This is a genomic window from Amycolatopsis pigmentata (assembly GCF_042684065.1).
Lineage (GTDB): Bacteria > Actinomycetota > Actinomycetes > Mycobacteriales > Pseudonocardiaceae > Amycolatopsis_E > Amycolatopsis_E pigmentata.
This window is the reverse complement of the sequence record NZ_JBHUKR010000006.1, coordinates 114,350-171,469: the sequence shown is the minus strand read 5'-3', so window position 1 is coordinate 171,469 and position 57,120 is coordinate 114,350. Positions and strand designations below refer to the sequence as shown.

The 57,120-nt window shown below is 68.9% G+C and carries 53 protein-coding genes (1 of these 53 running past the window's edge); 17 read left to right on the top strand and 36 right to left on the bottom strand.

Annotated features, from left to right (window positions below; genetic code table 11):
- The 4 genes from ACFSXZ_RS08790 to ACFSXZ_RS08775 all read right to left on the bottom strand — a co-directional run.
- Nucleotides 1-317, bottom strand: partial view of a hypothetical protein gene (locus ACFSXZ_RS08790; protein WP_378263199.1) — the 5' portion only. It extends 202 nt beyond the left edge of the window; only the first 317 of its 519 coding nucleotides appear in the window; the start codon lies at nucleotides 315-317; its stop codon lies off the left edge, out of view.
- A gap of 88 nt (nucleotides 318-405) precedes the next feature.
- Nucleotides 406-2,133, bottom strand: a complete 1,728-nt coding sequence (locus tag ACFSXZ_RS08785) for an MOSC domain-containing protein (RefSeq protein WP_378263197.1) — start codon at nucleotides 2,131-2,133, stop codon at nucleotides 406-408.
- A gap of 100 nt (nucleotides 2,134-2,233) precedes the next feature.
- Nucleotides 2,234-3,166: an MBL fold metallo-hydrolase gene (locus ACFSXZ_RS08780; protein ID WP_378263195.1), complete on the bottom strand. Its 933-nt coding sequence runs from the start codon at nucleotides 3,164-3,166 to the stop codon at nucleotides 2,234-2,236.
- Between the two features lie 48 nt (nucleotides 3,167-3,214).
- Entirely contained in the window at nucleotides 3,215-4,144 is a 930-nt protein-coding gene (locus ACFSXZ_RS08775) for an SDR family oxidoreductase (protein WP_378263193.1), read from the bottom strand.
- A 362-nt stretch (nucleotides 4,145-4,506) separates the two neighbouring features.
- Between ACFSXZ_RS08775 and ACFSXZ_RS08770 the strand changes: the two genes are divergently transcribed.
- Nucleotides 4,507-6,030, top strand: a complete 1,524-nt coding sequence (locus ACFSXZ_RS08770) for an AMP-binding protein (RefSeq protein ID WP_378263191.1) — start codon at nucleotides 4,507-4,509, stop codon at nucleotides 6,028-6,030.
- Nucleotides 6,031-6,059: 29 nt separating this feature from the next.
- On the opposite strand, the gene ACFSXZ_RS08765 is transcribed toward ACFSXZ_RS08770, so the two are convergent.
- Nucleotides 6,060-6,668 (bottom strand): TetR/AcrR family transcriptional regulator, encoded by a 609-nt coding sequence (locus ACFSXZ_RS08765; RefSeq protein WP_378263190.1) that lies wholly within the window; start codon nucleotides 6,666-6,668, stop codon nucleotides 6,060-6,062.
- Between the two features lie 146 nt (nucleotides 6,669-6,814).
- On the opposite strand from ACFSXZ_RS08765, the gene ACFSXZ_RS08760 reads away from it, so the two are divergent.
- The gene (locus ACFSXZ_RS08760; protein WP_378263188.1) at nucleotides 6,815-7,750 is read left to right on the top strand and encodes a LysR family transcriptional regulator; all 936 of its coding nucleotides are present in this window, start codon (nucleotides 6,815-6,817) and stop codon (nucleotides 7,748-7,750) included.
- A gap of 5 nt (nucleotides 7,751-7,755) precedes the next feature.
- Here ACFSXZ_RS08760 and ACFSXZ_RS08755 read toward each other — a convergent pair whose 3' ends face one another.
- From ACFSXZ_RS08755 to ACFSXZ_RS08745, 3 genes are read right to left on the bottom strand one after another with little or no spacing between them, the layout of a single operon-like run.
- Complete coding sequence (locus tag ACFSXZ_RS08755; protein ID WP_378263186.1) at nucleotides 7,756-8,694, bottom strand: fumarylacetoacetate hydrolase family protein; 939 nt, start codon at nucleotides 8,692-8,694, stop codon at nucleotides 7,756-7,758.
- A complete protein-coding gene (locus ACFSXZ_RS08750) occupies nucleotides 8,691-10,055 on the bottom strand; it encodes an MFS transporter (RefSeq protein ID WP_378263184.1) in 1,365 nt (454 codons plus the stop codon). The genes ACFSXZ_RS08755 and ACFSXZ_RS08750 overlap by 4 nt, the downstream gene beginning before the upstream one ends.
- A gap of 50 nt (nucleotides 10,056-10,105) precedes the next feature.
- Nucleotides 10,106-11,542: an amidohydrolase family protein gene (locus ACFSXZ_RS08745; RefSeq protein WP_378263182.1), complete on the bottom strand. Its 1,437-nt coding sequence runs from the start codon at nucleotides 11,540-11,542 to the stop codon at nucleotides 10,106-10,108.
- A 365-nt stretch (nucleotides 11,543-11,907) separates the two neighbouring features.
- Here ACFSXZ_RS08745 and ACFSXZ_RS08740 point away from each other — a divergent pair, with 365 nt between their 5' ends.
- The gene (locus ACFSXZ_RS08740; RefSeq protein WP_378263180.1) at nucleotides 11,908-12,552 is read left to right on the top strand and encodes a dihydrofolate reductase family protein; all 645 of its coding nucleotides are present in this window, start codon (nucleotides 11,908-11,910) and stop codon (nucleotides 12,550-12,552) included.
- Between the two features lie 43 nt (nucleotides 12,553-12,595).
- On the opposite strand, the gene ACFSXZ_RS08735 is transcribed toward ACFSXZ_RS08740, so the two are convergent.
- Entirely contained in the window at nucleotides 12,596-13,666 is a 1,071-nt protein-coding gene (locus ACFSXZ_RS08735; protein WP_378263178.1) for an LLM class flavin-dependent oxidoreductase, read from the bottom strand.
- Nucleotides 13,667-14,148: 482 nt separating this feature from the next.
- Nucleotides 14,149-15,126: a Clp protease N-terminal domain-containing protein gene (locus ACFSXZ_RS08730; protein WP_378263176.1), complete on the bottom strand. Its 978-nt coding sequence runs from the start codon at nucleotides 15,124-15,126 to the stop codon at nucleotides 14,149-14,151.
- Between the two features lie 68 nt (nucleotides 15,127-15,194).
- Here ACFSXZ_RS08730 and ACFSXZ_RS08725 point away from each other — a divergent pair, with 68 nt between their 5' ends.
- Nucleotides 15,195-15,554 (top strand): excisionase, encoded by a 360-nt coding sequence (locus ACFSXZ_RS08725; RefSeq protein ID WP_378263174.1) that lies wholly within the window; start codon nucleotides 15,195-15,197, stop codon nucleotides 15,552-15,554.
- Between the two features lie 7 nt (nucleotides 15,555-15,561).
- Here ACFSXZ_RS08725 and ACFSXZ_RS08720 read toward each other — a convergent pair whose 3' ends face one another.
- From ACFSXZ_RS08720 to ACFSXZ_RS08690, 7 genes are all read right to left on the bottom strand, one after another.
- Nucleotides 15,562-16,773: a cytochrome P450 gene (locus ACFSXZ_RS08720; RefSeq protein WP_378263172.1), complete on the bottom strand. Its 1,212-nt coding sequence runs from the start codon at nucleotides 16,771-16,773 to the stop codon at nucleotides 15,562-15,564.
- A gap of 134 nt (nucleotides 16,774-16,907) precedes the next feature.
- Nucleotides 16,908-18,188, bottom strand: coding sequence for an NAD(P)/FAD-dependent oxidoreductase (locus ACFSXZ_RS08715; RefSeq protein ID WP_378263170.1), 1,281 nt, complete (start codon nucleotides 18,186-18,188; stop codon nucleotides 16,908-16,910).
- Nucleotides 18,185-18,508 (bottom strand): 2Fe-2S iron-sulfur cluster-binding protein, encoded by a 324-nt coding sequence (locus ACFSXZ_RS08710; RefSeq protein ID WP_378263168.1) that lies wholly within the window; start codon nucleotides 18,506-18,508, stop codon nucleotides 18,185-18,187. The genes ACFSXZ_RS08715 and ACFSXZ_RS08710 overlap by 4 nt, the downstream gene beginning before the upstream one ends.
- 33 nt (nucleotides 18,509-18,541) lie before the next feature.
- Entirely contained in the window at nucleotides 18,542-19,738 is a 1,197-nt protein-coding gene (locus ACFSXZ_RS08705; RefSeq protein WP_378263166.1) for a hypothetical protein, read from the bottom strand.
- A 55-nt stretch (nucleotides 19,739-19,793) separates the two neighbouring features.
- Nucleotides 19,794-20,765, bottom strand: coding sequence for a D-2-hydroxyacid dehydrogenase (locus ACFSXZ_RS08700; protein WP_378263165.1), 972 nt, complete (start codon nucleotides 20,763-20,765; stop codon nucleotides 19,794-19,796).
- A gap of 15 nt (nucleotides 20,766-20,780) precedes the next feature.
- Nucleotides 20,781-21,647, bottom strand: a complete 867-nt coding sequence (locus tag ACFSXZ_RS08695) for an amidohydrolase family protein (protein ID WP_378263164.1) — start codon at nucleotides 21,645-21,647, stop codon at nucleotides 20,781-20,783.
- Nucleotides 21,648-21,651: 4 nt separating this feature from the next.
- Nucleotides 21,652-22,755 carry an isocitrate/isopropylmalate dehydrogenase family protein gene (locus tag ACFSXZ_RS08690; protein ID WP_378263163.1) on the bottom strand — a complete coding sequence of 368 codons (1,104 nt, stop codon included), beginning with the start codon at nucleotides 22,753-22,755 and terminating at the stop codon, nucleotides 21,652-21,654.
- Between the two features lie 331 nt (nucleotides 22,756-23,086).
- Here ACFSXZ_RS08690 and ACFSXZ_RS08685 point away from each other — a divergent pair, with 331 nt between their 5' ends.
- The 11 genes from ACFSXZ_RS08685 to ACFSXZ_RS08635 all read left to right on the top strand — a co-directional run bounded on the left by ACFSXZ_RS08685 (nucleotide 23,087) and on the right by ACFSXZ_RS08635 (nucleotide 34,695).
- Nucleotides 23,087-23,851, top strand: a complete 765-nt coding sequence (locus tag ACFSXZ_RS08685) for an IclR family transcriptional regulator (protein WP_378263161.1) — start codon at nucleotides 23,087-23,089, stop codon at nucleotides 23,849-23,851.
- Between the two features lie 70 nt (nucleotides 23,852-23,921).
- Entirely contained in the window at nucleotides 23,922-24,647 is a 726-nt protein-coding gene (locus ACFSXZ_RS08680) for an IclR family transcriptional regulator (protein ID WP_378263159.1), read from the top strand.
- Between the two features lie 275 nt (nucleotides 24,648-24,922).
- Nucleotides 24,923-26,443, top strand: a complete 1,521-nt coding sequence (locus ACFSXZ_RS08675; RefSeq protein ID WP_378263157.1) for an APC family permease — start codon at nucleotides 24,923-24,925, stop codon at nucleotides 26,441-26,443.
- A 114-nt stretch (nucleotides 26,444-26,557) separates the two neighbouring features.
- Nucleotides 26,558-27,325, top strand: a complete 768-nt coding sequence (locus tag ACFSXZ_RS08670; RefSeq protein WP_378263155.1) for an IclR family transcriptional regulator — start codon at nucleotides 26,558-26,560, stop codon at nucleotides 27,323-27,325.
- 227 nt (nucleotides 27,326-27,552) lie between these two features.
- Nucleotides 27,553-29,004: an aminobutyraldehyde dehydrogenase gene (locus tag ACFSXZ_RS08665; RefSeq protein ID WP_378263153.1), complete on the top strand. Its 1,452-nt coding sequence runs from the start codon at nucleotides 27,553-27,555 to the stop codon at nucleotides 29,002-29,004.
- A 1-nt stretch (nucleotide 29,005) separates the two neighbouring features.
- Nucleotides 29,006-29,347 (top strand): hypothetical protein, encoded by a 342-nt coding sequence (locus ACFSXZ_RS08660; protein ID WP_378263151.1) that lies wholly within the window; start codon nucleotides 29,006-29,008, stop codon nucleotides 29,345-29,347.
- A gap of 163 nt (nucleotides 29,348-29,510) precedes the next feature.
- On the top strand, nucleotides 29,511-31,226 hold the full coding sequence (locus ACFSXZ_RS08655) for a phytoene desaturase family protein (protein WP_378263149.1): 1,716 nt from the start codon (nucleotides 29,511-29,513) through the stop codon (nucleotides 31,224-31,226).
- The gene (locus ACFSXZ_RS08650) at nucleotides 31,226-32,989 is read left to right on the top strand and encodes a dihydroxy-acid dehydratase (protein WP_378263147.1); all 1,764 of its coding nucleotides are present in this window, start codon (nucleotides 31,226-31,228) and stop codon (nucleotides 32,987-32,989) included. Before ACFSXZ_RS08655 ends, ACFSXZ_RS08650 begins: the two co-directional genes overlap by 1 nt.
- A gap of 49 nt (nucleotides 32,990-33,038) precedes the next feature.
- Nucleotides 33,039-33,998, top strand: coding sequence for a hypothetical protein (locus ACFSXZ_RS08645; protein ID WP_378263145.1), 960 nt, complete (start codon nucleotides 33,039-33,041; stop codon nucleotides 33,996-33,998).
- Nucleotides 33,999-34,191: 193 nt separating this feature from the next.
- Entirely contained in the window at nucleotides 34,192-34,386 is a 195-nt protein-coding gene (locus tag ACFSXZ_RS08640) for a hypothetical protein (protein ID WP_378263143.1), read from the top strand.
- 105 nt (nucleotides 34,387-34,491) lie between these two features.
- A complete protein-coding gene (locus ACFSXZ_RS08635; protein WP_378263141.1) occupies nucleotides 34,492-34,695 on the top strand; it encodes a cold-shock protein in 204 nt (67 codons plus the stop codon).
- 38 nt (nucleotides 34,696-34,733) lie between these two features.
- Here the strand turns inward: ACFSXZ_RS08635 and ACFSXZ_RS08630 are convergent, their stop codons facing one another.
- Nucleotides 34,734-35,111 carry a hypothetical protein gene (locus tag ACFSXZ_RS08630; RefSeq protein WP_378263139.1) on the bottom strand — a complete coding sequence of 126 codons (378 nt, stop codon included), beginning with the start codon at nucleotides 35,109-35,111 and terminating at the stop codon, nucleotides 34,734-34,736.
- A 121-nt stretch (nucleotides 35,112-35,232) separates the two neighbouring features.
- Here ACFSXZ_RS08630 and ACFSXZ_RS08625 point away from each other — a divergent pair, with 121 nt between their 5' ends.
- Nucleotides 35,233-35,712, top strand: a complete 480-nt coding sequence (locus tag ACFSXZ_RS08625; protein ID WP_378263137.1) for a glutathione peroxidase — start codon at nucleotides 35,233-35,235, stop codon at nucleotides 35,710-35,712.
- Nucleotides 35,713-35,830: 118 nt separating this feature from the next.
- Here the strand turns inward: ACFSXZ_RS08625 and ACFSXZ_RS08620 are convergent, their stop codons facing one another.
- From ACFSXZ_RS08620 to ACFSXZ_RS08535, 18 genes are all read right to left on the bottom strand, one after another.
- A complete protein-coding gene (locus tag ACFSXZ_RS08620) occupies nucleotides 35,831-36,763 on the bottom strand; it encodes an NADase-type glycan-binding domain-containing protein (protein ID WP_378263135.1) in 933 nt (310 codons plus the stop codon).
- A 4-nt stretch (nucleotides 36,764-36,767) separates the two neighbouring features.
- Nucleotides 36,768-37,334: a phage tail protein gene (locus ACFSXZ_RS08615; protein ID WP_378263133.1), complete on the bottom strand. Its 567-nt coding sequence runs from the start codon at nucleotides 37,332-37,334 to the stop codon at nucleotides 36,768-36,770.
- On the bottom strand, nucleotides 37,331-39,304 hold the full coding sequence (locus ACFSXZ_RS08610; RefSeq protein ID WP_378263131.1) for a putative baseplate assembly protein: 1,974 nt from the start codon (nucleotides 39,302-39,304) through the stop codon (nucleotides 37,331-37,333). The genes ACFSXZ_RS08615 and ACFSXZ_RS08610 overlap by 4 nt, the downstream gene beginning before the upstream one ends.
- The gene (locus ACFSXZ_RS08605) at nucleotides 39,304-39,720 is read right to left on the bottom strand and encodes a GPW/gp25 family protein (protein ID WP_378263129.1); all 417 of its coding nucleotides are present in this window, start codon (nucleotides 39,718-39,720) and stop codon (nucleotides 39,304-39,306) included. Before ACFSXZ_RS08605 ends, ACFSXZ_RS08610 begins: the two co-directional genes overlap by 1 nt.
- Nucleotides 39,717-40,034: a PAAR domain-containing protein gene (locus ACFSXZ_RS08600; protein WP_378263127.1), complete on the bottom strand. Its 318-nt coding sequence runs from the start codon at nucleotides 40,032-40,034 to the stop codon at nucleotides 39,717-39,719. Before ACFSXZ_RS08600 ends, ACFSXZ_RS08605 begins: the two co-directional genes overlap by 4 nt.
- 30 nt (nucleotides 40,035-40,064) lie before the next feature.
- A complete protein-coding gene (locus ACFSXZ_RS08595; RefSeq protein WP_378263125.1) occupies nucleotides 40,065-41,840 on the bottom strand; it encodes a VgrG-related protein in 1,776 nt (591 codons plus the stop codon).
- Nucleotides 41,837-42,553, bottom strand: a complete 717-nt coding sequence (locus tag ACFSXZ_RS08590; protein ID WP_378263124.1) for a CIS tube protein — start codon at nucleotides 42,551-42,553, stop codon at nucleotides 41,837-41,839. The genes ACFSXZ_RS08595 and ACFSXZ_RS08590 overlap by 4 nt, the downstream gene beginning before the upstream one ends.
- 29 nt (nucleotides 42,554-42,582) lie before the next feature.
- Nucleotides 42,583-43,008: a phage tail protein gene (locus tag ACFSXZ_RS08585; RefSeq protein ID WP_378263122.1), complete on the bottom strand. Its 426-nt coding sequence runs from the start codon at nucleotides 43,006-43,008 to the stop codon at nucleotides 42,583-42,585.
- 20 nt (nucleotides 43,009-43,028) lie between these two features.
- On the bottom strand, nucleotides 43,029-45,359 hold the full coding sequence (locus tag ACFSXZ_RS08580) for a hypothetical protein (RefSeq protein ID WP_378263120.1): 2,331 nt from the start codon (nucleotides 45,357-45,359) through the stop codon (nucleotides 43,029-43,031).
- A gap of 15 nt (nucleotides 45,360-45,374) precedes the next feature.
- A complete protein-coding gene (locus ACFSXZ_RS08575; RefSeq protein ID WP_378263118.1) occupies nucleotides 45,375-45,536 on the bottom strand; it encodes a DUF6760 family protein in 162 nt (53 codons plus the stop codon).
- Nucleotides 45,533-46,000, bottom strand: a complete 468-nt coding sequence (locus ACFSXZ_RS08570) for a hypothetical protein (protein ID WP_378263116.1) — start codon at nucleotides 45,998-46,000, stop codon at nucleotides 45,533-45,535. The genes ACFSXZ_RS08575 and ACFSXZ_RS08570 overlap by 4 nt, the downstream gene beginning before the upstream one ends.
- Entirely contained in the window at nucleotides 45,997-46,437 is a 441-nt protein-coding gene (locus ACFSXZ_RS08565) for a phage tail protein (RefSeq protein ID WP_378263114.1), read from the bottom strand. The genes ACFSXZ_RS08570 and ACFSXZ_RS08565 overlap by 4 nt, the downstream gene beginning before the upstream one ends.
- A gap of 20 nt (nucleotides 46,438-46,457) precedes the next feature.
- Entirely contained in the window at nucleotides 46,458-47,993 is a 1,536-nt protein-coding gene (locus tag ACFSXZ_RS08560; protein WP_378263113.1) for a phage tail sheath family protein, read from the bottom strand.
- Nucleotides 47,994-48,108: 115 nt separating this feature from the next.
- Nucleotides 48,109-48,729, bottom strand: coding sequence for an eCIS core domain-containing protein (locus tag ACFSXZ_RS08555; RefSeq protein ID WP_378263111.1), 621 nt, complete (start codon nucleotides 48,727-48,729; stop codon nucleotides 48,109-48,111).
- 147 nt (nucleotides 48,730-48,876) lie between these two features.
- The gene (locus ACFSXZ_RS08550; RefSeq protein ID WP_378263109.1) at nucleotides 48,877-50,967 is read right to left on the bottom strand and encodes an ATP-binding protein; all 2,091 of its coding nucleotides are present in this window, start codon (nucleotides 50,965-50,967) and stop codon (nucleotides 48,877-48,879) included.
- Complete coding sequence (locus ACFSXZ_RS08545) at nucleotides 50,964-51,641, bottom strand: DUF4255 domain-containing protein (protein ID WP_378263107.1); 678 nt, start codon at nucleotides 51,639-51,641, stop codon at nucleotides 50,964-50,966. The genes ACFSXZ_RS08550 and ACFSXZ_RS08545 overlap by 4 nt, the downstream gene beginning before the upstream one ends.
- Before the next feature lie 77 nt (nucleotides 51,642-51,718).
- Complete coding sequence (locus ACFSXZ_RS08540) at nucleotides 51,719-54,856, bottom strand: hypothetical protein (protein ID WP_378263105.1); 3,138 nt, start codon at nucleotides 54,854-54,856, stop codon at nucleotides 51,719-51,721.
- Nucleotides 54,857-54,953: 97 nt separating this feature from the next.
- Complete coding sequence (locus ACFSXZ_RS08535; RefSeq protein ID WP_378263103.1) at nucleotides 54,954-55,577, bottom strand: helix-turn-helix transcriptional regulator; 624 nt, start codon at nucleotides 55,575-55,577, stop codon at nucleotides 54,954-54,956.
- 101 nt (nucleotides 55,578-55,678) lie between these two features.
- Between ACFSXZ_RS08535 and ACFSXZ_RS08530 the strand changes: the two genes are divergently transcribed.
- Nucleotides 55,679-56,968 carry a COG1470 family protein gene (locus tag ACFSXZ_RS08530; RefSeq protein WP_378263101.1) on the top strand — a complete coding sequence of 430 codons (1,290 nt, stop codon included), beginning with the start codon at nucleotides 55,679-55,681 and terminating at the stop codon, nucleotides 56,966-56,968.
- The last annotated feature ends 152 nt before the right edge of the window (nucleotides 56,969-57,120 follow it).

Here is a 57,120-nt window from a genome sequence, read left to right as displayed (position 1 = left end):
GCCTGGATCTGGGTCAACCTCTCGGCCGGTCTTAACTGGTCGGTGATCTCTTTCAGCAAGTCCTGGGCGCGCTTGAGGGTGTCTTCCATCTCCTCGCGGCTCATGCGGATCGTGCCCGCCGAACCGCCGCCGGACGTCACCGCACTCGCCCCAGCGGGCACGTCCGCCGGCCCACCGAACCCGGCCTGCCCCAGCACCGCGCCCGCGGCGTTCTGCCCGATCGCCTGACCCGCCTGTCCGATCGCCTGACCGGCGCCCTTGACGGCGTTGCTCTCCTCACCGGTCACCACGAACGAGACGTCGTCCCACCAGCTCATAGTCCTCTGTAACCCCCCGACTACGCGTAGCCACTAAAGGCTACCGGCCGCGTCAAGGCGCGACGCGCCGCACTGAACGGGAGGCCGGTCAGAGATCCAGGACGACGTCGGTTTCGGGTTGTGAGCAGCAAATGAGCGTGGTGCTCTCGGCCGGGGGTTCCAGGGGCTCGGTCCGGTACCTGACCGAGCCGGACAGGATTTGGGTCTGACAGGTGTGGCAGACGCCGGTGCGGCAGGACCAGCGGGTCGGGACATCGCACGCTTCGGCAAGGTCGAGAACGGTGGCGTAGTGGTCGCTCCACGGCACGGTGAGGCCGCTGCGGGTGAAGGTGACCCGGGGACCGGTGCCGGCCGGGCCCTCGGGCTGGTGCGGCGGGGCGTGGGTGGCGTCGGTGAGGCCCGGGTTGACAGCCGGGAGGGCGCCGAACAGCTCTGTGCGAATGCGGTCGGCATCCATGCCGATGTCGATCAGTGCCGCGCGCATGGCGTCCATGAACGTGCTCGGGCCGCACAGATACGTGGTGGCTGTGGCGGGCAGGTCGAGAGCGGCCAGGGTCTCGCGGCTGAGCCGGCCCCGGACGGCCGGTGGATCCACGTCGGCCGTCGGGGCGGTGTAGTAGACGTGTTCGTGGCTTCGGTCGAGGCCGGCCAGCAGTTGATGAGCCTCGGCGGCGAAAGCGTGGTCCGCTGCCGATCGTGCGGTGTGCAGCCACCAGACTTCGCGTTTGCTGCGGGCTGACGCGAGAGCGTGCAGCATTCCCAGGACTGGGGTCACCCCGACGCCGGCCGACAGCAGGACCACGGGCGTGGTGTCGTCACCGTCCTCGGGCAGGACGAAGTCACCGCGCGGGGCCGCGACATCCACGGTGTCGCCGGCACCCAGTCGCGTGTGGAGATACGTGCTGACGACGCCGTGGGTCTCGCGTTTCACGCTGATGCGGTATTCGTTGTCCGACAAGGCGTCGGACAACGAATAGTTGCGCACCGGTGGCGGGTCACCGGCACCGGTGACCCGCAGGGTGAGGTACTGGCCGGGCTTGGGCCGGGGCAACGGGATGCCGTCGGGCGCGGCCAGGTGAATCGACACCACCGTCGCGCTCTCGGGAACGATCCGCGAAACGCGCAGCGGCCGGAAACCGGCCCAGCCGACGGGCGTGCCGGGCGCCTTGTGCTCGGCGGCGTCGAGCAGGTCGCGGAACGATTTCCGCCAACCCGGGCTCAGCGCGGGAATCTCCACGGCGGCGCGGAGCCGATCGAGATCGCGGTCGGGCAGATAGAGCAGCGCGTCGATGGCGGCGACGCTCATCCGGTGCGGCCCGATCCGGGTGCGGACGATGCCGTCGCCGGCCCGCACCCGGCCTTCGGTGATGACGCGCAGGTAGAAGCCGGGCCGGTGATGGGCCACCAGCAGCGCCGGCATCCGTGGCTCACCAAGGCGCATCCCGACCCGGAAACACGTCACGCGGGGCTGGGTGACTTCGAACTCGGCCTCGCCGATGCGGTAGCGGTCGCCGATGTGCACCTCGTCGTCGGACAGACCGTCGACGGTGAAGTTCTCCCCGAACCGGCCGTAGTCGAGGTCGTCGCGCCCGAGGTGCCGCCGCCAGAACTCGTAGGACTCACGCTGGTAGACGAGCACGGCGCGAATTTCTCCGCCGTGCCCGCCCAAATCGCCTTGCCCGTCGCCGTCGACGTTGAGCGTGCGGACCATCCGCGGACCGTCCACGGGATATTTGAAGATTCCGGTGTGGACGGTCCGTCCCTGCCAGGCGATGTCCTGTGGCAGACCGACATTCAGTGACAGTAGGCGCGCCATCCCGCTCGCCCCTTTCAGGTCATCGCGCGGTTACGCCGGTGCCGGCGAGGCGTCCTTCGATGGTCTCGCGTTCATTCGCGGTCTGGCAATGCCAACGCGGTCAGCTCATGTCGTCGGCGAGCACGATCTCCATCGCTTCCGGCCACGGCAGGGAGACGAGGTCCGGCCGGAGCTCGGCGTACACCGCGCGAATCGTCTGGAGCGCCCGTGACGCGTGCGGCCACAGGCGGTACTCGCCGGGGTCGAAGCTGCGGTAGGCCTGTTCCAGAGGCGTACCGGCCTCGACGCACCGGGTCGCATGATCGAGGAGGCGCGAGAGGTAGTTCCGTGTCTCGCGGACGCCCGAGGTGCCGGCGACCGGGCCGTGGCCTGGCACGACGACAGTGGCGCCGAGCGAGAGGATGACTTCGCAGGCGGCGATGTAGCGGGAGACCGGACCTGCCCACACGATGGGGGTGGAACGGTGGAACAGGATGTCACCGGCGTAGACGACGCCGGCTTGCGGTAGGTGCACGATCGCGTCACCGCCGGTGTGGGCGGGTCCCACCTCGATCAGTTCCACCGCGCCGTCACCGAACTCGAGCGTGTGGGCACCGTCGAAGGTCTCGGTCGGATACACCGGTCGCCAGCCCTCGTAGTCGTAGATCGACGCCCGCCACCTCGACCAACGACGCAGCGCGGTCCCCTCTTCACCGACGTCGGCGAGACGGCGGGGGTCGACTCGCGGCGTTCGCATGCCGTCCGCGGCCGCCGTGGTCGCGACGATGCGGGCGTCGTCGAAGAACATGTTCCCGAACCAGTGGTCGCCGTCCTCGTGGGTGTTGACGACCGTGGTAACCGAGCCGAGGCCGGTGGCCGCGGCGCGGACGGCCCGGGCACGCCCGACGTCGTTCTGGGTGTCGATGACGAGGATCTCGTCACCGAGCCGCACCAGCCCCGAATTGCTCATGCCCCAACTTCCGGGCGGTTCGAACCATGCCCAGCAGTTCGGCGCCACTTCGTGCAGCCCTCGCGAGAATGGCACGGATGCCATGGGGGGTCTCCTGTCCATGATCGGATGCTGGAACCGGGTGCGCCGGGATCACCCCCACTTGCCGCCCGTGCCGGGCGCGAAGTAGTGCCCCTCGTCCAGGTCCTCGAGCAGGCCTGGCTCGCGCGGCACCCAACCCGTCAGCTCGCGGGTGAGGGCGCTCGAGGCCGGGCCGTCGAGGGCGACGAAAACCCCGAGGAAGCCGAAATGCTCGTCCACCTGCTCGGTGGGGACCGAGCGCACCGGGATGTCGAGATGGCGTCCGATGACCTCGGCGATGTCACGCAACGAAACGCCCTCGTCGGCCACGGCGTGCAGCACGGAGCCCGCCGGTGCCACCTCGATCGCCCGCCGGAACAGGCGCGCGCTGTCGCGGACGTGCACCGCCGTCCAGCGGGCCGACCCGTCGCCCGGGTAACCGGAGAACCCTTGCTTGCGGGCGATTTCGACGAGAGTGGCCATGAACCCGGCGTCGCCCTCGCCGTGGACGGTCGGTGACAGCCGCACGACCGACGGCCGCAGCCCGCGCTTGGCGAGGGCGAGGGCGGCGCTCGGCCCGGGCTGCCGGTGGTCGCTCACCGAACCAGGGAAGGGCAGGTCGCGCTCGGTGGCGGCCCTCGCCTCGTCTCGCGCGAGTCCGAGGGTGCCTCCGGCGACGACGATCGCCCCGCCGGGCGGCAGCCCCGAGCCCAGGGCCTCGATCGCGGCGACGTCCGACGCGACGGCGTCGTCGAAACGCCCGATGAAGGCGATGTCGTGCCGGAAGGCGAGGTGAACGACGGCGTCGGCCGCCGTGGCCGCCTCGCGCAGCACGTCGAGGTCCTCGACCGACCCGCGGACGACCGCGGCGCCTTGTGCCTCGACGGCGGCGGCCGAAGCGTCCGACCGGGCGAGCCCGGTGACCTCGTGCCCCGCTCCGAGGAGTTCGGGGACGACCGCGGAACCGATCCATCCCGACGCACCGGTGACGAACACGCGCAAAACAGCACCTCTATTTCGACGAATGGGGACAACGTGTTGATCGTTACCAATCCGACCACAGCCACGGCGGAAACGGGTCTATACAGCCAGATTGGCCGCGGTCCGTCTCCGCCTGCTTTTGGTCGGATTGGTAAGGCCGCCTGATTTCGCGGAGCGGCCGATGATCCGTGGGGATGGCGATACGGACCACTTGCGACCACGCTAACAGCGGTCGAGCCGGTGGCCCAAATACCGGTTCGGCATGGCCGGCATTCCTGCCGGGAATGTATTGCCCACCATTTTTCCGTTGAAAAGGAACGCCACGGCGATTAGTTTTACGGGTCCAGCGTGCTCGAATCCCCGTGCTCGACGAGGAGTGCCCGATGACCCGGATCGACCAGACGACGGCCCAGTGGCTGACACGGTATGGAGCCGACGACGCCGACGTGGCCGGCCTGCTCTGCGACGACCACGATCCGGCCGCCGTCGCCTTCACCTTCGTGGCGCCGGACCTCACCACGACCGCGCTGACCTATGGCGAACTGGCGGACCGGAGCCGCCGGCTCGCGGGCGGGCTTGCCGCGCTCGGCGTCCGGCGCGGGGACAGAGTGCCGGTGCTGATGGGAAAACGGCCCGAACTCATCGTCACCCTGCTGGCGATCTGGCGGCTCGGCGCCGTGCATGTGCCGCTGTTCACCGCGTTCGCGATCGGCGCGGTGCGGATGCGGGTGGAAAGTTCCGGCGCGAAGCTCGTCGTCACCGAGCCCGCCCAACGGTCCAAAGTGGACCCGATCGCCGGGATCACGGTGCTGGAGACCGGATCCGGGTTCGACGCGCTGCTCTCCGGCGAGCCGGTCGCCGAGTCCGTCCGGGTGGGCGGCGACGGCACGTTCGTGCAGCTCTACACCAGTGGCACCACCGGGTCGCCGAAGGGCGTCCCGGTGCCGGTCCGGGCCCTCGCCTCCTTCCACTGCTATCTGCACTACGGCCTCGATGTCGGTCCCGAGGACGTGTACTGGAACGCGGCGGACCCCGGCTGGGCCTACGGGTTGTACTACGCGGTGATCGCCCCGCTGGCCGCCGGACGCACCAGTCTGCTCTTCGAAGGCGGTTTCGCACCGGAGACCACCGCCGAAATCGTGCGCCGGTTCGGCGTCACGAACTTCGCGGGGGCACCGACGATGTACCGGGCGATGAGCCACGCCGGTGTTTCCGGCCTGTCGCTGCGCCGGGCTTCAGCTGCCGGTGAGCCGCTTTCGCCCGACGTGGTCGCGTGGGGACGCACCGCGCTGGGAACACCGGTCCGCGACCACTACGGGCAGACCGAGCTGGGCATGGTGATCGGCAACCAGTGGCACCCGGACGTCCTCGAGGAGATCAAGGACGGCTCGATGGGCCGCCCGCTGCCCGGGTTCACCATCGGGATCGCCGACGGCCAGATCGCCGTCGCCACCGACAGTCCGCTGCTCTGGTTCACCGGCTACGACCGGGCGCCGGAGAAGACCACCGAGCGTTTCACCCCGGACGGCCGCTGGTATCTCACCGCCGACACCGGCCGGGTCGACGACGACGGGCACTTCTTCTTCACCGCCCGGGACGACGACGTCATCCTCGCGGCGGGCTACCGGATCGGTCCGTTCGACGTGGAGAGCGTCCTCATCACCCACCCTGCCGTGGCCGAAGTCGCCGTGGTCGGCAGGCCGGACCCGGAGGGCATCCGGGGTGAGGTGGTCGAAGCGTTCGTGGTGGCCGACGGCGGCGGCAACGACGAGCTGGCGCGCGAGTTGCAGGATCTCGTGCGCGACACCTACTCCAAACACGCCTATCCGCGCACCGTCCACTTCGTCGACGCCCTGCCGAAGACGCCCAGCGGCAAGATCCAACGCTATTTGCTGCGGCAGCGGTGAATCGGCCGACGGAGGGCGAAGGCAGCGCGTCAGCCGGGCTCGGCACCGAGGGACGCGGCGACGCCTGCCAGGGCGACTTCGACGGCCGCGTCCAGCGCCGCCGTGAACGCGCCTCGCCGGGGAGCGGGATCGCGCATCCACCGCCAGAGCACCCCTGAGTAGACGTCGAAGAGGACCTCGCCGACGACGCCGAGCCGCGAGTCACCGCCCGCGCCTTGGTCGTCGGCGAGGCCGGCGAGCTCCAGGCTCATCGGTGACGGGTGGAGCACGGGCCCGCAGGCCCGCAGGTAGCCGAGCAACATCTCACGGGTTTCGGTCGGCCGCTCCTCGGTGATGGCGGCAAGCCCGCGGAAGTACGCGCGGAAGCGGTCGAGAACGTCACCCTGCGAGCCTGCGGCCTTGGCGGCCGCGGTGGCCTGAGCACGCCGCCGGCGAGTCCATTCGAGCGTGATCTCGCTCTTGCTCGGGAAGTGGTTGAAGGACGTGCGCCGGGAAGTCCCGGCCCTCGCCGCTATCTCGTCGATGGTCGCGGCTTCGTACCCGCGCTCGGCCACCAGCGCGACCGCGGCCTCGTACAGCCGCTCGCGGGTCGCGAGCCGCCTCCGCGCCTGCCCGTCGAGCGCCTCCGCCGTGGTCACCCCGCTCCCTTCGCGCTCTGGACAGTCTCGCGCCCGGGTGTAACAGTGTGACGAGCGCTTTCTGCATCATAGTGCAAAATCGGAGGTCAACCCGCCGTCGCGGCGGCGGCCTGACGCACTCGTGCCGACGAAACCGAGGTGGCGGGATGGAAATCCGGCAGATCCAGTACTTCACGGCGATCGTGCGCGAGGGGAGCTTCAGCCGGGCGGCGCGCAAACTGCACATCGGCCAGCCCGCACTCAGCAAGCAGATCAAGGCCCTCGAGCGCGAACTCGGCGTCGACCTGCTGGTGCGACTCCCCGAAGGCGTTCGGCCCACGCTCGCGGGCAGCCGTCTCGACGAGATGTCCCACACGTTCCTCCGCTACGTGGACGACATCGGCCAGGCGGTCCGGGAGGCGGCGGGCTCGCCCGCGGGAACGGTCACGCTCGGCCTCTCACCCACCCTGGTTCCCGCACTGGCCGGTCACCTGGAGCGACGCTTCGCTGACGAATTCCCGCACGTCCGGATCGAGATCGTCGAGGCACTGCCCATGTTCCTCGCGGAATGGCTGGAAGAAGGTCGCCTCGACCTCGGCGTCTTCACCCTGTCCTCCTATGCGACACGGCAGTTGTCGGTCGTCGAGGTCGGGTCCGACGAGATGCTGCTCGCCGGCACGGAGGCCGCGCTCTCCGGAATCGGTGAGCACGCCACCCCGGACGCGGTCGGGTCCCTCCGGCTCGCCCTGACGCCCGGGTTCCGCGAGGTCCTGCACAGCAGGCCCGAATTCGCGCGCGTCGCGCAACTCGGCGGGTCCGGGATCGACTCAGTCCACATGGTCCGGGATCTCATCGCGCGCGGCGAGTACTGCTCGGTCCTCCCCTACACGTTCCTCCGGGCGGATCTGGACCGCGGCGTCCTGGCCGCGGTGGGGTTCGCCCCCGTCCTGGAGCGGAAGCTCGTGGCGGCGACCCGCACGGGACGGCCGGCCTCGCCCGCGGTCAGGTCCGTCGTCGAGATGGTCCGGCGCCGCCTCGGCGAACTCGCCGAACTCCGGCGGTCCACCCGGTCCGCAGCCCGGATGTCCTGCCATCCGGCCTGAAAGGATCAGCCGGCGGGACGCAGCGGGATGACGTCGATTCCCTTCGTCACGGTCTGCCGGGTCTCACCCAGCCCCTCGCCACGCAGGCTCACGACGTCCCCGGGCTTCAGCCAGCGCGTGAAGTCCTCCAGCTTCGGAGTATCGACGTGTTCGAGCAGGCAACCGCGAGGGACGGTGCCGGACCCGATCACCGCGCCCGGCCTGAGATCGGTGCCCCGCGACGCGTACGCGAGGAGCTCGCCAAAGGTCCAGTCCATTTGGTCGAGAGTGCCTCGGGTCAACTCGTCGCCGTTGACGCTCGCGGACAGTTCGAAAGCGAGCCTCCCGTCGCGGCGATACGGCTCGAGTTCGTCGACGGTGACCAACGCCGGACCGAGCGTGATCGCGCAGTCCTTGCCCTTCGCCTGGCCGATGCCCTGCGCCATGTCCACGGCCTGGTGGTCCCGCGCGGTCCAGTCGTTGAAGAGCGTGTAGCCGACGATGTGCTCCTCGGCGTCCTCCGCGTGCAGATCCCGGCCACCGCGGCCGATCACCGCCCCGACCTCCAGCTCCAGATCGAACATCGTCGAGCCCGGAGCGACCGGGACGTCGTCGTACGGCCCGACGACCGCGTCGCGGTTGGCGAAGTAGAAGGCCGGGTTGCGCGACCACACCGGGTCCAGCGCCCTGTCCCTGCCAAGCGCCTGATAGCAGTTGCGGAGGTGCTCGAGAAAGCACAATCCGTCCCGCACCGACTGCGGACGGCGCAGCGGGGCGAGCAGCCTGACCTCGTCCAGTCCGCGAACCTCCGTGGGCGCGCGGTGGGCGTCCTCCCCCGCTTCGGCGAGGCTCCCGCTCTCCAGCAGCGCCTCCAGGGTCGTCCCCACGGCAAGCCCGCGTACGGACTCACCGTCGAGCACCCCGGTGCGGACCCCGTCGCCGGCCTCGTAGGTCACCCACTTCACAGCTTCTCCTCCAGCTTCAGAGCATTACCCGGGTCGAAGTCCTGTGCCGGCCGGGCTCCCGTTCCGAGATACAGCCGAATCCCCGCGACGGCGAGGGCGGCGGCAACCGTCAGCACGCACGCGGCGAGCACGACGTACATCGGGGCGCCGGTGCCGACGGTCGCCACCAACCACACCAGGATCAGGTTCAGAAAGCCGCCGAGGAGCGCGATGACGGCGTTGTAGGGCAACGAGAAGCCGGTCTGCCGCACCTCGGTCGGGAAGATCGCCGAAAGCAGGCTCGGGACGGCTGCCGGAACCCCGCTCGCCGCCATCGCCGCGGGCAGCAGGATCCACATCGCCAGGCCGGATCGTGGAGACAGACCGGGAACGACGGCCAACAGCAGCACGGTCGCCGCCGCCGCCGACAGACCGACCCAGAGCAGCATCCGGCGCCAACCGTACCGGTCGGCGACCAGACCCCAGACCGGCATCGCCACCATCGCCCCGGCGATCCCCACGAGACTGGCCGCGAGCGCCGTCGTCGCCGGGTAGTGGAGGGCGGTCTGGAGGTAGGTCGGCCAGTAGTTGAAGTACGTGACGTTCACCAGCGTGATGGCGACCGAGACAAGGACGGCGAACCACACCGCCGCGCGGTGTTTGCCGAGCACCTCACGGATCGGCGCCGACGGGCGCCGCACTTCTTCGCGGCGCTCACCGGCGAACTCGGGTGTCTCGTCGAGCTTTCGGCGCAGGTAGAGCGACACGAACCCCAACAGGCCGCCGACGACGAACGGCAGGCGCCAGGCGAGCGAAGGGGCGCCCGGGGTCAGGTGCGTGACCACCAGGCCGGAGAGGAACGCCGCCGCCGCGCCGAGGAGAAAGCCGCTGTAGGCCGTCAACTGCTGGAACGCACCCGCCCGCGCCACGCGGCCGGACGGGGCGTGCTCCGTGACGAAGACGGCGGCGGCGGGAACCTCGCCGCCGACCGCACATCCCTGGCCGAGCCTCATCAGCAGGAGCAACACCGGTGCCGGCCAGCCGACCTGGGCATAGGTCGGCAGGATTCCGATCAGCACGGTGGAAACCGACATCACGGCGACGGTCAGGAGGAACAGCCGCTTCCGTCCCACCCGGTCGGCCACCCTGGCGATGAGCACCCCGGCCACGGGCCTGACCAGCAGCCCGGTCGAATAGATGGCGAGGGTCTGGACCAGCCTCAGGGTCGGCGCCATGTCCGGCGGGAAGAACGCCTTCCCGATCAGGGTCGCCACGTAGATATAGACGACAAAGTCGTAGTACTCCAGTGCCGCTCCCAGCGAGCCGAGGCGGATGTTCCGCCTGGCTCTCCGGGCAGCGTCGGGCGAAGATGACCGCGTCATTGCAAGCACATCCTTTTTTGACTGGATATCCGGGATCGGGGAAAGGCGCTTCAGTCCTCGAAGTCGACGGCGGCGTAGGGCCAGCCCACCGTGTCGATCAGGTAGTCGTGAGACTCCCGCACGCGGCGCAGGACCTGATTCAGGTCGACGCCGAGCAGGCGGCCGTCCCACTTCACGAACCGGCCGTCGACCAGGACGGCGTCCACGCAGTCCACCCCGGCGCCCTGGACGACCGTGGCCAGAACGTTGTTGCGCGGGAACAGGTGGGGCCTGAGCGTGTCGATGAGGATGACGTCGGCCTTCTTGCCCGGGGTCAGCGAGCCGACGAGATCGCCCACCCCGCAGTTGTTCGCGCCCTGCTGCGTCGCGGACAGCAGTATCTCGCGCAATGACGCCGCGGTCGATCCGGAACGATGCTGATCCACCCGCTCCAACTGGTACAGCGCCCGCATTTCGGCGAACATGTCGATCGCGTAGGTCATCGGATTGTCGTTGCTCAGGCCGGGACGCAGGCCCTGCTCGACCCACTCGCCGTAGGGAATCCGGCCGTAGCGGAACTGCGACTCGATCCGAGGGCACACATTGACCTGAGCGCCGTTGTCGATGACGATCCGCCGTTGTCCGGGCGAAAGGAAGTTGGCGTGGTTGATCGCCTCCCGCCCGTCGAACGATTTGTTCTCATACAACGCGGCGAGATCCTGTTTCTCTATTCCGCTGTCGAACGAGAACCACAGATCAAGCTCCTTGCGAACGGGCAACAACTCCGTCAGATCGTCGAACCCGGGCGCGAACAGGCGCATCGTGCACAACTGGTCGTCGCCGCGGAAATAGTCGTCCCTCAGGCGACGGGCGTCCGCCGGAAAGGTCCGGGCCCAGTCGCCCGAACGCGGGCGGCCCATCGCGTGGACGCCCCGCACCCCGGACCCGAGCAACGCTTCCACCCCGGCATCCGAGTGCTCGGGCGAGCGCGCGTTGTGCATGTTGTCGACGACGGTGGTGATGCCGCCGTTGAGCGCGGCCAGCAGAGTACTCAGGGTGCCCGCGTAGATGTCTTCGGGACGGCACGCCGGTGCGAACAGCCGATGGGCGGCATACATGTAGCTTCGCCCGGACTCGGGCGCTCCACCGATGGCATCCTCGGTGGTCTGAGGGATGTTCTCCGGGATGATCCGTCCCAGCGACCCTTCCCAGCAGTGGATGTGCGGATCGCAGAAGCCCGGCATGACAATGTGGTCCCGCGCGTCCACGACGACCGCCTCCGGCGCCGAGATCGAGGCGCCGACCTCGGCGATGCGGTCGCCGACGATCAGGACGTCACCGACGGCGAAATCCCCCACCTCGCTGTCCATCGACAGCACGGATCCACCCCGGAGGAGGATCTGCTGAGGCAACGTGCCCGTGGGGCCGCTTCCGGCGTGCTCTTCGAGAAGCGCCTGGAAACGGCGGACCTCGGCCGCGTCGGGCGCGGCATTCGCGTCAGCGCTCATGAGTCCTCGATTCGACAGTTCGGGCCCGCTGCCCGGTCATTGCCGCTCGCCCGTCGACGCCGATCCGGCGGCAGCGTCAGGCTAACAGTCCGAAGAAGACGGACCCAAATGCCGATCGGAAATACCACCATTCCTGGGAAGAATGGATTCTTTGATTCGAACGGCGATTTTGACGAAATCTGTGCGATACGCGAGTGACCGGGGTCCCTCAGCCTCGGCGGAGGCACGTTCCGCTCCGGGGATGCGACCGCCGCGACGTCGCCGTTCCGTTACGCGCCGAAGCCGGGTGCCGCCGCGGCGATGAGTTTGCCGACGGCCGCGGGTCTACCTGTCGACCGACACAACCACCACATCGGGAGTAAGCCATGGGCCTCATCGACATCGAGATGTTCGCGACCCTCGACCTCGTCGGGCAGGCGCCCGGCGGCCCCGACGAGGACCCGGCAGGGTTCCCGTTCGGCGGCTGGCAGGCGCCTCTGATGGACGAGGTCTCCGGGGCGCAGGTCGGTGCCGCGTATGAGGACACTGACGCTCTCCTGCTCGGCCGGCGGACGTATGACATCTTCGCCGCCTACTGGCCGCACTACGAGGGCGACGAGGACAACCAGATCGCCACGCTCTTCAACAGCGTGCCGAAGTACGTGGCCTCCCGTGGCAAGCCCGACCTTTCGTGGGCCGGGTCCACGCAGCTCGGCCCGGATCTGGCCAAAGCGGTGCGCGAGATCCGTGACCGGCACGAGCACGTGAAGGTCGTCGGCAGTCTGGACCTGGTGCAGACACTCTTGCGCGAGAAGCTCTTCGACCGTCTCGACCTCTGGGTGCACCCGGTCGTGCTCGGCGTCGGGAAGAAGGTGTTCGACGGCGGCACCGTACCCACGAACGTCACGCTCCTCGACCCGCCGGAGGCCAGCCCGAACGGCATCGTGCACCTGCGCTACGGGCTCGCCGAAGGCACGCCCGCGACGGGAGACATGAGCGCACCCGATCGTGGTGTCGCGCGCGGCGGGTAAAACCGCGGACCCGGCCCACGTCCGCCGGGCTCGGCGCCACGGTTCAGTCGACCGGCAGGCCGAGCCGGCGGGCCGCCCGGTCCGCGGCAGCACGAGCGGCCGGGGCGACGTGCTCGATGATCGTCCGCGCGGTCGTCACGGCGGCGTCGAAGGCGAGGTCGCCGAAGATGATCTTCAACTCCAGGTAGTTCACGCCGGACGCCTCGACCTGCGCCACGATCTCGTCCCGCACCGAGTCCGCGGTGCCGATGATGCCGTTCCCCTTGGCCAGCACGCTTTCCGCGCTGAACACGCCGTCGATGCGGTGGTCGTCGTGCTCGTGCCAAAGGCGCAGAAGGCGCTCCTCGTGCAGGGCGTTCGCGCGGCCGAACACGTCCTCCGCTTCGGCTTGACTGCTCGCCACGACCACCGGGCCCGAGATGCCGAAGCGCGGCCACGCGGGGACGGGGTTGAGCCGGTCCGTGTCGCCCCGGTGCTTCTCCCACGCGGTCCAGAACGTGGTCCCGACCTCGGCGACCGCGCCGTTCTCCCAGCGAGTCACGAAGTTGACACCGTTTCCGGCGGCCCATGCGGCAGTGGCCGCGCTGCCGGACGCGTACCACAGCTGCGGATAAGGCCTCTGGACCGGGAGCACGGACAGCGCCGCGTCGTAGTCGCGCAGCAGCTCGCCCTGGTGCGTCATGCGGCCGGTGCGCAGCGCGTTCGTGACCGCGCCGAGGGTCTCCTGATAGAGGTCACGCGCCTGGTCGGCCCGCACGCCGAGGATGCCCAGTTCAAATGGGCTGATCCCGGAACCGACGCCGAAGTCCAGCCGGCCGTGGGTGAGCTGGTCCAGCGTCGCGATCTCCTCCGCGAGCCGGAACGGTTCGTAGGCGGGCAGCACGGTGACCAGCGTGCCCAGCCGCATCGTGGAGGTGAGCCTGCTCAGCGCCGCGATGAACAGGTTGGGCGACGGGCACACCGACAACGGCGTGCCGTGGTGCTCGGTCACGTGGTAGCGGGCGAAGCCCAGCCGCTCGGCCTCCCGGGCGAACCGCAGCCGGTCGTCGAGCAGCTCCCCAGCCCCGCCGCGCGCGAGGTCGAACGAGTCGAAAATCCCGAATTCCAAAGCCATGCGACGACCTTTCCCTTCTCGCTACGCTTCATCGGCCGGATCTACCGAACCACTCTGCGGGAAACGCCTGGCGATCGAAAACTTCTTTCCGCGGCACGGAAGTACCGTTCCGGTCAGGCTCTCGGGAAACCAGGCAGGGCGGGAAGGCTGGGTGCGCCCATGAGCCCCTTTTATCGAACAATTGAACGCAACCGTCCAGGTAAAGACCACAACCACCGGAAAGTGTGAAAATCGTCCGAGCACCCACGCCAGGAGTGAAACGGCTGAGCGACCCTGGCTTCACGAAACCGAAACCTGGCGGCCTGCCGCCGGCGACTTCTGTCCATTAAGGACGATCACGGTGACAGACGAAGTCGTGTGCGACAGGTCCACCCGAACCTGCATCGACAAGCCAGGGCGGAGGGCACGAATGCCCCACCGCCCACGGCCGGAGATGCACTGTGCGAGCTGACGATTGCGCCAAGATCAGAACACGGCGCCGATCAGCCGGCTCGGCGGCGGAGCCGGGGCGCGAGCACCGTGCGCACGACCTTGTCCACTTTGTTCGCGCTGGATCCGCCCTCTTCTTCGGGCTCCGGCTCCAGCATGCGCTGGATCTGCAGCAGCAACTGGTTGGTCGACCGCCAGAGCGGGACGAACAGGCCGGCGACCGGGCCGGCGCCCTGGACCGGGCCGTCGGAGAGTTCGGCGACCTTCTTGGCGAGCGTGGTCGTCGCCGGGTCGCGGAGGATCAGGTGCACCTCGTCGTCGACCAGCCGGATCTCCATCTTGCGCGCGGCGGCCTCCTCCGGGTTCGCGTCCGTGGTCGTCTCCGGGTCGAGTTCGTCGATCTTGGCGGCGACCGCCTCCGGGTGGACGCCGAGTTCGCGCAGGACCCTGGCCGCCATGCTGTTCTCCGCCCGCAGCATGGCTTCGAGCAGGTGATGACTACCGACCGGGGCGCCACCGGCCAGCGCGCTGGCGGCGGCCACGGTGTCCTCGGTGGCAGGCGTGCCGGTCGGCCACGGGCCCGCCGCGACCTCCGGGGCTCTCTCCAGCGAGGCCAGCACCGCGGCGCGGATCTTGCTGACCGGATTGATCCGAGCGGCAAGGACCTGCGCGCCGACGCCCTCACCCTCCCTGACCAGGGCGAGCAGGATGTGCTCCGTGCCGATGTAGTTGTGGTGCAGTTCCAGCGCTTCGCGCAGGGCCAGTTCCAGCGTCTTCTTCGCGCGCGGAGCGAACGGGATATGGCCGCTGAGCTCCTCCGTGCCGGGCTTGGCGACCGCGGCGACATCGGCGTGGGCCGTCTTCTTGTCGTACCCGAGCTGGTTCAGAACCTTCGCCGCCACGCTGTCCGACGCCTCGAGCAACCCCAACAGGATGTGCTCCGTGCCGATGTAGTCGTGTTTGAACAGTCTCGCCTGCTCCTGGGCCGCGACGACCACCTGGCGGGCCTTCACTGTGAATCTTTCGAACATGGTTCCATGGTCGCAACCCTGTCAATACACTGTTATTGACAGGGTGACCGTGCCGAAGGGAGGGTGCGATGGAGACACCGTCGGACTGGGAGGACCGGCTCGCGCGCTGGCGGAACGAGCTGGAGCTGTTCGAGCAACTGGACGAGACGCCCTGGGTCACGCTGGCCAAGGCGGAGGCCGAGACCGGCGTGTCCCGCTCGGCGCTGCGGTCCTGGTATCGCAACGGTGAGATCCAGTCCCGGCTGGTGGACGGCCCGAACGGACCGCAGCGCCTGGTCCAGCTGGACGCGGTGCTCGCACGCGCCGCCGCGTCACCGCGCATCCAGCGCAGGGCGGAACGGGAGGTCAGCCTGGAGGCCCAGGTCGCCCTGCTCCGGCACCGGGTCGACCAGCTCGAACTGCGACTGGCGGCGCTGGAACGAAAGTGAGCGCGGCTCAGCGCACGCGGACCGGCATCGACGTGATCATCGGCCGCATCGGGGACTCGCCCCACACGAGTTCGCTCTTCGAGAATTCCAGCTCCGGAAGTTCGTCGAGCAGAACGCGGAAGACCACGTTGCCTTCGAGCCGGGCGAGATTGACGCCCAGGCAGTAGTGCGTGCCCGTGGAGAAGGACAGATGCGGGTTCGGGGTGCGCCCCACGTCGAAGACGTCCGGGTCTTCGAACACCTTGGGATCGCGGTTGGCCGCGCCCACCCACACCGCTAGCTCGTCCCCCTCGGGGATCACCTTGCCGCCGACCTCGATGTCGTCGATCGCCACCCGCTGTGCCAGCGTGCGCGACGGCGTGACCCAGCGCAGGCACTCCTCGACGGCCGGTTTGATCAGGTCGCGGTCCGCGTGGAGGCGGGCGAGCTGGCCGGGGTGCTCGAGGAGGGCCATGAGGCCGTTCGTCAGCAGGATGCGCGTGGTCTGGGTGCCGGCCTGGAGCAGGTGCGCGACGATGCTGAGGATCTCCGGGTCGGAAATCTCCGCGCCGTCCGCCTGCGCCTGCAGCATGACCGAAAGCAGGTCGTCGCCGGGATCACGGCGGCGACTGTCCATCATGGACTGAATCTTGTCGATCACCAGTTGCGCCGAGTCGTCGGCGAGCTGGGCGGCGCCTTCGGGCGCGCCCGCCGGCCGGTAGGCGAGGATGAGGTTGGCGAGCGCGTCGCTCATGGCATCGCGAAATTCCAGCGGCACGTCGAAAATGGTGCACAGCAAGGACAACGGCAGCGGGCGCGCGATGTCGTTCGCCATGTCGAACTCACCGGTTTCGCGGGCGCGACGGACCACCTCCCGGACGGTGTCCTCGATCATCCCGGTGAAGGCCCGGACCCGGCGAGGGGAAAAGACACCCTGCACGATGCGCCGCAACCGGCCGTGATCGGGTTCCTCTTTCCGGCTGAGGAAGTGGCGGTTGAGCTCGTCCTCCGGCGATCCCGGGTGAGCCAGGGGCGGTGCCGTGCGGATGGTCTTGTCGCCCTTGAGAACGGTCAACGCGTCGGCGTATTCGGCGACGATCCAGAAGCCGAACCGGGTCTTGTGCACCGGCTCCTCGGTGAGCAGGCGGTGGTAGAGGCTGGTCGGGTCGGCGTCACCGGTCGCGTGATAGAACTCGGCCACCTCGTCGGCGAGCGGCTTGACGTCTGACTGGAGTGGCATGTCCTCGTGGGTCCTCTCTGGGATCTGTCGATGCGGAGTTTCCGGCGCCGCTACTGTGCCGATCCTTACCAATCCGACCACAGCCACGGCGGAAATGGGGCCCTGTAAGCGGTTTGGCTCCGGGCCGTCTCCGCCTACTTTTGGTCGGATTGGTAAGACCTGCGGCGCAGCGAGCGGGCGAGTTGCCTGAGGTCGGCCGTCCCGGGCTCGCTGCGGAGTTTTCGGACGACCTCCTCGTCCCGGCCGTGGGCGACCACCGTGCGCAGCGAGACGTGGTCGCCGGAACTGTTGACGGATTCACCGCAGACGAGCCGGTCTCCGTCGAAGCGCAGCACGGAAAACTTGCCCGAGGCCGGGTCGCCGTGGACGACCTCCCGGTCGGCCGCGCCACCGACCCCGGCCATCTGCAGCTTCAGCCCGCCCTGGTCGCTCCAGAACCACGGCAGGTCGGTGTAGGGGGTGCGGGTGCCGGAAAGTCGCTTGGCCAGGTTGCGCGCCTGATCGGTGGCGTTTTGGACCGATTCGAGGCGCACCCGGCGCCCGCCGGGGAAGTACGGGAACGAGCAGCAGTCACCGATCGCGGAGATCGCCGGGTCGGAAGTCTCCAAGAACTCGTTGACGACAATGCCGTTGTCGACATCGAGGCCGGCCTTCTCCGCCAGTTCCGTCCGCGGCGCGATACCGACGCCGAGCACGACCAGATCGGCCGGAATGCTTTGTCCCGTAGCGAGAGTCACGCCTCGGACCCGGCCGTCGTGAGTGTCGATGGTCGTGACACCGGCGCCGAGATGCACGGTGATGCCCATCGCTCGATGGGCATCGACCGCGTAGGCCGACACCGTCGGCCCGACGGCGCGTGCCATCACGCGGTCCCGGAGCTCGACGACATCCACCGCCAGGCCGTGCTTGCGCGCGGCACAGGCGACCTCGAGGCCGATGAACCCGCCACCGACGACGACCACCCGCCGCGCGCCGCGCAAGGCGGCGGCGAGCCCGTCGGCATCCTCGATGCTCCGCAGTTCCAGCACTCCCCCGATGCCCGGCGCGAACATGGGCGGCCGGATCGGCGTGGCACCGGTCGCCAGCACCAGGGCGTCGTAGCGAAGCGTCCGGTCGGTGGTCGTGACCACCGACCGGGCCGCGCGATCGATCGTCACGACGCCCTCACCCGCGAGGTAGTCGATGCGCTCTCTCTCGTAGAACACCGCGCCACGGAAGGGCAACTCGTCGGCGGGCAGGTCGCCGTTCAGGTACGCCTTCGACAGCGGCGGCCGCTGGTACGGCAGCCGCCCTTGCTCGTCGACCAGCGTGATACTGCCCTCGTATCCCTCGGTGCGCAGCTGCGACGCGACGGTGAAACCGGCGTGACCGGCCCCGACGACCACCACCGCCGCGTGCGGTCCCTCCGTGGTCACCGCTGTCGCTCCGGCAGGTCGACGACGATCTCCTCGATGTCCTCACTCGCCACCAGCTGGCAGGAGAGCCGGCTTCGGCCGGTGCGCTCGGTGGCGGTGATCTCGAGCATGTCGTCCTCGTCCTCGCTCATCGGCGGCAGCAGGCCGGTGAACGCCTCGTCCACGTAGACATGGCAGGTGGCGCACTGGCGCTGGCCTCCGCAGTCGGCGACGATCCCGTCGAGACCGGCCCTGACCGCCGCTTGCATCAGGCTGACACCCGGCTCGACGACCAGCGTCACGTCGTCGGCCTTCGGAGAGCGAAAAGTCGCTTTGGTCATGGGGTTTCGTCCTTCGTTCCGGTGACAGGCGCGTCAGGAGACGACGTTGAGCAGATGGGTCAGCTCCTCGGTGTTCACCGTCGAGCGGTTCCGCTCGCCCAGCGCGCGCACCAAGCCCACCAGCACCGTCAGGGCACTCGGGTCCGGCACCGGGAGTCCGGCGTCGGTCAGCGCACGGGTCACCTCGTTGGGGCCGGAGTACTTGCCGAGCATGAACCGTCGCGCGTTCCCGACATCGGCGGGATTGAACGGCACCACGCGGGCTGAGCCGTAGAAGTTGTCCTTGCGGGCCTCGGCATCGCCGGAGCCGGTCGCGACGCGGTAGTTGAAGGCGCGGGGGCCGACGATCGGTTTGTTGGCGGCGATCGCCAGCCCCGTCATTTCGGTGTGGGTGCGGGCGAGATCCGTGAGCTCCGTGAGCACGATGCCGGTGTCGACGCCGTAGAGTTTCTCCAGCGAGACGGCGACTTCGTCGAGCGAGGCGATACCGCAGCGCTCGGGGTCCATTCCGTTGACGACGCATTCGACGTAGTCCGCGCCCGCCTCGACGCAGGCGGCGGTGTTGGCCAGCCCCATGCCGGTGTCGTTGTGGCAGTGCGCCTCGATCGGGACGTCGCTGACGGAGCGGATGTGGCCGACGATCTCGCGCATCGCCTCGGGACTGGCCACGCCGAGGGAATCAGGGCAGTAGATCCGGTCGGCGCCCGCCTCGCTGACCTTTCCGGCGAATTCCTGGATGAAGTCGGGCGTGGTCTGGGTGAATCCGTAGAGCCCGATCGAGATCGGGACGCCGGCGTCCTTCGACTGCTTCACGATGTCGATGGAGGTGTCGATCATCCGGCTCTGGGTCCAGCCCGACTCTTCCAGCGCCATCGCCGAACCGCGGCCGTTGAAGCAGACGAACGCGGCCCCGGCCTTGGCGGCCTTCTCGATGGTGCGCGTCGCTTCCTCGGGGAAGAATGTCTTGCCGTAATAGCCGACGCCGAGCGGGATACCGGCGTCGGCCGTGCGGCGCACCAGTTCCGCCGCGTCTTCGTCCGAGCCCCACACGATGGCCTCGGCGACCCCGGCCAGCGCGAGGCGCTTGAAGTAGTAGACCTTCTCCGGCAAGGAGAACTCGACTTCCATGTGACCGATCTGGCGCAACGTGATCTCGCGGAGCTTGACCGCGATCGGCTTGCCGTCGCGTGTCATCGGCTTGTTGTAGGGGCTGAGCGGTTCGGGGGTCATCGAGAACTCCACCTTCCTTTGTGGACAAATCCTTGGTACAAGGCGAACCGGCGCTTCAGAACCAGGCGGCTTTGTCGACGACATTGAAGAGGTCGCGGCCGGAAAGAAAGCGTTCCGCGTTCTCGCGCAGCACGGTGAACCGGCGTTCCTCCTTGTGCGGCCCGACCGCCGCGACGTGAGGCGTCACGATCGCGCGTGGTTCGGACCACAATGGATGGTCCGCCGGAAGGGGTTCCTCGGGCACGACATCGATCGCGGCGGCCCGGATCACGCCGTCGCGCAGGGCCGTGGCGAGCGCGTCGATGTCGACGACGGCACCACGGCCGATGTTCACCAGCAGTGCCGACGGCTTCATCAAGCCGAGACGACGCTCGTCGATGAGTTTGTAGGTCTCGGGTGTATGCGGCACGGTGAGCAGGACGGCGTCGGCCTCGGTGAGGTAGGCGTCCAGGTCTTCCGGACGGCCCATCTCGTCGACGGGGTCCGGCTTCTCTTCGCGCCGCGCGTCGGTGCCGACAATGCGGCAGCCAAGCGGCCGGAGCAGCCTGGCGATGTACTCCCCCAGCGCGCCGAGACCGACGATCAGGACGGTCGCTTCCGGGAGATGGAGGATCGTCTCCTCGCGTTTGTCCGGCGCCCACGAGCGGTCGATCTGCTTGCGCAGGTAATAGGGCAGGTTCCGGGCCAGCGAGAGCAGCAACGCCACCGCGTGCGTGGACACGTGGTCGGTGTAGGTGTCCCGCATGTTCGTCACGACCACGGGGTGCGCGGTCAGCTCAGGGAAGTAGTAGCCCGCCGGTGGCGCCGCCATCGGCGCCTGCAGCCATTCGAGACCGGTAGCGGCCTCGATCAGGCGGGGCGTCAGGGTGCCGTATGCGGCTCGCACGCCGTTTTTCAGGACCGCGCTGGCCTCGTCCTCGTCGGCGGCCACGATCACGTTGACGCCGGGGACCTCCTTGGCCAGGCGGGGTGCCCAGAGTCGCGCCACCTCGTCCTGGGGCGGAAGCATAAGCAAGTCAGCACTCATCGGTCGGTCCTCACCTCATCGGTCGGTGTTCGGTCGTCCGGGTGACAGCCAGTTCGCCAGGCTGCGCCCCATGAAGGCGGTGATCTCGTCGTCGCTGAGCACACCGAGGTCGGCGGCGAAGGTCACGATCGAGCGGTACGGATGGGGCACGCGGGTCAGATCGCTGGCCCAGAGGACACGGTCTTTTCCGAGCGTGTCGAAGAGAAAGCGCAGGCGTGGCGCCAGGCTCGCGAACGGGTAGCCGTCGCTGACATATCCCGGCAACGCGGTGGCCTTGACCACCACATTGGGCACGTCGGCGAAGATTTCGAGATCGCGGACGGGCGCCTCGATCTCGTCGTCCCGCATGGTCAGCGTCAGGCCCAGCGTGTCGACCGCGAGCCGCAGTCCGGGGTTCCGCCGCGCGATCCGGCGGAGTTCCGGGTTCCTGCCCGGGGCATAGACCATCGCGGCCAGCCCGTGCGCGGCGAGCTCGGGCCACAGCCAGTCCGTGGTGCCGTCGGTCAACCACGCCTGCATCTCGGGCCGGTGAAACGTAAGCCGCACACCGAAAATCGCGGGGTGTTCGGCGAACGCCTCGAGCATCGGTTCGCCCGAAGCCCGGTCGACCGGGACGCGGGCCATCACGACGAAACGGCCGGGATGCCGTTCCGCCGCTTCGATCACCACGTCGTTGTCATCGCCCGCCCAGGACGGCTGGACCAAGACCGCGCGACCGACACCGGCGTCGTCCATCATCGCCAGGAGTTCCTTGCCTCCCAGGGCCGGGAACCGGTGCGCCCGGCTGAACCACTCCGGCCGCCAGGGCCGTTCGGGCGTCGCGTCGGCCCAGATGTGGGCCTGCCCGTCGAAGACGTCATCGGGCTCCAGGTCGAAGGACATGGGCTCAGCCGACCTGGTGCGGGACATGTGCCGGGAGCCGGTCCAGGACCGCCTCGGTGAACGACGTCGTGGTGGCGTCGCCGCCGAGATCGGGCGTCCGTTCGTGCCCGAGCGCGTCGATCAATGCCGCGTCGATCGTGGCCGACGCCGTGGCGAAGGCCGTCTCGCCGGTGCGGCCCGCCAGCCACCGCAGCAGCATCGCGACCGAGGAAACCAGGCTGCACGGGTTGGCACGGTCACTACCGGCGATATCCGGCGCGGAGCCGTGCGCGGCTTGCGCCATCGCGTAGGCCTCCCCGGCGTTGAGTGATCCCGCCATCCCGAGACTCCCGGCCAGTTGGACGGTGAGATCGGACAGGATGTCGCCGAAGAGGTTCTCGGTGACCACCACGTCGAAGGACGCCGGATCGCGGACCAGGAGAGCCGCCATGGCATCCACATGCTCGTCTCGGACCACCACCGCCGGGAACGACGGCGCCAGGCGGCGTGCCGCCTCGAGGTACATCCCGGTCGTCTCGGGGAGCACGTTCGCCTTGTGCACGACGGTCAGTTCGCCGCGTCTCGCGGAGGCCAGTTCGAACGCGTGACGCACCACGCGCTCGACGCCCCGCCGGGTGAAGACCCCCACGGTCAACGCCACGTCCTCGGTGGGCCGGAACTCGCCGTAGCCCCGGAACATGTTGCGATCGGAGTAGAAGCCCTCCGTGTTCTCCCTGACCACGACCAAGTCCATTTCGGACGCGACGGCCGGGATGCCCGGAACGGTCTTCGCCGGCCGGATGTTGGCGAACAGGTCGAAGTGCTTGCGGATCTCGCCGCTGGGGTTCTGCCGCCGGCCATCCCGGTGGCGCGGGTACGTCGCGTGATCGACTGGGCCCAGCACGAGCGCGTCACAGCTCTCCAACCGCGCGAGCGACTCGTCGGGCAAGGCTTGTCCGGTCCGCTGGAGCGCGAGAACGCCCGCGTCGACGTCCACCCACTCGACGAGGGAACCCGCGCCCAACGACCCCAGCGCCGCGCGCGCGATCGCGACGGCACTGCGGACGATTTCCGGTCCGATGCCGTCGCCCTCGGCGACAGCGACGCGAAGACGTTCGCGGGAATTCATGCTTCTCCTTTCACGGGTGGGCTCGGTGATCGCGGCGGGCACATCAGGTGAGGCCGAAGACACCGGGCAGCCGCCATCTCGCGCACGATCGCGCCGGCCACGGATCGCGTACTGCAAACCACGTAGGTCATCTCGCATAGCGGAAAAGCTTCTGTGTTCAGCAGAATAGCCTGGTGGGAGACGGCGAAGCAAGAGCCGACAAGGGCTCACGAACCGCTCGGATGTGCCGTGGCAGGGAGGCAAGTCCGGGTGCCCACACCGCGCGTTCCGCATCACAGAAAGAGTGTTATGCTCCGCACAACAAGCCCGCCACCCACAGATGCACGGACGCATGCCCGAGACCAGCAAGCCGAACTACCCCATCGAGTCGGTGGACCGCGCGCTCCGCCTGCTCTCGATCCTGTGCACCCGGTCCTCGGTCTCGCTGTCCGAAGTGGCCGAAGAGTTGTCGATCACCCGCTCCTCGGCCCACCGCCTCGCCGCGATGTTCCTCTGGCACGGCTATGCCCGCCAGGACACCCGCACGAAGGACTACCTCGTCGGGCCGCGCCTGCTCGAACTGGGCCTTGGCGCGCTTCGCCATATCGAGATGGCGGGTCACGCTCGTCCGCTGCTGCGAGAAATCGCCGAACGTTTCGACGAGACGGTGCATCTTGTCGCGCTCAACCGCACCGCGGTGGCCTATATCGACGGCATCGAGAGCAGCAAGGCACTTCGCGCCGGGCTCAGGATCGGAATGTCACGGCCGGCGCACGCGACCGCGGCCGGAAAGGTGTTACTGGCCCAACTCCCCGCCGCCGAACTCGACGCGTTGTATCCGGACCCGGAACTGCCGTCGAGCACACCGAACACCATTGTCCGGCGCACGGATCTCGACCGGGAGCTCGCGCATATCCGGGCGCGCGGTTATGCGCTGAACAATCAGGAAAGCGAACCCGGACTGTCGGCCGTCGCGGTGGCGTTGCCCGACCCGACGGACTTCATCCGGACCGCGGTTTCGGTCGCGATTCCCAGTATGCGCGCGGATGATGCCTTCGTCTCGGAGCTCGGCCACCTGTTGATCGAGCGGGCGAGCGGCCTCGCCGAGCCGCACTGAGCAAAGGGGGCCCGTCGTCGAAACGCATGAGGGAACATCCCCGGCCGAGAACGCGGGCAGCCGCGGCAGTGTGCAATCCATCGGCAGGGCCTTCGCTCTGCTCGAAACGATGGCCGAAAACGCCATTCCGATCGGCATCTCGCAACTGTCCACATTGTCCGGAATACCGTTGCCCACCGTCCATCGCCTGGTCCGCACGCTGACGGAACTCGGCTATCTGAGGCAGGAACGGTCACGACGCTATGTGCTCAGCCCCCGGCTGATCCGGCTCGGTGACAGTTCCGAGCGCACGCTGACGTTGTTCGCCCGCCCGCGCCTGACCGGCCTGGTCGACGAACTCGGCGAAACCGCCAACCTCGCCATGCTCGACGGCGATCAGATCGTCTACCTCACCCAGGTCCCGTCCCGGTACTCGGTCCGCATGTTCACCGAAATCGGCAGACGGATGGACCCCCACTGCACGGCGGCCGGAAAAGCCATCATGGCCGGTTTGCCACCGGGCTCGGCCCTGGGAATTCTGAAGCGGACCGGCATGCCCAGCCACACCGCGACCACCATTACCGACCGCGATCGCTTCATGGCACAACTGGCCGAAGTGGCCCGGCAAGGGTACGCGGTCGACGAGGGTGAACAGGAAAACGGTGTGCGTTGCGTCGCCGTGGCGGTGCACGACACTCCGGTACGGCTGGCGATCTCCCTGTCCGGCCCCGCGACCCGGATGACCGACGAACTCCTCCGCCGAGCCGTGCCCTTACTCACGGACACCGCACGGGCACTGTCGGCCGACTTGGCCTGACACCGCCGTCTCGCACCGGCCGCCTCACCCCGGCGCCCGCGACTGGGCCCCGCATTGACTTTTCGGAGCGGTGACCGTCCGATTAAGACGCTGTTGCCGACCTGATGGCCCGTCCTGGCAGTTGCCGGGCAAGCCTTGACAGCCATTCGGCCCGGTGTCATCGTTTGTACTCAGTGATCGCTTATTTCACTCAGTGAAAACCCCTGAGCGGGTCGGCAGGGATCCGCCGAAGGCACGTCTCCCCTCGTCCACATTGGTCATCCCGGAGGAAGTAGATGGAATCAATCGATCCCCGCTCACGCGTACCCGTGGACAGCGGCCTGAACTCGGCGACCGTCTCCGACGAGGCCTATCTCGAAGCGCTCGGTTACCGGGGCGAACTGAGCCGCGTGCTCGGCAGGTTCTCCAGCTTCGCGCTCCAGTACTCCACCATCGGCTTCAGCGGCGCGCTGCTGGTCGGCTTCACCATCGGGCTCAGCCAGGTCGGGCCGGCTTCGGTCTGGGTGTGGTTCGTCGCTTCCGGACTCCAGGTCGTCGTGGCCATGTGCGTCGCCGAACTCTGTTCGGCCTACCCGCTGGCCGGTGGCGCCTACCAGATCGTTTCGCGGTTGCGCGGCAGGAGCCTTGGCTGGCAGGTCGGCTGGTGGGTGCAGATCGCCCATGTGGCGTCGGTTTCTTCGGCGACCATCGGGATCACGCCGTTCATCATGGCGTGGTTCGGAGTGGACAATCTGAGTCACTGGGAACTGGTCGGTATCAGCGCGATCCTCATCATCGCCTCCACCGTCGCCAACCTGCTCGGTGTGCGCATCGTCGCCTGGCTCAACAACCTCAGCGTGGTCGCCGAACTGAGTGCCGCCGCGGTCATCGTGATCGGGCTCGCGGCCGCCTTCCTGTTCAACAGCAAGGCTCACGTGAACAGCGTGCACTACCTGTTCACCACCGACGGGACGGTCAAGGGCTCGGTGATCATGCCCCTGCTGTTCGCCTGCCTGCTTTCGGTCTACATCGTGTCCGCGTTCGACGTCAGCGGAACGGCAGGCGAGGAGACCAAGGACGCCGCCAGGACCGTGCCGCGCACCGCGGTGGCCGCCAACGCGACCACCTGGATCATCGGCACCCTGGTGCTGCTGTTCCTGGTGCTGGGCATCGGCAATCTGGGCGACGTGCTGGGCGCCGGCAACCCGGTGGGCGACATCCTGAAGTCCAACGCGGGACAGACCGTGGCCACCTTGTTCACCGTGCTGGCCGTGTTCGCGCTGTGGGTCAACGCGGTCATCCTGCAACTGGCCGGCGCCCGGGTGATGTGGGCGCAGGCCCGTGACGGCCGGTTCCCGGCAGCCCGGCTGTTCGCCCGCCTGAACCGGGAGAAGATCCCGTACGCCGGCGTCATCCTCGGCGGCGTGATCGCCATCGCGGTGACGCTGTACAGCTCCTTGTTCGCGGTGCTGATCGCGATGCTGGCGATCACCTGGGCCGGTGCCTTCACGGTCCTGCTGGTGGTCGGTTACCGGGCCCATTCCCGTGACCAGCTGCCGGGCCGGCCGTACCGGCTGAAGCACTGGCGGATCCTGTACCCGGTCGCGATCGTCTGGTCACTGTTGTTCTGCGTGGTGCTGATCTACCAGGACCCCCTGCACGTCGGCCTCGGCACGCTCGGCGCGGTCGTGATCGGCCTGGTCCTCTACTACGTGTTCGTCCCGAAGAAGGACGCGCCGGTCGGCCTTGCCGCGCAGGAGCCGGAACGCGGTAGCGCGGCGGGCTCCGCCCGCGACACGCTCGACCCGATCAGCTGAATGACACGGCCGAACTTCCCCGTCCGGCCAGGCGGCGGCTCATCTTCCAGCCGCCGCCTGGCCGGCTCGTCGTATCGGAGCCGGGCACTGATCCCTGCTGATAGCGTGTCAGCCATGGCGCAGACCGGGCCGTCGAAGAAGAGCCTCGAAGGAGTCGAACGGACCGTTCGCATCCTGCACGTGCTGCGCGACCGGTCCGAGGCCACGCTCACCGAAGTGGCCAGGGACGCCGAGCTCAGCGAGGCCACGGTACTGCGGTATCTGAGCAGCCTGAGCAGTTTCGGCTACGTCGAACGGATTCCCGGCAACCGCTACCGGCTGGGCTGGGAGGTGTTCCGGCTCGGGCAGCACGCGGCGCCCGGCGCGGTGCCGAGGGCCGAGGCGCTGCCGATCATGGAGGAACTGCTCGACCGGTTCAACGAGACGGTGAACCTCGCCTACCGCAAGGACGACGAGGTCGTCATCGTCGAGGTCCTGCACGGCCACCGCGCGATCAAGAGGCTGACCGCGGTCGGCCAGGTCGATCCCTGGCACGCTTCGGCGGTCGGCAAGGCGCTGCTGTCGACCATGCCACCGGCGGATCAGGTCGCCGTGCTCAAGCGGGCGGGCCTGCCGCGGTTCACCCCCCACACGCTGGTCGACATCGCCGCCGTCCAAGCCGACATCGCCGCCACCATGAAACACGGCTACACGATCGACCGCGAAGAGGCGGAGGAGGACCTGACCTGCCTCGCGGCGCCGGTACCGGCTTCGGCCGGGCCGTCGCAGTTCGCGCTGAGCGTCAGCTTCCTCAGCCACCGGCTGAAGGCACGCAATCTCGACGAAGTCGCACAAGCCATCGTCAGTGCCGCCGACGAACTCGGTAAGCGCCTCGCCATCTGATCGCCGGTAGAGCTTTTTCCGGCTGACTTCTACCGTCCGGATCGCCGCTGTCACCGGTGGTATCCGGTGCGGCAAGCGTATTCCGGGCAGTGTCGTGCACGTCATCGTCCAGCGGATTTTCCCGCCACGGGGGCCATTGACGGCCCCTGCCGACTCAACTACTGTCAATTTCATTGAATGATGTTGTACTTCACTGAATGAAATTCCGGCCCGAAGGGATTCGCATCGTGACGACAGCGCAGCCGACTCGCGCCTCACTGTTCATCGGCGGGCAGTGGCGCGCCCCGAGCACCGGGCAGTCCGACGAAATCGTGGCTCCGGCCACCGGTGCGGTCATCGCGGAGGTCGCCCGCGCCACCGTCGCCGATGTCGATTCCGCTGTGGACGCCGCGTCGGCCGCGTTTCGCGGCTGGTCCCACACCACGCCGGGAGAACGAGCCACCGCGCTGTTGAGGCTGGCCGACCGCCTCGACGGGGTGCGGGAAGAGTTCGCCCAACTCGAATCGGCCAACGTCGGCAAGCCGATCGGCCTGGCCCGTGAGGAGATGGAGATGATCGTCGATCATCTGCGTTTCTTCGCCGGGGCGGCGCGGGTGCTGGAGGGCAGGGCGGCCGGCGAGTATCTGGCCGGGCGCACCAGCATCATCCGCCGCGATCCGCTCGGCGTCGTCGGCTCGGTGGCGCCCTGGAACTACCCGCTGCTGATGGCGATCTGGAAGATCTGCCCGCCGCTGATGACCGGCAACACCTTGGTGCTCAAGCCCTCCGAGCACACTCCGCTGACCGCGCTGCGCTTCGCCGAACTGGCCGCCGACATCTTCCCGCCCGGTGTCTTCAACGTCGTCACCGGCGACGGCGAGACGGTCGGTGCGCGACTGGTCGGTCATCCCGATGTCCGGATGTCCTCGTTGACCGGCGACGTGAGCACCGGCCGGGCACTGCTGCGGGCCTCGGCCGACAGCAACCTCAAGCGACTGCACCTCGAACTGGGTGGCAAGGCACCGGTGCTGGTACTGCCCGACGCGAACATCGACCTGACCGTGGCCAAGCTGATGGACGGTTCGTTCTGCAACTCCGGGCAGGACTGCATGGCGGCGTCCCGCCTCTACGTGCACGAGCGGATCTACGACGACTTCCGCGCCGCGTTCAGCGCCGCGACCGCCGGCCTCGTGCTCGGCGACCCGGCCGACGAGTCGACGACCATGGGTCCGGTCATCACCGGTGCGCACCGCGACCGGGTCAACGGCTTCCTGGACCGGGCCGCCGGGACCGGCCACGTCGATCTCGTCAGCGCGCAGCCGGTGCCGGACAAGGGTTTCTTCGTCGCGCCGACGCTGGTGTTCGACGCGGAGCAACGCGACGAGATCGTGCAGCGCGAGGTGTTCGGACCGGTCGTGTCCATCACCCGCTATGGCGACTCGGACGACGTGGTGGCCATGGCCAACGACGTCGACTACGGCCTGGCCGCCTCGATCTTCACCGCCGACGTGGCCCGGGCACTGCGGATCTCCAAGGACATCCAGTTCGGCACGGTGTGGATCAACGACCACCTGCCGGTGGTGCCCGAAATGCCGCACGGTGGCTACAAGCAGTCCGGCAACGGCAATGACATGTCGATCTACTCGCTCGAGGAATACACCGAGCTCAAGCACGTGATGATCAACATCGAGGAGTCCTGAGGTGAGCGAGGTCATCGCGATCAACATGTTCACGCTGCGGCCGGACGTGCCATTGGCCGATTTCGCCCGGTTCTCCGAGCAGCAGGACCGTCCTGTTTGTCTGTCCAAAGAGGTCGTCACCAGCTTCGACGCCTACGTGGTGGAAGACGACGCCGGGGCACGGCCGCGCATCGTCGAAGTGATGGGACTGACCTCCTGGCCGGAATGGACGGAGGCACTGGCCGTCGACGCCGATCTGGCTCCCGTCGTGCGGCGTTTCGGTGAACTGGTCGACACGGACACGGTCACCACGCTGCTCGTCCGTCCGCTCACCGCGACGCCACCGGAAGGCGAGCCGGCATGACACCCCTTGTGACAACCCGCGGCTGGCAAGATGACCAGAAAGCGCGCCCTTTCTTGCCGCTATCGGGGCGGCAGGGCGCCCCTCCGCCTGACATGGCGTGTGTCGGTAAGGAGCGCCCTGTCGACACGATCGCGGGGGCGCGCAAGGTCGCGGAGGAATCAGCATGAGTACCTACGACGCGATCGTCATCGGCGCCGGGCACAACGGCCTGGTCGCCGCGAACTACCTGGCCAGAGCGGGCCGGCGGACACTGGTCCTGGAAGCCCGCGACGTCGTCGGCGGCGCCTGCGTGACCGAGGAACTGATCCCGGACTCGCGCTGGTCGTCCTGTGCGTTCATCGCCGGACTGCTGCGGCCGGAGATCATCGCCGAACTGGAGCTCAAGCGGTTCGGGCTGGAGCTCTATCAGGGAGACGCACTCTCGTTCAGCCTCTTCGAGGACGGCTCGCACCTGTTCCTGTGGAAGGAGGTCGACCGGACGCTGCGGGAGCTGGAGAAGTTCGACAAATCCGATGCCCAGCGTTTCGTCGACTTCGGCCTCCGGCTCCAGCGGTTCGCCGGCCTGGTCACGCCCTGGTTGATGAAGTCACCGCCGTCCCGTTCGAAACTGCTGGCCGCCTTCGAGGAGGCCGGTGAACAGAAACTGTTCGACGAATTCACCCTGCTGTCCGTGCGCGACCTGCTCGACCGGTACTTCGAGGACGAGCGGATCAAGAGCTTCCTGACCTTCTTCGGCATGGTGTCGATCTGGGGCGGTCCGTCCACTCCGGGCACCGCCTATGTGTGGGGCCACCATTCCTGGGGTGAATTCGAAGGCCAGTTCGGCCAGTTCGGTTTCGCCAGGGGCGGTATGGGTGCCATCACCACCGCGCTGGCCAGGGCCGCGGAACACCACGGCGCCGAGATCCGGCTGAATTCGCCGATCCGGCGGGTCATCGTGGAACGTGGCAAGGCGATCGGTGTCGAACTCGCCGATGGCGAACGTGTTCTCGCCGAGCAGGTGTTGTCGAACGCCGATCCGAAACGCTCGCTACTGGACCTGCTCGCGGCCCGGGACCTGGAGCCCGATTTCCGGCGCGAGGTCGAACTGATCGACACCAAGGGTTCGATGGCCCGCATCCATCTGCTGATCGACGAACTGCCGCAGTATCTGCCGTTCGACAGTCCCGCGGCCGGTCCGCAACACCATGGCCACCAATTGCTCGGCGCTTCCCGCGAGGCCTTCGAACAAGCCTGGGAGGCACAGCGCCGGGGCGTCTTCCCGGAGAAGTTCGTCATCGAGGCGGTCATCCAGTCCGTCACCGACGACAGCCTGGCGCCACCCGGCCTGCACACGATGACACTGGGCGTCCAGCAGCTGCCGTTCGAACTCGCCGGCACCACCTGGGACGCCGAGCGTGAGCGCTGGGCCGATCTGGTGCTCGAGGACCTGTTCCGTTACGCCCCCAACCTGCGCGAGCACATCGTGGAGCGGGTGGTCATCACACCGCGGGATCTCGATCGCGAGTACCACATCACCGGCGGCAACATCTTCCACGGCGGAATGCTGCTGGACCAGTTGTTCGGCGCCCGCCCGCTGGACACGCTGGCGAACTACCGCACTCCCGTCAACGGTTATTACCTGTGCGGCTCGGGAACCCATCCGGGCGGCGGGGTGATGGGCGCGAACGGGCACAACGCGGCGATGGTCGCGCTGGCCGACGTCGGCATCGGCGAGGATCCGGCCGACACCGTCACACCGGGCGCGCCGCCGGGCAGCTGGCGGGGCCGCGCGATCGGGAGGATCATGGCCAGCAAGCCCGGCCGCGCGTTCGGCTACCAGGTGGCCCGGCAGCCGCTGCTGCGCAAGGTGACCAACTTCGTCGCCCGGAGCCGTTGATGACCGGCCCCGAAACCTCCGGCAGCCGGCCGCTGCGCAGCAGTCGCTGGTTCGCCGGCCACGACGTGCCGGGCTTCGCCCACCGTACGGCGTTGCGAGCGCTCGGCTTGTCTCGGCAGGCGTTCGACGGCAGGCCGATCATCGGCATCTGCAACTCCTGGTCGGAGGCGGTCAGCTGCAACATGCACTTCCGGTCGCTGGCGGACTCGGTGCGCAGGGGCGTGCTCCAGGCCGGTGGCCTGCCGATCGAATTCCCCACCATGTCGCTCGGCGAGCAGCTGATGAAGCCGACCGCGATGCTGTTCCGCAACCTGATGTCGATGGACGTCGAAGAGTCCATCCGCGCCTACCCGTTCGACGCCGTCGTGCTGCTCGGTGGCTGCGACAAGACGGTGCCCGCCCAGCTGATGGGCGCGGCCAGCGCGGACGTCCCGGCGATCATGGTCACCGGTGGCCCCGCGACGCCCGCGGTCTTCCGCGGCAGGCAGATCGGTGTCGGTACCGACCTGTGGAAGTACACCGACGACGTGCGCGCGGGCCGAATGTCCCTTGAGGACTATGACGAGCTGGAGGCGGCCGCCGGACCGTCCGTCGGCCACTGCCCGGAAATGGGGACCGCGTCCACACTGGCCGCGATCGTCGAAGGACTCGGCATGACACTGCCGGGCGCGGCCGCGGCACCGGCGGTCGACGCCCGCCGCTATCAGACCGCCGAAGCCTGCGGGGCTCGCGCGGTGGAGCTGGCCTGGCAGGGCATCCGGCCGTCGGACATCCTGACCGCCGAGGCGTTCGACAACGCGATCACCCTGATGCTGGCGGCCGGTGGCTCGTCCAACGCCGTCATCCATCTGCTGGCCATCGCCGGCCGGGCCGGGGTGGACCTGCGGCTGGACCGCTTCCACGAGCTGGCCGCCCGCACTCCGCTGGTGGTCAACGTCCGGCCCGCCGGCGAGCATCTGGTCGAGCAGCTGTTCCATGCCGGCGGGATCCCTTCGGTGCTGAAGGAGCTGGCGCCGCTGCTGCATCTGGACGCGCTGACCATCAACGGCAAGACGGTCGGCGAAAATCTGCCGGCCAGGCCGGCGCCGGACCGCGGCGTGGTCGCTTCGCTGGACGCGCCGTTCCAGCCGGCCGGCGGCCTTGCCGTGGTACGCGGCAATCTGGCGCCCGACGGCGCGGTCATCAAGTGCAGCGCGGCCAGCGAGGAACTGCTGCGGCACCGGGGCCGGGCGGTGGTGTTCGCCGACATGGCCGACCTGGCGGCCCGGATCGACGATCCGGACCTGGACGTCGACGCCGATTCGGTGCTGGTGCTGACCAACGCCGGGCCGAAAGGCGCGCCGGGGATGCCGGAATGGGGCCAGTTGCCGATCCCGCAAAAGCTGTTGCGGGCCGGTGTGACCGACATGGTCCGCATCTCCGATGCCCGGATGAGCGGCACCGCGTTCGGCACCGTGGTGCTGCACGTCTCGCCCGAAGCGGCCGCGGGCGGACCACTGTCCCTGGTCCGCGACGGCGACTGGATCCAGCTGGACGCCCGGGCAGGCCGTCTCCACCTCGAAGTGGACGAGGCCGGGCTGGCCGCGCGACGGGCGGCCAAACCCGTTGCGGCGTCCCGGTTCCGGCGCGGTTACCAGTCGCTCTACGTCGACCATGTATTGCAGGCCGACGAAGGGTGCGACTTCGACTTCCTGCGCGGCCGTTCGGCTGATCCCGGTTCCGAGCCGGACGGAATGCTCACCGGCTGGATCGGCGGCTGGTGAACGCGCGTTTTTGTTTCATTGGAGTGAAATACGTGGAGGAATGCTGATCATGACGTCACCCGACCTCGCGCCGGCGGCCCCGGCCACCCGGGGCGCCGCCATCCTGGCCGCCCAGGGCCTGCCGTCCAGCGACGACTACACCCTGGCCAGTTCGCGGCTCGGCTTCTCCGACGGCGGCCAGTACCGCATCGAGATCTCCGGGGTCGAGCGCCTCTCGACCCTGGAGGCGCTGCTCGACGAGTCGGCGAAGCAGGACGTGTTCATCCACCGGATCGTCTGCTTCGGCGGCGGCTCCACTCTGCTGGACAAGGGAGAGCTGACCGCGTTCGCGCAACTGGCCGCCGAGAACGCGATCGAGGTGATCGCCTGCCCCGGCCCGAGGACCGGCTGGGACACGGGCCGTCAGGCACTCACGACCGAGGGTTCCTCGGCCGGCCGCCGCGTGCGCGGCATGGACAACCTGCGTTTTCTGCTGGACGACTACCTGCGCATGTTCTCCTGCGGCCTGCGCGGCGTCCTGGTCTGGGACGAGGGCGTGCTCGACGTGCTGAACAAGGCCCGCGCCGCGGGCGACATCCCGGCCGACGCGGTGTTCAAGGTCTCGGTCTACACCGGCCACGCCAACCCGGCCGCGATCAAGGTCGTGCAGGACCTCGGGGCTGACAGCCTGAATCCGGTCGGTGACCTGAGCCGCCCGATGCTCGGCGCGATCCGCTCCGTCGTCACCATCCCCCTGGACATCTGGGCCATGACGTTCGAGTCCTTCGGCGGGATGAACCGGCTGTGGGAAGCCGGCGACATCGCCCGGGTGGCCGCGCCCTGCTATTTCAAGGTCGAGCCGGGCGAGTCCGAAGCGATCATGTACAACGCCTGGATCGACGAGGCCTACCACGACAATCTGATCCGCCACAAGGTTCGGCACGCGGCAATCCTGGCCGAACTGGCCGCCGTCACCAACGGTGACGTGACCGCTTCGCCGAAGCCGTCGCTGATCGCGCAGACAGCCTGACACGGCTGCCGGAGCCCGAAGCGGCGGCCGGGCCGGGCGCACCCCCTCCCACCAGGGCGGCGGCCGCTGTCGGCGGGGGCGGGGGTGGTGCATGACGGCCCGACCTGTCACGATGGGTGCGCCCGGACGAATCGCGACGGCGATTTCCCGTCATGGCAGCCACGCGAACGTGGCGAAACAGGGAAGGCGCCTCATGACCTTGGCACGACACTCTTCTCCCCCGCCCTCGGCACGGTTCACCGAGGCCAGGGCGGCCGAAGAGCTGCACACGACGATCCAGAACGCCCGCGCCGCGCGGACCGTCGCCGATCACGCGACCGATGCGAAGGACTGCTGGCGACTGTTGGAGATGCTCGGTTTGGACCCCGCGTCCAGCAAGCGCGGCTGAGCCCGTTTCAGTGGGCCGAGGAGCGCCTGCGATGCTGTAGCTTCGAATCCGGTAGCCGGCAGGCCCCACCGTGGGGCCAGGACGGCGCCGCAGGGAGACACAAGCATGGCGCAAGGCAGTGTGAAATGGTTCAACGGCGAAAAGGGCTTCGGGTTCATCGCGCAGGATGACGGCGGTCCCGACGTCTTCGTGCACTACTCGGAGATCCAGGGCAGCGGCTTCAAGTCTCTCGATGAGGGCCAGCGTGTCGAGTTCCAGGTCGGACAGGGCCAGAAGGGACCGCAGGCCCAGGGCGTGCGCGTCATCTGACGGTTGAACACGAACGGCCGGCCACCGCGCGATCGGACTCAGCGCGGTGGCCGGTCGTTTTCGTTGTGGCTGGCCGCTTTTTTCGGTTTCCTTCTGCTGCACGCGGCTTGGGCGTTCGCGGCGCTCATCAGCGCCGAGAAATCCGACGGGGAGGCGGCATCGAGCGTGGCTTTCGCCGATGAGGCCTTGTCACGCGCGACGGTGTAGTGATTGAGGAAGGTCTTCTTCGCCGACTCGGCCGTGGCGTCGGGCGAGGCGGGAAGCGCGTTCAGGCCGTTGACCGCCTTACCGGCCATTGCCGCGTAATCACCCAGCAGCTTGCTGAGGGAACGCTGGCTCTCCGCGCCCGTGAGCCCGGATTGGGGCAGCGAAACCGCGTTGTCGTCCTTCAGCAGACCGAAGACCGCACCGCACAACGAGTGCCCTTGGTCCTCGCGTCACCTACTTCATGCCCCGGTTCGGCGCCGACGTGACGCGCGACACCGCGAGGGGTCGCGATTGTGGCGCGGCCGACCGCCACAATGCACAGTGGAGATCGTGACAGTGCACAAGTTCTCCGTCGCCACGGCCGACGGCGCGACCCGCTCGCTCAGCGACTACGCGGGCAAGGTCCTCCTCATCGTCAACGTCGCCAGTAAGTGTGGCCTCACCCCCCAGTACGAAGGCCTCGAGTCGCTGTACCGCGCGGGCAAGGACCGCGGCCTCGAGATCCTCGGATTCCCCTGCAACCAGTTCGGCGGCCAGGAACCCGGCACGAACGCCGAGATCCAGGAGTTCTGTTCGACCACCTTCGACGTCACCTTCCCGGTCCTGGCCAAGGTCGACGTCAACGGACCGGACGCGGACCCGCTGTACAGCTACCTGCGCGCCGAGGCACCGGGCGATACCGACAGCGACGACGTGAAGTGGAACTTCACGAAGTTCCTCATCGGCCGGGACGGTAAGGTGCTCCGCCGTTTCGAGCCCACCGTGACGCCCGAGGAAATCCAGCCCGAGGTCGACGCGCTGCTCGACTGAACTCACCCGGCGCCGGGGCGAGACCGGACAGGCCTTGACGCACTCTCGGGGCGAACATCGTGTTCCCTCTTCATGGTGTGTTCCCCTGTCCGTGTCTTCGTCCTCGCCGGCCGGGCGGTCACGAACGTTGGAAGAACTCGATCTCACCCACCGCGATGTGCTTGCCCTGGCTCAGGCCGGTGGCCGACCGCAGGACGACGCGAATCCTCACCACGTCGCTGATGCCCAGGTCGATGGTTTGCGGTCCCGGTTGGTCGGCCAGTTCGACCGGCCGTGTCTCCGAGTTTCCGTCCGCGGCGGTGACGATCACGTCCAGGCCCGCCGGCCTGGCCTCCTGGGTGAACTGTTCCCGGTCGGACGAGGGGCCGGCGTGCACCACCAGCGACAGGAGCCGGAACGGATGGTCGAAGGTGAACTCGATCCACTCGCCCGGCCTGGGCGCGCCCCAGTACCGGTTGCTCAACCCGTCCGTGGCGGCGGCCGCGGGATGGCCGGGCACCTCGGCACTGGCCACCACCCGCACCGGCCCGATGGGCGCGGGGGTCTTCGTCTTGTCCAGCAGGTCTTCGAAAAGTCCTTTGCCGAGGGGGAACAGCAGGATCCCGGCCAGGATGAGCGCCACCAGCGTGATCAGGATGACCAGCCGCCGCACCAAAAATCCCGAACCGCCGATCCGGAACCACCTCGGCACCCTGATCCGCCGCCACCAGGGCTTCCGCGCGACGACCACGGTGGTTTCGGTGAGCGGTGCGGCGCAGCGCCGGCAGAATCGCCGTCCTGGCGGGTTCGGCGTGCCGCACACCGGGCAGGGCGGGCCGTCCTCGGTCACCACCTCGACCGGGATGTCCGGTGCGGGCCGAGGGCGAGCCGGTTTGGCCGGTTGCACGGCGGCGGGCTGATCGGTCCCTGCCGGGGTGTCCTGCGGGTGAACGTCCTGCGCGGTCACGGACGTGTCACCGGCCGTCGTACCCCAGCCGAGATAGGTCCCGCAGTTGCCGCAGAAGTCATCGGTGTCGGCGACCGACGCGCCACATGCCGGGCAAGACCGCATCGTGCTAACTCCCCTCCTCCGGTGGTGGGCCGGACAGCACCTCGACCCGGCAGGTCAGGTGGATCGGGCAGGCCTCGGCAACCAGCGCGGCAACGCGGTCCGGATCGACCGGACGACCGGGGACGCCCGGCCACACCTGGACGACGGCCTCTTCGAGGGCCTCACCGGGCAGTGCGCTACCCGGCCGGTTCGACCAGGTCGCACCGGCCCCGTCCAGGACCCGCACGCGAACTCCCAGATACACCCACAACCGGTCGGCCAATCCGCGCCTGGTGCCTTTCCAGCGATGCAACTCCACCGCGAGCGCCACGGCCCGCCGCCGCAGTTCCGCCGGCCAGTCCGGTCCGAAGTCCGCGGCGACCCAGGACGCCAGCCAGGGCAGGAAGTCCTCGGGCGTGAGCCGTGGATCGAGGTAGGCGGGCAGGTTGTCCAATGTGGACAAAACCGGCGCCAGGACGGTGTCGAGGCCCGCCACGAACCGCTGGGTGAAGCCGTCGGTGGCGTACAGCCCCGGAAGCCGCTCGCCGAGCGGATGCCTGCTGGGCAGGTCCGGTAGCGCGTTCCGGCTCATCGTTGCTCCCCGGTACCCCGTGGCCCGCCGGAGGTGACCACGACCTGGTGCTGTTGCGAGAAGACCAGCGCGTGCTGCGCGATTTCGATCCGGTCGGAGGCGGTGCCCCGTCGCCCGGTGAGGGGGTCCGCCGGGAACAGCCGGATCTCCTCCACCAGCCCGACTCCGGAGACGCGTTGCAACACGGCGAAGATCTCCCCGTACTGCACCGGCCGTCCGAACGGCCACCCGGTCCCGTCCGGGCCACCGCGAAGCGGGTTCAGGTAGGAGTAGAGCGCGTCCAGTGCGCCGGACTGCACGCGGTTCGGGTCGGCCCCCGACGCCACCAACCGGGCCACCACCGTGACACCCTGGTAGTACGGTGGTTCGACGACGAGACGAGTGCCGACCAGCCTGCGCTCGTCCAGTCGCGCCGTGATCGTGGCGAGCATTCCTTCGGAGGGGATCAACTGCTCGAACCGGAGGCGGTCTCCCTCGTCGGCCACCGCGCCGGGCACGACCAGCACGCGGGCGCCGCCCGCCTCGTCGCCCCCTCCGGCAGGCATGCAGCGCAGTCTGGCCGCGGAGGGGGCGGCCTGACGCGCGATCAACTCGTAGTCCTCGGCCGTCACCGCCCGCTCCTGCACCCGCAACTGGTTCGGGGCGCGCACCTTCGCCTCGGCCACCGTCTCCCCGTCCACCCCACCGGCCGCGGCTTCACGATTTTCCACAGTGGACACATACGGCACGGAACTACGCAGCACGGAGATCGCACCCCTGGCCACGTTTCCCGCCTTGCCACCGCCCGTGCGGTATCGCGCCACTTCGATCCGCGCGCCCTTCGGTGGTACCGCACCGTAGTACCGCATCGACCCGTTCGGTTCGCGCACCGCGGGCGGGAACAGGAACTCGCCGTTCACCGCGTCGAGCGTCACGTGCCGGTCGCCGGGCCCTGACTGTCCGAAGTGGTCCACCACGGTCCAGTCCTGCCACCCCTCGCCCACGGACACCCGCACCACGATCGGGTCACCGTCGGTCAGCACCGGCACTTTCGCGACCCGGAACCGTTGTCCCGGAACGCCTTCCGAGACGCCCAATTGCTCGCCGGTCACCGTCTCGGCGTGTCCGGCCGGCACGATGCCACCGATCGTGGCCGCTTCCGCGACGCGGATTGTGGGCGACTCGGAGTAGAAGGGCTGACCCGGTTCGGGCGGCACCACCCGGCATCGCAGCCAGCCTGCCCGGAACCCGCCCACCACCGAGGGACTGTGCCCGGCCGGCAGTCGCAGAACCACGTCGCCGGGCCGGTTGAGACCGCCGGTGGTGTCCTCGTCGGCCGGGCATTCGGTCCAGGCCGTCCCATCCCATGCCTCCCAGACCAAGGGCGGCTGTCTCGGATCGACACCGATCCCCTCGACCTGGCTGTCCAGCCGCAGGGCCACCAGGCAGCGCGGCACCGCGGTGGACAACCCGAACAGCACCGCGTCGCCGGGAGCGGGCTCCGCCTGGAAACACCGCACGTCCTTGCCCGCGCGCAGATCGCTGGTCCGGTCGGTCTGGCCACCGGTGGCCGCGATCGTCACCAGCCGGTCCAGATGGCAGGGCACCATCGGCAGGTCCTCGATGGTGGCGAACACCACCGCCTCCCGGTCTTCGGTGTGGACCGTACTCACCTCGCTTCCCGCAGGCAGGAGCACTGTCTCCTCCTGCGCGGCGGAAAGCCGGAAGGTGAGCTCCGCGGTGGCCGCGGCGGGCGGGAAAAGCCGTACACCGAGCAGGTCGAGGAAGGCCAGGAAGTTCTTCTCCGGCACCCGGTTCAGCCGGTAGAGGAGCTGATCGACCATGTACGCGAACGTCTCGATGAGCGTCACCCCGGGATCGGACACGTTGTGGTCCGTCCACTCCGGACTGCGCTGCTGCACGTACCGCTTGGCTTCGTCCACGAGTTGCTGGAACCGCCGGTCGTCCAGGTTGGGCGCGGGTAGCGCCATCAGGCAACGCTCCCTTCTTCGCCCCCGTCGGGGATGGTGTAGAACGGGAACACGAGGTTCCGCGCATCATTCGTGGAGCGGACGACGTAACGGATATCGATGTAGAGCACGCCCTCCTCGGCAGCGTCGAAAGCGATCACCACGTCGGCCACCTCTATCCTGGGCTCCCACCGTTCCAGCGCGGCGCGTACCTCGTAGGCGATACGGCCCGCGGTGGCCCCGTCGGCGGGCGCGAACACGTAGTCGTGGATGCCGCAGCCGAACTCCGGGCGCATCGGGCGTTCACCGGGCGCGGTGCCCAGCACCAGCCGGATCGCCTCGGCGATTTCCTGGTCGCGCTCGACCATCGCGATCCCGCCGGTCGCGTCGACGCGCAGCGGAAAGGCCCACCCGCGTCCGATGAACCGCTCGCTCACAACGCGCCCCCGATGATCACGTTCAGCGCGCCGAGCACGATGTTCGCGCCGCAGGTGGTGCGGTCACCGACGCAGGCGGCGGGAAGCCCGCCGATGAGCACCTGGCCACCCGGTCGCGGCGGGCCGGGCATGACGACGTTCGTGGGACCGAGCGCGGCGTGCTGCGGTATGACGCACACGTGCGTACTGCCGACGACGGCGGCGGGTTTGCCACCGATGAGGACGGTGGCGACCCGGACCGCGGCGGTGGGCGGTGGCGGGCCGAGCGCGCCACCATGCGCCGTGCTGTCTCCGAGCCGGGCGGCGGGAGGCATCGTGAACTCCTTGTCGGGCTTCGGTTTTCGCTAGTTGATCTCGACTATCCGGCCCTTGAGGCCTGCCACCGCGCCACCGTCGATCCGGACCGAGGCCATCGCGTCGACGGACACCGAGGTCTTCGCGTCGATCGACACGGACGCGCCGGAGAGGGCGAGCTTTCCCTCGCCCGCGTCGATGGTGATCCCGGCCGGTGTCAGGCTCACCGAACTCAGCGCGGTCCGCCCGCCGGGGGCGAACACGGTCAGGTCGATCCGGTTCCTTTGGTCGTCGACGCGCACCTCCAGCCGGTTGTCGCCGCTGGCGATCCGAACTCCCGGCGGGCCCGCCACGCCGTCGATCAGCTCCAGCCGGTGGCCCTTGCGAGAGACGAACGAACGGCGGTTGACCTTGCCCGCGGCGTCCACCAAGGGCAGCCGGTGCGGCGAGGGAACGTCCTTGCCGTTGTAGAGCCCGCCGAGTACGTAGGGCCGGTCGATGCATCCCTGTTCGAAACCGACCAGCACCTCGTCGCCCACCTCCTGGCCGAACACGCCGCCGCCCTGGCCGCCGAGTTGCACGGTGCGCACCCAGTCGGTCTGGTACTGCTTGTCCTCCAGCCACGGGAACTTCAGCTTCACCCAGCCGCGCTGGGACCCGCCCGTCTCCCGGACATCGGTGACGATCCCGATCGCCAGGCCCGGCACGCGCGGCCCATGGGCCGGGGCGTTGGCACCGATGGCGAGCCCCGTCAGGGAACGGTCCGGGGACGCGCTGACCAGAACCGTGGTGCGGTAACCGGAATCCGGGTCGAGGGTGTGGGTGACCGCGGCGGCGGTGTAACTGCCGGAAAACTGCGGGCCGACGTTGCCGAGGGCGACCGGCACATCGGCGTGCAGCAGCGGATTGCCTTCGACGACGGCTTCGAACTCACCCAGCCCCGAGCTCATCGACTCGGCGAGTGAGCGCGCCGCCGCGGTGGCCTCGGCGTCGTTGCCGTAGGGCGTGTCGGTGACGAGCATGGTTTCTTTGCCGAACTTGGCGATGGGACGCAGACCGGGGCGCACCGTCGTGCTGGGCCGGAGCGGCTGGTTGGCGGCGACGGCCTTCTTCGTGTCCACGTTCCAGCCGCGCACCTCGACGGCGTCGACCTGGTCCGCGGCGGTCAGCACCGCCCGAAGCGCCATCAGGTTCCGGCCGTACTCCAGCACGTAGGGGCTTTGCTCGGCCGATGTGGACGGTGGCGGGGCTTTCGCGGCCGGCGACGGCTTCGTGAAGCTGAGCCTGCCCTTGTCGTCCACTCGCACCGTGGCGCCGTGCTCGGCGGCCAAACTCTGAAGGAACTCCCAGTCGGACACGCCTGCCTGGGTGAGGTGCCGGTAGATGATTTTCGGGGAGTCGATCCTCCCCGGGGAGATCCCGCTTCCTGCCAGGACCTTGGTCACGATCGCCGGCAGGGCCATGTTCCGGAACGCCGCCACTTTCCGGCCTCGGAGCAGCCGGTGTGCCAGGTTCTGCGCCCGCACGACGGTGAATGAGCCGGTCGAGTCCGAGTCCAGTTCGAGCGCGGTGACCTCGCCCGAAAAAAGCAGTTCCCGCGACTGCTGGTCCAGGGTGGTGACGGAGACCGTGAGCCGCGTGCCGATCGTGATACCGGTTTCGGCGAGGAACTCGTGGTTCGGATCCCGGACGGCGATGGTCGCGGTGTCGGGCAGGCCCACGTTCTCGTCGACCACACACCGGACCAACTGGCTCTGCCAGGCCTCGGGCAACGGCCCCGGCGCCGCCACGATCGGATCGGCGGCGAAAGACCGTCCGGCGCTCACCGCGCACCGCCGGTGAATTCGGCGCCCGGCACCAGCAACTCCGTTCCCGGCACGAGCACCAGTGGATCGTCGATCTCGTTGGCTTCCGCGATCACCCGCCACGCCGTGGCGTCGCCGTACTCGCGCCAGGCGAGTTGCGCGAGACTGTCCCCGGCGACCACCCGGTGGGTCCGGCTCACGCTGTCCGTGCCGGAAGTCGGGTTCTGCCGGGGCGGGCCGACGCTGGCCTCTTCGATCGACAACGAACAGGTGGCCCGCAGCGGTCGAGCGTCCACATCGAACAGCGAGTAGTCCACCGAGAGACTGGTCAGCACACCGTCGAACGAGGTCGTCCGCGCGGTGCCCCATTCGAACCGCACCCAGGGACTGGCCGGTTTCTTGCTCGCCAGGCTGCGCGGGGTGGGAACGCATGCCTTCATCAGGGCCTCCACCTTCGTTTCCACCGAGTCGTCGTGCTCCGCGGTGGCGTCGAGGAACACCTCCACCGACAGTGACCGGGGACCACTGCCGACGAATTCGGGCAGGGAAGATTCCTTGGCCATCCGGGACGGCTTGCGCCGCCACTCGATGGTCTTGCTCAGCCCCAGCTTGTTCGGATTGAACTGGAACTTGACCCGCGCGATCGTGGCGCCCGGCTTCGCGCCGACCCGCGACGGCGGCTCCATGATCAGCAACTGGGCCCGCGCGAGGCCGCCCGCCTGTCGTGTGGCCACCGAATCCTCCCTTTCCCCGAAGGTGAGACCTAGGACGGTTGGAGGCCCTCGTGGGCGATTTCCAGGGTTTCCATTGCCGCCTGCGCGCTGGACGGGTCGAAGGCGGGTCCCTGCCAGCCGACCGGGACGATGCCGAGCACCTGCCACCGTGCGATCGGTGTCAGATCAGGCCGGAGCGCGACGATCTCACCATCCTTGCGCCGGACCCGCCGCATGGTTTCGCTCAACCACCGGGAAACCTTGACCGTGTCGCTGGTCACCGCCCGGGTGAGGGTGATGTTGGACCAGGTGATGCGGGTCGGCAACTGCCAGGCGAAGGAGTTGTTGCCGCCCTCCGCGAACCGCTCGACCTCCACCTGCGCGCCGAGACCGGTGCAGGTGTGGAACCTGCCGAGATCGTCCCCGCCGATGACCAGACGGAAGAACACGCTGCTGGCGAAGATGTCCTCGGACACCCTGCGCTCCTTTCCCACGACTATCGACGGCGGTCGTGCAGACGTCCTGCCCGCTCCCTGCCCTGGCGCAACTCGGCCCGCAGCAGCCTGCCGACCGGTTCGATGAGGCGGCGGGCCAACTCGTCGAGCTCCAGGCCGCCGGGACCCTTCGGGTTCGCTTCGTGCGAACTACTGCCCACTGGGGGCCGGCTCTCCCTGTCTGACGGGCTTTCCCTGCGCTGAACGAAGGTGACCGGCACCCCCGGTGGGACGCCCCCAGCCATGCGCCGGACTCCAGCCGGGACCGTGTGCCCGGGCGCCGGCGCGATGGACGGTGTGGCCACCGAGGTGGGGGCAGAGGGTGTCTTGGCCGGCAACCTCGCCAATGCCATTGCGTCCGAAGTGGACCGTACTGCCGGTGCCCGCACCCGAACGGCTCGCTGTACCGGCGGGTGACCGGACGAACGGGCCTGGGAAACACGAGGCGGCAAGGGTGGTTGCGGTCGCGGTCTCGTCCACCGCGCGGGGACCACCGGGGGCGATGCCGACCGTGCGGAACTCGGCACGGCGGACGGTGACCTGCCCGCGCTCGTCCTCGTGACAAGCGGCCTCGCCGGAAGCAACGGCAGGACCCGCTCCGGCGCCGGAATACCCGCCGACGCCATACGGGCGGCCACGATCGGTTTCGCCGCGTTCCGGGCCACCTGGAGAGCCGCACGGTGGACAGGCCCTGCCTCCGTGGATTCTCGCGCGGTTCTACCGGTCTTCTGTATGTCCGGATCCTTCGATACCGTCGCGGAAACCACGGTGAGTTCGCCCGACGGCCCGGACGGCAGCGCTCGCGGAACAGCGCCCGGAGGTGGAGTCGCCGGAAGTTCGGTGCCTGGCGGTGGCGTCGCCGGAGGCGGGGTGACCGGAGCGGTAGAAGTGACCGGAGGCGTCCGGGCGACCGGAGCGGCAGAGGTGACCGCGGGCGTCCGGGCGACCGGATCATTCCCGGTCCATTGTGGACGGTCGTCGCGCGGAGGGAGACGGGTCACCCGGACCACCGGGGGTCCCGGTGAATCGTCCACCGGCGCCGGAGAAGCGGGGACCGGCTCCACCGGGGTGATGCTTCGCTGCACCGGACGTTCGGCCCCGAGCAGCGGGGCAGCATCGCCGGCGTCTCGTGCCGGTCCCGGTGAGGGGAGCGCCGACGCCGGCAGGGCGGCGAGTGGTTCGCCGATCCCGCCCCGCCGGGGCACCGACCCGCTGCCCCGGCTGGCATCCTCACGCGGCGCCTCGACTGCCTGCACCTGGACCTCGGGCATCCGACTCCGCGACTCAGGCGCTCGCCTGGGCACGCCAGGAAGGTCGGATGCCCTACCGGTCGGCCGGGACGTCCTCGTCGCCCGCACCGAGGACTCGGATGGCCCGGTGACGCGCTGAGGAGGCGGAGTTTCCCCGGTGCGCCGGGAGTCCTGGCTTTCCCGGGCGCTCCGGCTTTCCGGGCCGTTCTGGCTTTCCCGGGTGCTCCGGCTTTCCGAGGTCTTCCGGCTTTCCCGGGCGCTCTGGCTTTCCGGGGCGTTCTGGCTTTCCCGGATTTGCCGGATCCTTTGGATTTCCCGGGTCTTTCGCGTTTCCCGGACGGGCGTTTCGCTTCCGGCACCGGCAGGCGTGGTCCGGTCGGTCCGCCCGGGTACCGGCACCGGCCGGTCGATGTGCGGCTGTGTCGCGGCCACCGGGTCGACGACATCCGCGGTGTCATGGTCGGCCGGGCTCGCGGTATCCGCGGGGCCCCTGGCGTCGATGGCGGCTGCGCCGAATGCCGTGGTCACCGGCGCCGCACCCTTGGCACCAGGTGCCGTGGTCACCGGTGCCGTGTCGCCGGTGGCGGGGTCGGGGGAAAGGACCGCGGGTACCGGCCTGGCCGGAAGCAGCGGCACCGACCGGGCCACCGTCAACGGCGGGGTGATACGCCGCGGACGCACCGTGCTCGTTGCGGATTCCCGCTCCGGAGAGCCACCGTCGACGCTTTCTGTCCACAATGGATCCGCTGACGTAGTCCGGTCGACCGTGACCGACCGGAACACCAGCGCTTCCCCCGCCGGGTGATACCCCGGACGCCCGAGCGCCGGATACCCCACCAAGCCATGGACCAGTCCCGTCGGCGCGTCCCGGCCCAGCCGGTGTCCCAGCCCGGTGGTGAGGACGGGACTCCGTTGCGCGGCCAGCACTCCGCCGAACTCACGGCCGGCCGGGAAGCGCTGGATCACCCCGGAAAGCGGTGTGACGCGCAGCCAGTCGTTCCGGCCCGGCGCGGAAGGCACCGCGGAAGCGGACGACACGACGGTGTTCCGGCCCCGCCCGAGCAGCCTGTTCCACAACCCCACCGGAAATCACCCTCCTTACGCGTGCTCTTCGTTCATCCGCGAGTTGATCCGTGCGATCTCGCGGACCCAGCGCTGCCGTTCATGGTGTTCCAGGTCCAGGACCTCCGCGCGCGGCCAGTGAAAGTGATAAGCGACGTACGCGACCTCCTCGTGCAGCCGGCCGGGCGCGTACGTCACGATTCCCCCAGGCCGCCTCCGGCGAGATCGATCTCGAAGGCGGTTTCACAGGCCGGGCAGGTGACCCCGGCGCGGGTGTGGCCCTCGCTGTTGATCCGGCGGTAGAAATCCTGCAAGAACGCCACATCGGTGGCATACATCTGTTCCACCACCCCGGCGTGCACGTCGGTGATCGTGCCGAGTTCGGTGATCACCTGGCTGAGCAGCACGACACTCAGGTAGGCGGGATTCTCCTTGACTCGCACGTCCATCTGCGGCCGCAGTTCGTCCCGCGCGGTGGCCAGCCGCATCCGGCCGTGCCGGTGCAGGGTGCCGTCCGAGTGCAGGTAGCCACGCGGTAGCTCGAACTCGAACTCGGTGCGCAGCCCCTCCTCCCGCGCCTGCCCGGCCTTCTTCCCTTCGGCCGGCGGGGCGGTGCCGACCAGCTCGTCCAGATCGCCGATCGAGACAACCCGGCGTCTCATTCCACTTCGATCCGCTCGAAGACGATGGTGGCCTTCTCCTCCGCGCCCGCGGACTGCGTCGCGCTCAGCGCGGGGCCGTCATAGTTGCTGACCCAGGCGTCGTACAACTGGATCCGGCGGACGGTCTCCCCCTTCGGGTCCTGGATCTCGATGGTGAGGTTCTGCCGAGCGTCATCGACATCTCCCTCCCCCACCGTCTTGTTGAGCCATTTGGTGAATTCGCTGTTCTTGTCCATGCCCCGGGTGATGGTGACCTCGCCGCCCTTGTGCCCGCCGGGCTGTTTCTTGGTGATGGGCTTCCCGCGTTCGGTCACCTGCTGGGTCTCGACCACGTCCTGCTGGACGGTGAGCCCGCTGATCTCTTTGATCGACTCCACGGTGACCCCGCCGAGCTGGACACCGAACCGGTGTGTCGCGAGAGCGTCGCCTTCGGCCATGCCTGTTTACCCCTTTCGCGTTATTCGGTGACCTGGCTGGTGCTGTCGGAGAACTGGGAGAGCCGGAAGATCACGAACTCGGCCGGTTTCACCGGCGCGACGCCGATTTCACACACCACCTGGCCGAGGTCGATGGACTCCTGCGGGTTGTTGTCGCGGTCGCACTTGACGTAGAAGGCTTCACCGGGTGTGCGGCCAAAAAGGGCGCCCTGCCGCCACTCCGAGGTGAGGAACGCACTGATATTGCGCCGGATGCTGGACCACAGCCGGTCGTCGTTCGGCTCGAAGACCACCCACTGGGTGCCGAGCAGGATGGACTCTTCCAGGTAGTTGAACAGCCGGCGCACGTTGAGGTAGCGCCAGGCCGGGTCGGAGGACAGCGTGCGAGCGCCCCAGATCCGGATGCCGCGGCCGGCGAAGGAACGCAGGCAGTTCACCCCGATCGGATTGAGCAGATCCTGCTCGCCCTTGCTCAAGGACAGCTCCAGATCGACCACGCCGCGGACGACCTCGTTGGCCGGCGCCTTGTGCACGCCCCGCTCACCGTCACTGCGCGCCCAGACGCCCGCGACGTGCCCGGCGGGCGGCACCAGCGTGTTCCGGCCACCCGCCGGGTCGAAGACCTTGATCCACGGGTAGTAGAGCGCGGCGAAGCGCGAGTCGAAACCGGCCTCCTCCATGCGCCAGTCACGGGCCTGTTGCGCGTTCAGGCCGGGTGGCGGGTCCAGCACGGCGATCCGGTCCCCCATCTGCTCGCAGTGCGAGATCATCGCGAGCTGGACCGTCCGGACACCCTCGGCGTCGAGCACGCCCCGCTGGTAGGCGCTCATCAGGTCGGGCACGGCCACCATGGTGATCTCGTCGATCGTCTCCAAACCACCGAAACCGGTCCGGTCGGCCAGGTCGCCGACGTACTCCTTCGCGTCGATCCCGGCCGGTACCACTTGACCGGGCGGGTTCGCGGCGAGTACCACGGACTGGTTCTCCGGCCGGGCGGGCGCGGTGTCCGGCTGTTCGCTCACCTCGATCAGGTTGGACCGCTCTCGCACCAGCGTGACCACATAGCTTCTGAGGTTGCGCCGGGAGGAGACGTCGAAATCCTCCACCACCTCACCGCCTCGGCGGACCAACAGTTTGAACCGGTCCTCCGGCGGGTTCTCCCCGTCGGCATCGGCGACTTCCACGGTGAGCTCGGAATCCACGCCGCTCAGTGCGGAGACCCTCAACCCTCCCAACGGGACGGGTTCCGGCGCGGGCGTGCGCTGCCGCCCGGCCGCCTCGGTACCGGCGGGCGGACCGCCGACCCGGACCACGTACGCCGTTCCTCCGCCGTTGGTGAAATAGCCGTAGACGGCATGCGCGAGGTAGTCTCCTTCGCTGAATCCGCCGAAGATCTGCACGTACTGGTTCCAGTTCGTCACCAGCGTCGGCTGGTGGAAGGGCCCCTGCTCGGCGAAACCGACGAAGGCGGCCACCGCGGTGCCCACCCCTTCGATCGGCCGGGCCCCGTTCTGGACCTCTTCCACGTACACGCCCGGGGAGAGGTAGGAGGGCATTTTGGCTCCTTCGTATTCCAGTTCTGTGTGGTTCAAGCTTGGCCGCGGCCGTGGTGCGGCGACAGGTCCGGACGTCTCCACACGAGGGAACCGCGGTTGCCTTTCCAGGCACGGGTCAGGCCCCCCGGAATTCGTCCTCCTCCGGGACCGGATCGTTCATCACCCGCGTGGCGGTGGCCTCGGCGGCGCGCTCGAAGGCGTCCGAGGGATGCGAAACACGCAGTCCGTCACCGGTGTCGGTGCCCGCGACCGGCCCGGACCGCTGCTGCACCACATGAGTCAGTTCGTGCGCCAGCATGTGTTTGCCCGCCGCTGAAGTGGTGTCGTAGCGGCCGCGCTGGAACACGATGTGCCTCCCCGAAGTGAAGGCGTCCGCCCGCACCGATTCCGCGGCGGTGTGTGCCGTGGAATCGGTGTGCAACCGGACGTCGGAGAAATCCGCGCCGATCCGGCTTTCCATCTCCCGTCGGACCGGCTCCTCCAGCGGTTTGCCTGGTGAAGTCAGGACATCCCCGACCGCGGAAGCTGGTGCTTGCTCGTCTGTCTGGTCTTTTTGCCGCCGCCGCGCGGTCAGCATCCGGGCCACCACGGCGTTTCCGAGGCTCCGCTGCAGTTCCGGGACGTCGGAGAGGAAGACCACCGACGGCACCGGGACGGCCGAAGTTTCCCGTCTCGGCGCCGCCGTGGGGGCCGCGTGGCCGTCCACTTTGCGCGATGGCTCGTGCGCGTGCGTCAAAAGATCACCTCATTGACTTCTGCCCGGCTCTTCCGCCGTCGTCCACCGGGATCCTGGCCTTCGCCGAGAGGGCGTACTTCACCGCGTTCGAGAATCCGACCAGCGATCCCCGTGGGTGGAGGCCGGACGGGCGCGTGGTTTTCCCGATCATGGACGTGATGCGTGCTCGAGTGCACTTGGGTCACCCTTCGAAGAGGAGGTCACGGAGCCCGCTCGATCACCGAACTCGTGGTCCAGGACGAGCCGGCCCAGCTTGTGGTATTCGCGGAGCACCGCCTCGATCACCTCGGCGGTGCCGACCGGGTGGCCGGATTCCGCGGCCAGATAGGCAGCGGTCACCGCGCAGGCGCGGATCGAGCCGCCGCTCAATTCGAACCGCTCCGCACAGAGACCGAGGTCCAGTTCGGCGGCGCGGGGCAGTTCCCGGCCCAGGCAGCGGTCCCACAGTGCCAGTCGCTGTGCCGCGTCGGGCATCGGAAAGTCCGCTATCACATCCAGCCTGCGAATGAATGCTTCGTCCATATTGGATCGGAGGTTGGTGGTCAGCACGGCGATTCCGTCGAAGGACTCCATGCGCTGCAGCAGAAAGGCCGACTCGACATTGGCATACCGGTCATGCGCGTCCTTGACGGCGGAACGCTGTCCGAAGATCGCGTCGGCTTCGTCGAACAACAGCACTCCGTTCACGCCGGCGGCCTCGGTGAAGATCCGTTCCAGGTTCTTCTCGGTCTCGCCGACGTACTTGTCCACCACGGTGGACAGATCCACCACATACAGGTCCATGCCCAGTTCGGCCGCCACGACTTCGGCCGACATCGTCTTCCCCGTTCCGGACTCGCCCGCGAACAACGCCGTCACTCCGCACCCGCGTCCTCCACCCGGGCGCATCCGCCACCGGCCGAGCACCCGGTCGCGGTGCCGCGCGCGCAGTGCCAACTCGCCGACGGCACGCCGGGCCGGCTCAGGCAGCACCAGGTCGTCCCACCCCACCGCCGGGACGATGTGGCGGGCGAGCCGGTCCAGTCCGGCGCCGTTCTGCGCCCGGACCCCGGCCCGGAGATCAGCCAGTTCCACCGGCCTGCCCTCGACCGAGGCGAGCCGGGCGGCGACGGAGGCGGCCCGCCGTACCTGCTCCGCGCCCAGCCGGTATCCGGCGAGCGCGGGCGTCCAGGCCGGATCGAACTCGTCACCCACCTCGCGCCGCCATCGCCCCGGATCCGGTGGTGGGACATCGAAGGGCACGGGCATCCTCGGCGCCCAGGCCGGATCCCAGGCAACCTCGCCGTGCGCCAGCAACGGAACGCCCTCCGCCCGTCCGGCGACGGTTCGCAGCAACCGGGCACGCTCCCCGCGTCCGGGTTCGAGTGTCTCGAGTGGACCGAGGACGATCCCGGCGCCCGCCAACCGGGCTTCACGGACGAGCGCGGCGAGCAGGGCCGCCGGGTCAGGCTCCCCGAGTAGCGCCACCAGGTCCGGCACGAGCGCGCTACGGCCGTCGGCGGCCAGCGCGTCCACCGCGGCCTGCACGACATCGTTTCCCCGCAAATGCAGGAAATCGGCCCCGGTGCGGAGTGCTTTCCGGATCCGTGCCGACCGCCCGGCTTCGTCAAGGACGGGATCTTCCCGCACCGGCCACGAGCGGAGGACGTCACGCAGGACCGGGTCCGGATCGTCATTGCCCAGCAGATGCGCGACGACGCGGTCGGGAACCCGGAGCGTCCGGGAAAGCCAGGGACGTTCCGGCTCGAGCACCTCGACCAGCCCTCCGGACACCAGTGGTGCGGCCGCACCGAACCGGAACCTCCCGTCACCGGCCGGCGGGATCCCGCACAGTTCGAGTGTCAGGCCGATGGTCGGCCTGCGTCGGGTCACGTCGTCGTTGAGATAGCCGTAGAGCCGTTCGAAACGGGGGTCGACATCGGGAACCGCGATCACGAGCAGGAGTTCGATGTCCAGTTCGGACAGCCCGAAGTCCCTCCCGATCCGGTGCAGCCGCGAGCCGGGTGCGGCGGGAACGGTCGCGTCACCCGTCGGCGTACTCGCCCATGCCGACGACGGCAAGGAAAGGATGCGCTCGACTTCCTCCGGGGTGAGGTAAAGGCCGCGGTACGGGTCTTCCGGAGAAGGATCGGAACCCCGCCGGACCGCGACCGCGTGCCGCACTCGTCGCTCGACTACTCCCAGCCGCGCCCACAAGTAGCCGAGGTCGTCCACAGTGGCCGAGCCCGTGGCCGTCATTGCGGGGCCTTCCCGCGCTTGCGCCGCGCGGGCGCAGACGGCCGGCTCTTGGCGGGCGCGAACCCGATCCCTTCCGCCTGCGACCCCTCGTAACGAAGCCGGCGCGCGGAATCCCGGTCGGCCCGCACGACCAGGCCTTCGGTGACCGGCGGACCGGCCGGCTCGCGGTCCCCGGCCAGCGGCGCGGTCACCAGGAGCTCGAGCGACGGCCTGAGTTCCCCGCCGAGCGCGGACCAGAAGTCGCCGATCGCCCGTCCCTCCGGCGGCGCGGCGGTTTCCAGTGAGACGGTCAGGCCGAGTTCGGCGAGACTTCCGCTCAGCCACTCCGGCGTGAGGCGCTCGTTGCGCACGAGGAGGCGAAGCATGTCCGAGAGCAGCCGGTGTTCATCCTGTGGCCGGTTCGTCCACGCCGTCACCACGTAGGAAAGCCGGAACCATCGCGGTGGGCTCAGCCAGCCGAGCACCACACCGTCATCGGCGGTGTCCTCGATCGTGCCGGTGCGGCGCCGGGTCAGGTCCTCCCGGATGTCGTAGAGGAACACGCTGATGGTGGGCGCGTTGCGCTTGCCCGCCCACTCCTTCGTGGGCGCGTCGAAGGCGAGTTCCACGCCACCGCCCGGAATTCCGGCCGCCGCCAGCAACCGCCGGAGGCCCTCGTCCACCTCGTGAATCATCGGCCGTCCTTCTCTTCCGCGTGCGCGCGCCGGACCAGGACGGCGCGCTCTGTGGTCAGCTCGGCTGCCTGCCGCCCTCAGTCGCGGCGCACCATGTCCGGCGGGGCGATGGTGCCCGTCACCACCAGGAAGGGAGTGGTGACGGGGGCGAAACCCGCGCCGGACGCGGTGATGATCCGCGGTCCGGTCTGGTCCTTGGTCAGAATGAGCAACTGGGCGGTGAACCGGCCGTCGGCGCCGGGCAGCGTGGGTGCCGCCGCCGCGGTGATGCCGGGCGTCCAGACCAGGCCGACCGGGGTGCCCGGCGGGAAGTCGACGCCTCGCACCAAGGTCACGAAGCCCGGCTTGCCGATCGGGGGGACCGCGATGATCCGTGGCTGGAGCACGCGCAGGGTCGCGGTGGCGACATTGTCGGCCGGGTCGGCATCCGTGCCGGTGGTTTCGAGCCTGCCGACGACCGTGGCCGTCAGCGCGGTGTTCGGCGCGAGCACCACCTGGAGCGTCGCCGAGGAGCCGGGCGGCAGGTCCGGCAGCGGGCATCCGGTGATCGTGCAGCCGGGCGGGACCGAGGCCACCGGAATCCCGGCGGGCAGCCCGAAGTCCAGTCTCAATCCGGTCGCGAGCGCGTTGTTCCCGTTGCGGGCCGAATAGGTCACGGTGGCACGTCCGCCCACATAGGACGGATCCGGTTGGATGGCCACCGCGAGGCCCGGTCCGGCCCGCGGTGGTGGCGGCGCGGGCGGCGCGGGCAGTGGTGGCGGGGGGACCACGGTCGACGGCGGGGCCATCGCCACCACCGGAACCACCGTGCCGGCCGAGTTGTCCCCGGGCTGTGGGTCGAGCACGGTACCGGCCGCCGAAAAGACGAGTCGGTCCTCCCCCGGACCGACGCCGGTCACGGCCACCGTGGCTTGGGCTTGATCACCCGGCTCCAGGATTCCGAAGGAACACCGGAGTGCGGCGGGATCGCAGCTTCCCCGTGTCGTCCGGAGGTCGTCGAGCCGCAAACCGTCGGGAACGGAAAGGGAAAGCTCGGTACCCGGTGAGGGAGAAGGCCCTTGATTGGTGACCGTGACACCGACCGTGGTGCCGGTGCCCACCGTGATGGCGGGGACGGTGGCGGGGGCCGTGACGGTCAGGTCGACCGCCGCCTGCCAGGTCGGTTCCTTCTGCCGGCCCGGCAGTTCCCAGTCGACCGGCCGCAAGGTCCCGTTCGCCGGGTCGAGGATCGCCAGTCCTTCCGGGGAGTTCGGACCCTCGTTTCGCCTGGTGGTCACCACGGCCTGGCTGCCGTCCGGGGACCAGGCGATGTCGCGCGGCTGGAACGGCCCACCCGGGGCGTGCAGCGGGCCCGCGCACGAGGTCTGCCCCACGGGCAGCATCACCTGGCACCGGTCGTCGGCCAGGAAGACCCGGAGCAGTCCGTCTCCTTCCCGGTTGAACGCCAGGCTCCGTCCGTCCGGTGCGAACGCGGAACTGTCGTCGGTCACCTGGCAGTCCGACCCGCACACCGCCGCGCTCAGGTCACGCTGCCGGTCGAGGGTGCCCGCGCGAGCGGTCCAGATGTGGTTGGTCCGGGACTGGCCCTCCGGTCCCCCGGCCACGGTGCCACGACTGAAGGCCAGGGTGGTCCCGTCGGGCGACCACGCGGGCTGGGTGTCGTCCTCGTCCGCGGTGGGGTCCGGATTCCGCACGGTCCCGGTCACCTGGCCGGTGTCGACGCGGACGATCACGACGTGACTCGCGCCGCCTTCACGGTTGGGCGCCCCGGGCGACCGGCGGGCGAAGGCGAGGAACCGCCCGTCCGGTGACCACGCCTGATCGGTCTCCCAGTCCCCCGGCTTCCGGTCCTGGATGGACAGCGGGTGCGCGTTGCTCCCGTCCGCGTCGACCAGCCAGATCCGCTCGGACTTGACGTCGCCGACGGTCTCGAACCGGCTGACCGCGATCTGCCTGCCGTCGGGTGAATAGGCCTCCCGCACGGTCCAGGGGTCGGAACCGGGACCGGGGTCGAACAGCTTGAGCGAGTCGGTCGCGGCGTCGGGGTCCTCGGCCAGCACCGACAGGCCGAGCGAGCGCGGATCCGTGCCGTCGGGCCGGATGTCGGTCAGCAGGCCGACGTTTCGCGCCGGCGCGGTGGTCCTGGCGACCACCAACCGGTCACCGCCGGAACCGGACAACCAGGTCGGTGAATCGACCGAACGGTTCTCGTCCAGTAACAACTGGGGTTCGCTCGTCGCGGGCGCACCGCCGGAGAGATCCGTCTGATAGACCCGGTCCACCGTGTCCCGCGGGCAGTCACAGTTCTGGTCGAGGCTGAGGAAAAGGAGTGCCCTTCCGTCCGGTTTCCAGGCGGGCCACCGGGTTTGCCATTCCGACCTCGCGCCCTCGAACAGCGGACCGCCGTTGCCTTCGCCGTGGCGGATCCGGATCGACTGGTCGGAGTCGTCGGCGAGGTTGCCGTCGGCGTCCAGGGTGTAGGCGAGCAGGGTCCGGTCGACCGGGTTCCAGGCCGGCTCGATGGCGGCGCCCGACGGCTCGTCGGTCAGCTGCCGCGCCGCTCCCCCGGACACGGGCATGTCGTAGATCTGGCGGTGCCCGGACCCGTCCTGGTCGTAGGAGAACGCGATCCGGACACCGTCCGGCGCGAACGTCGGCCAGATCTCGTCACCGGCCGTGGTGGTGAGCCGGCGAAGCCCGGTACCGTCCACGCCCACCAGCCACAGGTCGTGCTGCGCCGTCCCCGTGTCCTGCCCGCCGGGATCCGGCTCGGCGGAGTCGAACACCACCGACCTCAGGTCCGGGGACAACTGCGGATGCCCGGCGTCACGATCGCTGGTCAGCCGCCGGACCGATCCGTCGGCCGCGCGGAGGTAGACCTGCGGTCTGGGACCGTCGCGCAGGCTGGTGAACACGAGCAGGCCCCCGCGGGCCGCGCCTTGGTCGTCGAAGTGGGTGGGACCGTCGCCGAACACGGGAACGGTCGGCGACGGCTGCCCGGGAACCGGGTCGGTGACAGCGCCCAGGCTGCGGTGACCGGTGCCCGCGTAGGCGATCCGCCCGGAAACCGCCGCGTCCGCGGGCCGGACCCCGGCCGCGCCCTTCGCCGGAGTGGCAGTGTTTCCCGCGGGCACGACGAGCACCGCGATGACCGCCAGGAATCCCGCCACCCCACGAAGTACGCGCGAGGACTCCGTGCGCGAAAAGACCTCCACCCGGCCGAGTCTGGCCCGCCTGCCACCCCGCGCCCAGGGCCGTGCGGGCAAAACCGGGGGAAAGGGCACCAGCGGGGACGGGCATCCCGGCGGTTCTTCAGATCAACCCGTGGCGCATGGCATGGCCCACGGCGTGGGCCCGGTTCCGCAACTGCAACCTGGTGGTCACCTCATGCAGGATGTTCTTCACCGTGCGCTCCGAATAGGCCGTCTTGACCGCGATTTCGGCCGTGTCCAAACCTTCGGAGACCAGGCGCAGCACGTCGGCCTCCCGCACGGTCAGGGTGGACAGGGTGAGACCACGCGGGTCCAGTACCTGACGCTGCAGTTGCCCGACATGGTCGAGCAACTGGGCCAGCATGTCGCCGGGCAACACGCCCTCACCCCGGCTGATCGCGGTGATCATGCTGACCAGGCTGTCCTGGTTCGCGTCCGCGCGGCGCACCACCGCGGCCACTCCACACTCCACAGTGGTCTGAAGGGCATTCCGGTCGAACTGGCCGACGACCAGTCCGGTCCGTGCCGGAGACATCCGGTGCAACCGCCGGAGCAGTTGTGTCGCCACCTCGTCGATCCGGTCGACCACCACCAGCGAAACCTCGGCGCGGTCCTCCTCTCCCGCGTCCAGCAACTCGACCTCCGGCCTCGGGCGGAGTTGATGGACGACGCCGGCCTGAAGAACCCTGTCCGCCGCGTAGACCACTACCGGTACTCTGCTCACTTCCTCATCCCCTCATTTTCGGTGTCCTCGGGCACATCCCGTGCCCGGAGCCTGCCCTCCACGCCCTGCCGGCGCCGTCCCCCCGCGCCTAACTTCGACGTGTGACCACATCTGCTGAACTGGACCTGGCGACTGTGGTGGTCGTCCCCGGCGGGGAGGCGAGCACGACCCTGACCGTGCGGAACGACAGCGAAATCGTCGAGGCCTACGAGTTCGAAGTGGCGGGTGAATGCGCACCGTGGACCACGGTCGAACCTGCTCGCCTTTCGTTGTATCCCGGGACTTCCGAGGCGGTCACCCTGACGCTGCGACCACCGCGCTCGCCGCGGGTCCACGCCGGCGAGACGCCACTGGCGGTGCGGGTCGTTCCCGCGGAACGCCCGGAGCTGGCGGTGGTGCCCGAAACGACGGTGTTCGTCGCACCGTTCGGCCAGATTTCGGCCGTGCTCTCGCCCCGTCGACGCCGCGCCTGGCGGACCGGGCGCTACCGGGTGTTGCTGAGGAACGAGGGCAACAGCCCGGTCACCATCGGTTTGAGCACCACCGACCCCGAGGAAGAACTCCGCTTCGCGTTCAGCCGGCCAAGAACTTCGCTGGAACCCGGTGTGGAGACCGAGACGCGGCTGCGGATGCGGATCCACAAACTCATCTGGTTCGGAAAGCCGGTCACCAAGCCGTTCCGGCTCGTCGCCGACCCGGTGCCGGAACCGGACTTCGAGGAGGAACCGCCCCGGCCCCAAGAGATCGACGGTGAGCTGGTTCAGCTCACCGTACTGCCCCGGTGGCTGCTCGCTCTGCTGGCCTTGCTGCTGGCGCTGGTGATCGCGTGGTTCGCGCTGGTGCGCCCCGCCGTCCAGTCGGCGGCCAGGGAAGCCGCCGGCGACCAGACGCAGGACCTCGTGCGAGCGGGCCAACTGGCTCCGGGCCCGTCGGCCCCTGGGGGCGCCGGATCGCCGAACGCGCCGGGTGGCCAGGCGGGCGGGCAAGGGCAGGGCGGCACGGGCGCACAACAGGGCACGGTGGCCGGGAGCGGTCAGCAGAGTTCCGGCACCATTGAGGTCCGGACCAATGGCGGGGCACGCACCGTGGGCACCTATACCGTGCCCGCCGGGAAGATGTTCCTCATCACCGACCTGGTGATCGCCAACTTCCAGGGTGACGAGGGCGTGCTCACCATCGTGTTCGGGGACCGGCCGGTCACCACGATCGCCCTCGAAACGTTCCGGAACCAGGATTACCATTGGGTGACCCCGATCGAAATCCCCGGAAATGCCACCGTGGCCGCGGATGTGACCTGCACGAAGCCAGGGACCCCGGCTTCCGGGCGTCAGGCGCCGAATTGTGTGGAGCTGCTCAATGTCAGCGGTGATCTTCGCGATATCAAGCGCTGACATAGGCCCCTCCTTGATGCGTCGGTGACGACCCTCATCGTGAGCCAGCGAATCACGGGTGACCCCGTGGTGGCCACGAAGAAGGGCACGCAGAAATTTCTTCCGTTCTGCACCTTGGGTGAAGTTCTTCGGTCACCGTCGCATACGGGACC

Coding starts and splice junctions, on each gene's coding strand:
- ACFSXZ_RS08550 (WP_378263109.1), bottom strand. CDS start 50,967: ATGACGGCCACGGGCTCGGCCACTGTGGACGACCTCGGCTACTTGTGG.
- ACFSXZ_RS08560 (WP_378263113.1), bottom strand. CDS start 47,993: ATGCCCTCCTACCTCTCCCCGGGCGTGTACGTGGAAGAGGTCCAGAAC.
- ACFSXZ_RS08785 (WP_378263197.1), bottom strand. CDS start 2,133: ATGGCGCGCCTACTGTCACTGAATGTCGGTCTGCCACAGGACATCGCC.
- ACFSXZ_RS08740 (WP_378263180.1), top strand. CDS start 11,908: ATGGGCCTCATCGACATCGAGATGTTCGCGACCCTCGACCTCGTCGGG.
- ACFSXZ_RS08705 (WP_378263166.1), bottom strand. CDS start 19,738: ATGACCCCCGAACCGCTCAGCCCCTACAACAAGCCGATGACACGCGAC.
- ACFSXZ_RS08670 (WP_378263155.1), top strand. CDS start 26,558: ATGGCGCAGACCGGGCCGTCGAAGAAGAGCCTCGAAGGAGTCGAACGG.
- ACFSXZ_RS08600 (WP_378263127.1), bottom strand. CDS start 40,034: ATGCCTCCCGCCGCCCGGCTCGGAGACAGCACGGCGCATGGTGGCGCG.
- ACFSXZ_RS08645 (WP_378263145.1), top strand. CDS start 33,039: ATGACGTCACCCGACCTCGCGCCGGCGGCCCCGGCCACCCGGGGCGCC.
- ACFSXZ_RS08545 (WP_378263107.1), bottom strand. CDS start 51,641: ATGATTCACGAGGTGGACGAGGGCCTCCGGCGGTTGCTGGCGGCGGCC.
- ACFSXZ_RS08620 (WP_378263135.1), bottom strand. CDS start 36,763: ATGCGGTCTTGCCCGGCATGTGGCGCGTCGGTCGCCGACACCGATGAC.
- ACFSXZ_RS08700 (WP_378263165.1), bottom strand. CDS start 20,765: ATGAGTGCTGACTTGCTTATGCTTCCGCCCCAGGACGAGGTGGCGCGA.
- ACFSXZ_RS08640 (WP_378263143.1), top strand. CDS start 34,192: ATGACCTTGGCACGACACTCTTCTCCCCCGCCCTCGGCACGGTTCACC.
- ACFSXZ_RS08710 (WP_378263168.1), bottom strand. CDS start 18,508: ATGACCAAAGCGACTTTTCGCTCTCCGAAGGCCGACGACGTGACGCTG.
- ACFSXZ_RS08650 (WP_378263147.1), top strand. CDS start 31,226: ATGACCGGCCCCGAAACCTCCGGCAGCCGGCCGCTGCGCAGCAGTCGC.
- ACFSXZ_RS08725 (WP_378263174.1), top strand. CDS start 15,195: ATGGAGACACCGTCGGACTGGGAGGACCGGCTCGCGCGCTGGCGGAAC.
- ACFSXZ_RS08690 (WP_378263163.1), bottom strand. CDS start 22,755: ATGAATTCCCGCGAACGTCTTCGCGTCGCTGTCGCCGAGGGCGACGGC.
- ACFSXZ_RS08615 (WP_378263133.1), bottom strand. CDS start 37,334: ATGAGCCGGAACGCGCTACCGGACCTGCCCAGCAGGCATCCGCTCGGC.
- ACFSXZ_RS08770 (WP_378263191.1), top strand. CDS start 4,507: ATGACCCGGATCGACCAGACGACGGCCCAGTGGCTGACACGGTATGGA.
- ACFSXZ_RS08655 (WP_378263149.1), top strand. CDS start 29,511: ATGAGTACCTACGACGCGATCGTCATCGGCGCCGGGCACAACGGCCTG.
- ACFSXZ_RS08730 (WP_378263176.1), bottom strand. CDS start 15,126: ATGTTCGAAAGATTCACAGTGAAGGCCCGCCAGGTGGTCGTCGCGGCC.
- ACFSXZ_RS08750 (WP_378263184.1), bottom strand. CDS start 10,055: ATGACGCGGTCATCTTCGCCCGACGCTGCCCGGAGAGCCAGGCGGAAC.
- ACFSXZ_RS08735 (WP_378263178.1), bottom strand. CDS start 13,666: ATGGCTTTGGAATTCGGGATTTTCGACTCGTTCGACCTCGCGCGCGGC.
- ACFSXZ_RS08745 (WP_378263182.1), bottom strand. CDS start 11,542: ATGAGCGCTGACGCGAATGCCGCGCCCGACGCGGCCGAGGTCCGCCGT.
- ACFSXZ_RS08720 (WP_378263172.1), bottom strand. CDS start 16,773: ATGCCACTCCAGTCAGACGTCAAGCCGCTCGCCGACGAGGTGGCCGAG.
- ACFSXZ_RS08565 (WP_378263114.1), bottom strand. CDS start 46,437: ATGGCCGAAGGCGACGCTCTCGCGACACACCGGTTCGGTGTCCAGCTC.
- ACFSXZ_RS08780 (WP_378263195.1), bottom strand. CDS start 3,166: ATGGCATCCGTGCCATTCTCGCGAGGGCTGCACGAAGTGGCGCCGAAC.
- ACFSXZ_RS08635 (WP_378263141.1), top strand. CDS start 34,492: ATGGCGCAAGGCAGTGTGAAATGGTTCAACGGCGAAAAGGGCTTCGGG.
- ACFSXZ_RS08760 (WP_378263188.1), top strand. CDS start 6,815: ATGGAAATCCGGCAGATCCAGTACTTCACGGCGATCGTGCGCGAGGGG.
- ACFSXZ_RS08685 (WP_378263161.1), top strand. CDS start 23,087: ATGCCCGAGACCAGCAAGCCGAACTACCCCATCGAGTCGGTGGACCGC.
- ACFSXZ_RS08610 (WP_378263131.1), bottom strand. CDS start 39,304: ATGGCGCTACCCGCGCCCAACCTGGACGACCGGCGGTTCCAGCAACTC.
- ACFSXZ_RS08695 (WP_378263164.1), bottom strand. CDS start 21,647: ATGTCCTTCGACCTGGAGCCCGATGACGTCTTCGACGGGCAGGCCCAC.
- ACFSXZ_RS08675 (WP_378263157.1), top strand. CDS start 24,923: ATGGAATCAATCGATCCCCGCTCACGCGTACCCGTGGACAGCGGCCTG.
- ACFSXZ_RS08570 (WP_378263116.1), bottom strand. CDS start 46,000: ATGAGACGCCGGGTTGTCTCGATCGGCGATCTGGACGAGCTGGTCGGC.